The organism is Pseudomonas sp. SD17-1 (assembly GCF_029201585.1).
Taxonomy (GTDB): Bacteria; Pseudomonadota; Gammaproteobacteria; order Pseudomonadales; family Pseudomonadaceae; genus Aquipseudomonas; species Aquipseudomonas palmensis.
Genome location: NZ_CP104044.1, coordinates 1,913,009 through 1,970,679 on the forward strand (window position 1 = coordinate 1,913,009; position 57,671 = coordinate 1,970,679).

28 protein-coding genes (2 of these 28 running past the window's edge) are annotated in these 57,671 nt (G+C 65.4%); 18 read left to right on the forward strand and 10 right to left on the reverse strand.

Going from position 1 to position 57,671, the window contains the following annotated elements:
• From N0B28_RS08670 to N0B28_RS08685, 4 genes are all read left to right on the forward strand, one after another.
• On the forward strand, positions 1-7,146 hold the final stretch of the coding sequence (locus N0B28_RS08670; RefSeq protein WP_275731499.1) for a non-ribosomal peptide synthase/polyketide synthase. It extends 7,146 nt beyond the left edge of the window; the window shows 7,146 of its 14,292 coding nt (coding positions 7,147-14,292); its start codon lies beyond the left edge, outside the window; its stop codon occupies positions 7,144-7,146.
• Positions 7,147-7,157: 11 nt separating this feature from the next.
• Positions 7,158-19,589 (forward strand): non-ribosomal peptide synthase/polyketide synthase, encoded by a 12,432-nt coding sequence (locus N0B28_RS08675; protein WP_275731501.1) that lies wholly within the window; start codon positions 7,158-7,160, stop codon positions 19,587-19,589.
• The gene (locus N0B28_RS08680) at positions 19,586-28,189 is read left to right on the forward strand and encodes a non-ribosomal peptide synthetase (protein WP_275731503.1); all 8,604 of its coding nucleotides are present in this window, start codon (positions 19,586-19,588) and stop codon (positions 28,187-28,189) included. Before N0B28_RS08675 ends, N0B28_RS08680 begins: the two co-directional genes overlap by 4 nt.
• Before the next feature lie 66 nt (positions 28,190-28,255).
• A complete protein-coding gene (locus N0B28_RS08685) occupies positions 28,256-29,206 on the forward strand; it encodes an alpha/beta hydrolase (RefSeq protein WP_078480444.1) in 951 nt (316 codons plus the stop codon).
• 59 nt (positions 29,207-29,265) lie between these two features.
• Here N0B28_RS08685 and N0B28_RS08690 read toward each other — a convergent pair whose 3' ends face one another.
• The 5 genes from N0B28_RS08690 to pvdM form a co-directional block, all read right to left on the reverse strand.
• Entirely contained in the window at positions 29,266-31,743 is a 2,478-nt protein-coding gene (locus tag N0B28_RS08690; protein WP_043863163.1) for a TonB-dependent siderophore receptor, read from the reverse strand.
• A 290-nt stretch (positions 31,744-32,033) separates the two neighbouring features.
• Entirely contained in the window at positions 32,034-33,683 is a 1,650-nt protein-coding gene (locus N0B28_RS08695; protein ID WP_058541855.1) for a cyclic peptide export ABC transporter, read from the reverse strand.
• Between the two features lie 36 nt (positions 33,684-33,719).
• On the reverse strand, positions 33,720-34,592 hold the full coding sequence (locus tag N0B28_RS08700; RefSeq protein ID WP_043863172.1) for a formylglycine-generating enzyme family protein: 873 nt from the start codon (positions 34,590-34,592) through the stop codon (positions 33,720-33,722).
• Between the two features lie 76 nt (positions 34,593-34,668).
• Positions 34,669-35,958, reverse strand: coding sequence for an aminotransferase class V-fold PLP-dependent enzyme (locus N0B28_RS08705; RefSeq protein WP_043863161.1), 1,290 nt, complete (start codon positions 35,956-35,958; stop codon positions 34,669-34,671).
• Positions 35,959-35,977: 19 nt separating this feature from the next.
• Positions 35,978-37,324, reverse strand: a complete 1,347-nt coding sequence (gene pvdM, locus N0B28_RS08710) for a pyoverdine-tailoring dipeptidase-like protein PvdM (protein WP_043863160.1) — start codon at positions 37,322-37,324, stop codon at positions 35,978-35,980.
• 211 nt (positions 37,325-37,535) lie between these two features.
• On the opposite strand from pvdM, the gene N0B28_RS08715 reads away from it, so the two are divergent.
• A complete protein-coding gene (locus N0B28_RS08715) occupies positions 37,536-39,155 on the forward strand; it encodes a hypothetical protein (protein WP_058541857.1) in 1,620 nt (539 codons plus the stop codon).
• Positions 39,156-39,176: 21 nt separating this feature from the next.
• Here the strand turns inward: N0B28_RS08715 and N0B28_RS08720 are convergent, their stop codons facing one another.
• Genes N0B28_RS08720 through N0B28_RS08730 form a run of 3 tightly spaced genes read right to left on the reverse strand, consistent with a single transcriptional unit; the run spans position 39,177 to position 43,734 of the window.
• Positions 39,177-40,583 carry an efflux transporter outer membrane subunit gene (locus N0B28_RS08720; protein WP_275731509.1) on the reverse strand — a complete coding sequence of 469 codons (1,407 nt, stop codon included), beginning with the start codon at positions 40,581-40,583 and terminating at the stop codon, positions 39,177-39,179.
• 7 nt (positions 40,584-40,590) lie between these two features.
• Complete coding sequence (locus tag N0B28_RS08725) at positions 40,591-42,564, reverse strand: MacB family efflux pump subunit (RefSeq protein WP_043863157.1); 1,974 nt, start codon at positions 42,562-42,564, stop codon at positions 40,591-40,593.
• Positions 42,565-43,734 carry an efflux RND transporter periplasmic adaptor subunit gene (locus tag N0B28_RS08730; protein ID WP_078480445.1) on the reverse strand — a complete coding sequence of 390 codons (1,170 nt, stop codon included), beginning with the start codon at positions 43,732-43,734 and terminating at the stop codon, positions 42,565-42,567.
• Between the two features lie 255 nt (positions 43,735-43,989).
• Here N0B28_RS08730 and N0B28_RS08735 point away from each other — a divergent pair, with 255 nt between their 5' ends.
• The 3 genes from N0B28_RS08735 (at position 43,990) to N0B28_RS08745 (ending at position 46,511) form a co-directional block, all read left to right on the forward strand.
• The gene (locus tag N0B28_RS08735; protein ID WP_043863155.1) at positions 43,990-44,466 is read left to right on the forward strand and encodes a sigma-70 family RNA polymerase sigma factor; all 477 of its coding nucleotides are present in this window, start codon (positions 43,990-43,992) and stop codon (positions 44,464-44,466) included.
• Between the two features lie 178 nt (positions 44,467-44,644).
• On the forward strand, positions 44,645-45,130 hold the full coding sequence (locus N0B28_RS08740; protein ID WP_043863154.1) for a response regulator: 486 nt from the start codon (positions 44,645-44,647) through the stop codon (positions 45,128-45,130).
• Positions 45,131-45,197: 67 nt separating this feature from the next.
• Positions 45,198-46,511 (forward strand): MFS transporter, encoded by a 1,314-nt coding sequence (locus N0B28_RS08745; RefSeq protein WP_043863153.1) that lies wholly within the window; start codon positions 45,198-45,200, stop codon positions 46,509-46,511.
• Positions 46,512-46,586: 75 nt separating this feature from the next.
• Here the strand turns inward: N0B28_RS08745 and N0B28_RS08750 are convergent, their stop codons facing one another.
• The gene (locus N0B28_RS08750) at positions 46,587-48,251 is read right to left on the reverse strand and encodes an electron transfer flavoprotein-ubiquinone oxidoreductase (RefSeq protein ID WP_043863152.1); all 1,665 of its coding nucleotides are present in this window, start codon (positions 48,249-48,251) and stop codon (positions 46,587-46,589) included.
• 543 nt (positions 48,252-48,794) lie between these two features.
• On the opposite strand from N0B28_RS08750, the gene N0B28_RS08755 reads away from it, so the two are divergent.
• The 9 genes from N0B28_RS08755 (at position 48,795) to N0B28_RS08795 (ending at position 55,800) form a co-directional block, all read left to right on the forward strand.
• Entirely contained in the window at positions 48,795-49,544 is a 750-nt protein-coding gene (locus N0B28_RS08755; protein ID WP_043863151.1) for an electron transfer flavoprotein subunit beta/FixA family protein, read from the forward strand.
• Positions 49,545-50,474, forward strand: coding sequence for an FAD-binding protein (locus N0B28_RS08760; protein ID WP_043863150.1), 930 nt, complete (start codon positions 49,545-49,547; stop codon positions 50,472-50,474).
• Positions 50,475-50,544: 70 nt separating this feature from the next.
• A complete protein-coding gene (locus N0B28_RS08765; protein ID WP_054915665.1) occupies positions 50,545-51,375 on the forward strand; it encodes a transporter substrate-binding domain-containing protein in 831 nt (276 codons plus the stop codon).
• A gap of 9 nt (positions 51,376-51,384) precedes the next feature.
• Positions 51,385-51,738, forward strand: a complete 354-nt coding sequence (locus tag N0B28_RS08770; RefSeq protein ID WP_043863148.1) for a DUF4398 domain-containing protein — start codon at positions 51,385-51,387, stop codon at positions 51,736-51,738.
• Positions 51,735-52,544, forward strand: a complete 810-nt coding sequence (locus tag N0B28_RS08775; RefSeq protein ID WP_043863147.1) for an OmpA family protein — start codon at positions 51,735-51,737, stop codon at positions 52,542-52,544. The genes N0B28_RS08770 and N0B28_RS08775 overlap by 4 nt, the downstream gene beginning before the upstream one ends.
• A 189-nt stretch (positions 52,545-52,733) precedes the next feature.
• Positions 52,734-54,179: a PLP-dependent aminotransferase family protein gene (locus N0B28_RS08780; RefSeq protein ID WP_043863146.1), complete on the forward strand. Its 1,446-nt coding sequence runs from the start codon at positions 52,734-52,736 to the stop codon at positions 54,177-54,179.
• A 67-nt stretch (positions 54,180-54,246) separates the two neighbouring features.
• Positions 54,247-54,777 (forward strand): hypothetical protein, encoded by a 531-nt coding sequence (locus tag N0B28_RS08785; RefSeq protein ID WP_043863145.1) that lies wholly within the window; start codon positions 54,247-54,249, stop codon positions 54,775-54,777.
• A gap of 127 nt (positions 54,778-54,904) precedes the next feature.
• Positions 54,905-55,159: a YkgJ family cysteine cluster protein gene (locus N0B28_RS08790; RefSeq protein ID WP_043863144.1), complete on the forward strand. Its 255-nt coding sequence runs from the start codon at positions 54,905-54,907 to the stop codon at positions 55,157-55,159.
• A 35-nt stretch (positions 55,160-55,194) separates the two neighbouring features.
• Positions 55,195-55,800 (forward strand): START domain-containing protein, encoded by a 606-nt coding sequence (locus tag N0B28_RS08795; RefSeq protein ID WP_275731516.1) that lies wholly within the window; start codon positions 55,195-55,197, stop codon positions 55,798-55,800.
• A 134-nt stretch (positions 55,801-55,934) separates the two neighbouring features.
• Here the strand turns inward: N0B28_RS08795 and gltA are convergent, their stop codons facing one another.
• Positions 55,935-57,224: a citrate synthase gene (gltA, locus tag N0B28_RS08800; RefSeq protein ID WP_043863142.1), complete on the reverse strand. Its 1,290-nt coding sequence runs from the start codon at positions 57,222-57,224 to the stop codon at positions 55,935-55,937.
• Positions 57,225-57,574: 350 nt separating this feature from the next.
• Here gltA and sdhC point away from each other — a divergent pair, with 350 nt between their 5' ends.
• A protein-coding gene (gene sdhC / locus N0B28_RS08805) for a succinate dehydrogenase, cytochrome b556 subunit (protein WP_088515660.1) crosses the window boundary here: on the forward strand, positions 57,575-57,671 show its 5' end (the start). Its footprint extends 290 nt past the window's final position; 97 of the gene's 387 nt are visible here — the first part of the coding sequence; the start codon lies at positions 57,575-57,577; the stop codon falls past the right edge of the window.

Here is a 57,671-nt window from a genome sequence, read left to right on the forward strand (position 1 = left end):
GCCTACCGCACCCAGGTCAACGACCTGCTGCTGACCGCCCTGGCGCGGGTGATCGCACGCTGGACCGAGCGTGATGAGGTACTGATCCAGCTCGAAGGGCATGGTCGCGAAGACCTGTTCGATGACGTGGACCTGACCCGCACAGTGGGCTGGTTCACCAGCATGTTCCCGGTCAAGCTGAGCCCCACCGACAGCCTCGATGGCTCGATCAAGCGCATCAAGGAACAGTTGCGTGCGGTGCCGGACAAAGGCATCGGCTTCGGTGCGCTGCGCTACCTGGGTGACGCGCAGGCCCGCGAAGCACTGGCCGCGCTGCCGGTGCCGCGTATCACCTTCAACTACCTGGGCCAGTTCGATGGCAGCTTTGCCGAAGACGGCCAGGACGCCTTCTTCACCCCGGCCAGCGAGCACGCCGGGGCCAACCAGAGCCCCGAGTCGCCGCTGGGCAACTGGCTGGCGATCAATGGCCAGGTGTATGGCGGCGAATTGAAACTGGGCTGGAGCTTCAGCCGCCGCATGTTCGACGAACCGACCATCCAGGCCCTGGCCCAGGCGTATGCCGAAGAGCTCAAGGCGCTCATCGCGCATTGCGTCCGGCCAGACAGCTTCGGCCTGACCCCATCGGACTTCCCGATTGCCGGCCTGACCCAGGCACGCCTGGACGAGTTGCCGGTTGCCGCGCGCGACATCGAAGACATCTACCCGCTGTCACCGATGCAGCAGGGCATGCTGCTGCACACCCTGATGGACCCGCATTCGGGCATCTACTTCATGCAGGCGCGCAAGAGCATCCGCAGCCCCATCGACTTCGAGCGCTTCACCGCGGCCTGGCGTGCGGTGGCGCAGCGTCACGAACCGCTGCGCACTTCGTTCAGCCTCGACCGTGATGGCCAGATGCTGCAGATCGTGCACCGCCAGGCGCAGTTGAGCGTGAGCTTCCTGGACTGGAGCGAGCAGACGCCTGAGCAGCAGGAGGTGTCGTTGCAGGCGCTGCTGCGCGATGAGCGCGACCAGGGCTTCAGGCTGCTGGAGCAGCCGCCGATCTGGGTGCGTCTGATCCGCCGTGAAACCGACCATTACTGGTTCATCCTCAGCAACCACCACATCCTGCTGGATGCCTGGTGCCACTCGCAGCTGTTCGAAGACTTCTTCACCTTCTACAACGGTCAGACCCTGCCGGCCGCCGAGCGCTTCGGCAGCTTCATCGGCTGGTTGCAGCAACAGGACGAGCAGGCCGCGCTGGCAATGTGGCGCGAAGAGCTGCAGGACTTCAGCGAAGTCACCGCGCTGCCGTTCGACCGCAAGAAGGGCGATGGCGAGTCGGCCGGCATCGGCGACAACTACGTGTACCTGGCCCCCGAGCAGGGGCGCCTGCTGCATGAACTGGCCCAGCGCAATCAGATCACCGTCAACACCTTCGCCCAGGCTGCCTGGTCGCTGGTGCTGCACCGCTACAGCGGCCTGCACGACGTACTGTTCGGGGTGACGGTGGCGGGCCGCCCGGTCAATCGCCCGGAGATGCAGAGCACCGTGGGGCTGTTCATCAACAGCATCGCGCTGCGCGTGGACATTCCGCAGGCCGGTGACGACCTGAGCGTGAAGGCCTGGCTGCAGCGCCTGTTCGAGAAGAACTTCACCCTGCGCGAATACGAGTACCTGCCGCTGGTGCAGATCCAGGCGTGCAGTGCGGTAGAAGCGGGGCACCCGATCTTCGACAGCCTGCTGGTGTATGAAAACGCGCCGATGGAAAGCAAGGTGCTGAGCAATGCGCAGCAGCTCAACGTGGCCGGTTCCACGTCGCGAACCCACACCAATTACCCGCTGACAGTGGTGATCTACCCCGGCGACGAGCTGGGCCTGCACCTGTCCTACGACCAGAGCTACTTCGACGAGCCCACCATTGCCGCGCTGCTGGAAGACTTCCGTCGCCTGCTGCTGGCCCTGGCCGAGGGCTTTCATGGTCGCTTCGACGAGCTGGCCCTGGTGGGCGCGCCGGAGCTGGCCAAGGTGCATGAACAGCCCGAGGCCCTGGCCGAATACCCGCTGGAGGCCGGGTATGTGAACCTGTTCGAGGCGCAACTGGCGGCCCACCCCGAGCAGGTGGTGGCGCGCTGCGAAACGCAGGCATGGACCTACCGCGAGCTGGACGCGCACGCCAGCCGGGTGGCGCAGGCACTGATGGCCGCCGGGGCCAAGCCGGACCAGCCGGTGGCGATGCTCAGCGAGCGTAATCTGGAGCTACTGGGCATGGCCGTGGGGGTGTTCAAGGCCGGCTGTGCCTACCTGGCGCTGGACCCGCAACTGCCCGACCAGCGCCTGGCCGAGGTGCTGGCCCTGGCCGGTGCGCCGGTACTGCTGGCCAGCAGCGACTTCGCGGCCCGTGCCCAGGGCCTGCTGGCCCTGCTGCCCGAGGCTCGCCGAGCGACGCTGCTGATCGACGATGCACTGCCGCCGGTGGACGTGCCGATCGATTACCCCGGTCGCCATACGGGCGGGCGAGCGCTGGCCTACCTGATCTACACCTCCGGCTCCACTGGCACGCCCAAAGGGGTACAGGTGGAGCAGCGCGGCATGCTCAACAACCAGTTGAGCAAGGTGCCTTACCTGCAACTGGACGACGCGGACGTGATCGCCCAGACCGCCTCGCAGAGCTTCGACATTTCGGTCTGGCAGCTGCTGGCCGCGCCGTTGTTCGGCGCGCAGGTGGATATCGTGCCCAACCGCATTGCGCATGACCCGCGGGCGTTGCTCAGCTACGTTCGCGAGCGCGGCATCACCCTGCTCGAGAGCGTGCCGTCGTTATTGCAGGTGATGCTCGACGAGCTTGAACAACTGGGCAGCCCCGGCCAGGAACTGGGTCGGCTGCGCTGGCTGCTGACCACCGGCGAGGCGCTGGCGCCGGAGCTGGCGCGGCGCTGGGTGCAGCGTTATCCCGAGGTGGGCCTGGTGAACGCCTATGGCCCGGCCGAGTGTTCCGACGACGTGGCGCTGTTCAACGTCCTGCCGGCCTCGACCACGGGGATTCGCCTGCCGATCGGCGTGGCCACCGACAACAACCGCCTGTACCTGCTCAACGGCAACCTCGACCCGGTGCCCAACGGCGCCATCAGCGAGCTGTTCGTGGCCGGCATCGGTGTGGGGCGCGGTTATCTGGGCGATGCCAGGCGTACCGCGGCGACCTTCCTGCCCGATCCGTTCGACACCAGTGTGCAGGGTGGCGGGCGCCTGTACCGCAGCGGCGACCTGGCGCGCCATGGTGCCGACGGGGTACTCGAATACGTCGGGCGTACCGACCATCAGGTCAAGATTCGCGGGTTCCGTATCGAGCTGGGCGAGATCGAGATCGCGCTGCAGGCGCATGCCGCCGTGCGCGAGGCAGTGGTGCTCGCTGTGCAGGGCCTGGGCGGCAAGCAGCTGGCGGCCTACGTGGTGGCCAGCGGGGCAGGGCAGGCCGAGTTGCGCGGTGCGCTGCGTGACCACCTCAAGGCGATGCTGCCCGAGTACATGGTGCCGTCGTACTTCGTGTTCCTCGACACACTGCCGCTCAACCCCAACGGCAAGCTGGACCGCAAGGCCCTGCCGGCACCGGATACCAGCCAGGTGCAGCAGCAGTTCGTGGCACCGGTCAGTGTGCTCGAGCAGCAGGTGGCGGCGATCTGGGCGCAGGTGCTCAAGGTCGAGCAGGTGGGCTTGAACGACAACTTCTTCGAGCTGGGCGGGCACTCGCTGCTGGCGACCCAGGTGGTGTCGCGTCTACGCCAGCAACTGGAGGTCGAACTGCCCTTGCGTGCGCTGTTCGAGGCACCGCTGCTGGCCGACTTCATCGCCGATGTGCAGGGCGCCAGCCGTGCCACGGCGCCGGCCTTCCGGCACGTGGCGCGCAATCAGCCACTGCGGCTGTCGTATGCCCAGCAACGCCAGCTGTTCCTCTGGCAGCTGGATGCCCACAGCACGGCCTACAACATGCCGCTGGCACTGAGCCTTAAGGGCGCGTTGGACATCGATGCCCTGCAGGCCAGCTTCACGTCGCTGATCGAACGTCACGAGACCTTGCGCACCACTTTCAGCCAGGCCGATGGTCAGGCGGTGCAGGTGATCCATGCACCCGCGCCATTCACCCTGCAGGTCGAGCAGGTCGGCGTGCCGGCCGGTGCCGATGCGCAGGCATGGGTCAAGATGCTGGTGGAGGCCGAAACCCGTCGCGTGTTCGATCTGCAGCAGGGGCCGCTGTTGCGCGTCAAGCTGCTGGCCCTGGCCGAGGGCGAGCATGTGCTGGTGCTCACCTTGCACCATATCGTTTCCGATGGCTGGTCGATGCCGGTGATGGTCGAGGAACTGATCCAGTTCTACGAAGGCCATCGCCGGGGCCAGCCGCTGCAGTTGCCGGCGCTGGCGATCCAGTACGCCGACTACGCGGTGTGGCAACGCCAGTGGATGGAGGCCGGTGAGCAGGCCCGCCAACTGGCCTACTGGACCACGCAGCTGGCGGGTGGCCAGGCGTTGCTGGAGTTGCCCACCGACCGGCCGCGCCCCGCCACGCAAAGCCATGCCGGGGCCAACCTGGGCATCGAACTCGACCCTTCGCTGGCCAGCGCGCTGGAGCAGTTGGCCAAGGCCCAGGGCGTGACGCTGTTCATGTTGCTGCTGGCCAGCTTCCAGGCCTTGCTGCATCGCTACACCGGGCAGGATGACATTCGTGTCGGGGTGCCGATCGCCAACCGTACCCGGCTGGAGACCGAGCGCCTGATCGGCTTCTTCGTCAACACCCAGGTGCTCAAGGCCGAGTTCGATTCGCACACCACCTTTGCCCAGTTGCTGCAGCAGGTACAGCGCACGGCGCTGGCCGCGCAGGGCCATCAGGACCTGCCATTCGAGCAGTTGGTGGAGGCGTTGCATCCCCAGCGCAGCCTCAGCCACACGCCGTTGTTCCAGGTGATGTACAGCCACCAGAGCCAGGTCAACGGCGCGCGTCACAGCTTGCCGGGCCTGACCGTGGAGAGCCTGGCGTGGGAGCAGGGCACTGCACAGTTCGACCTGACCCTGGAGACCGTCGAGCAGGCGAACGGGCTCGGCGCCAAGCTGAACTACGCGACCGCCCTGTTCGACGAGGCGAGCATCCAGCGCCTGGCCAGCCACTGGCGACAGTTGCTGCAGGGTATCGTCGAGCAGCCGCAGCAGCGCATTGCCGAACTGGCGTTGCTGGATGGCCAGGAACAGGCGCGCATCGTGCAGGCGTGGAACCCGGTCGAGGCGGAGCACGCGCCCGGGCCGTGCATTCACCAGCACATCGCGGCGCAGGCGAACAGGACCCCGCAAGCCATCGCGGTGGCCTTCGGCGAGCAGTCGCTCAGCTATGCCGCGCTCGACCAGCGTGCCAACCAGCTGGCGCACAAGTTGCGCGAACAGGGCGTGGGGCCGGATGTACTGGTCGGCCTGGCGGTGGAGCGCAGCCTGGAGATGGTGGTCGGCGTGCTGGGCATTCTCAAGGCCGGCGGCGCCTATGTGCCGCTGGACCCGGAGTACCCGCAGGATCGTCTGGCCTACATGATCGAGGACAGCGGCATCAAGCTGCTGCTGACCCAGGCGCACCTGGAGTTGCCTGCTACTGCATCGGTCGAGCGCGTGATCCTCGAGAGCGGCGCTGCATGGCTTGAGGGCTACAGCACTGCCGCGCCGGTCAATCTCGCCACGCCGGACAACCTGGCCTACGTGATCTACACCTCCGGCTCGACCGGCAAGCCCAAAGGCACGCTGCTGCCGCACCACAACGTGATGCGCCTGTTCGCGGCCACGCAGCACTGGTTCGACTTCGACGCCAGCGATGTGTGGAGCGTGTTCCACTCCTACGCCTTCGACTTCTCGGTGTGGGAGCTGTTTGGCGCGTTGCTGCACGGCGCCAAGGCGGTGGTGGTGCCGCGTGAAGTGGCGCGCTCGCCGGAAGACTTCCATGCACTGCTGGTGCGCGAGCAGGTCACGGTGCTGAACCAGACGCCGTCGGCGTTCAAGCAACTGATCCCGGTGGCCTGTGCCAACCCTTCAGCGCTGGCGCTGCGCTATGTGGTGTTCGGTGGCGAGGCGCTGGATGTGGCCAGCCTCAAGCCGTGGTTCGAGCGTTTTGGCGACCAGCAGCCACAGCTGATCAACATGTACGGCATCACCGAAACCACGGTGCATGTGACCTATCGGCCGCTGAGCCTGGCCGACCTGCAGCAGGACGGTGTGAGCCCGATCGGCGAGGTGATCCCGGACCTGTCGTGGTACCTGCTCGACAGCGACTTCAACCTGGCCCCGCCGGGCTGCCACGGCGAGCTGCATGTGGGGCGTGCCGGCCTGGCGCGCGGTTACCACCAGCGCGCCTCGCTGACCGCGCTGCGCTTCGTGCCTGACCCGTTCGACCGCAGCGTGCAGGGGGGCGGGCGGCTGTACCGCACCGGCGACCTGGCGCGCTATCGCGGCGACGGGGTGATCGAATACGTGGGTCGCATCGACCATCAGGTGAAGATCCGCGGCTTCCGTATCGAACTGGGCGAGATCGAGGCCAGGCTTCAGGAGCACCCGGCGATCCGCGAGGCGGTGGTGCTGGATATCGACGGCGCCACCGGCAAGCAACTGGTGGCCTACCTGCTGGCTGCCGGGCCGGTGGAGGCGGCGCAGCAAAGCGCACTGCGCACCGGCCTGCGCGAGCACCTCAAGGGCGTGCTGCCGGACTACATGGTGCCGGCACACCTGATGTTCCTGGAGGCCTGGCCGTTGACCGGCAACGGCAAGCTGGACCGCCGCGCACTGCCCAGGCCCGATGCCAACCAGTTGCAGCAGGCCTATGTGGCGCCCCACAGCGAGCGCGAGCAGCAGGTGGCGGCGATCTGGGCGCAGGTGCTGCAGGTGGAGCAGGTGGGCCTGACCGACAACTTCTTCGAGCTGGGCGGGCACTCGCTGCTGGCAACCCAGGTGATGGTGCGGCTGCGCGAAGTGCTGGGCATCGAGGCGGCACTCAAGGACCTGTTCGAATACCCCGAGCTGGGGGAGTTCGTGCGCAGCCTCGAGGAAAAAAACCTTGGAATTGATCCACTTCAGGCGCAATTGGCTAAATCCCTGGAGGCACTCAAACGTCTAACTACGGAGGAACTTGATGAGCTGATTTCTTAAGGGGTATTCCAATGCAGGCGTTGCTCGATTCCGTAAAATCGCTGTCTCCCAAAGAGCGCAAGGCGCTGGCCACGCTGCTCAAGCGTCAAGGCGTGAATCTTTACGGCGTCGCCCCCATCTCCCCGAGGGGAGCGGGGGAGCCTGCAGTGCTCTCGTATGCCCAGCAGCGTCAATGGTTCCTGTGGCAACTGGAGCCCGAAAGCACCGCCTACAACGTTCCGGTCGCCCTGCGTCTGAAGGGCGACCTGGACCTGGAGGCCTTGCGTTCGAGCTTCCAGGCGATGATCGATCGTCACGAGATCCTGCGCACCACTTTCCAGCAGGACGGCGATCATGCCGTTCAACTGATTGCACCGGCTACTGCCTTTTCGTTGCAGGTCCAGGCTCTGGACCACGCACCGGGCGCTGACCTGGAGCCACTGCTCAAGCGCCAGGTAGAGGAGGAAACCCAACGGCCCTTCGATCTCGAAAAGGGGCCGCTGCTGCGCGTGAAGCTGCTGCGTCTGGCTTCGCGCGAGCATGCGCTGGTGCTGACGCTGCACCACAGTATTGCGGATGGTTGGTCGATGCCGATCATCGTCGATGAATTGATCCAGGGTTATGAAGCCAGCCGTAGCGGGCAGTCGGCACAGCGGCCGGCACTGCCGATCCAGTACGCCGATTACGCGATCTGGCAGCGCGACTGGATGGAGGCCGGCGAGCAGGAGCGCCAGCTCGCCTACTGGCAGGCCAGACTGGGCGGCGACCAGCCGGTGCTGGAGCTGCCCACCGATCACCCGCGGCCTGCGGTACAGCGCGATGCCGGTGCCAACCTTGGGCTGGAACTGCCCGGCGAGCTGGCCCAGCGCCTCAAGGTGCTGGCCCAGCAGCAGGGCGTGACCTTGTTCATGCTGTTGCTGGCCAGCTTCCAGTGCCTGCTGCAGCGCTATTCGGGCCAGCACGATATCCGCGTGGGCGTGCCCATCGCCAACCGCAACCGCGCCGAAACCGAGGCCCTGATCGGCTTCTTCGTGAACACCCAGGTGATGAAGGCCGATTTCGACCTGCACACGACCTTCCTGGCGCTGTTGCAACAGGTCAAGCAGGCTGCAATCGAGGCGCAGGCCCATCAGGACCTGCCGTTCGAACAACTGGTGGATGCACTGGAGTCCGAGCGCAGCCTCAGTCACAGCCCGCTGTTCCAGGTGATGTTCAATCACCAGGCCACCTCCCGGCAGCAGACCCGCCTGCTGTCGGACCTGACCGTGGAGGTGCTGGCCTGGGAGGAAAGCAGTGCCCAGTTCGACCTGTCGCTGAACACGGTCGAGCACGCCTCGGGTATCGCGGCGACGCTGACCTATGCCACCGACCTGTTCGAACGCAGTACCGTCGAGCGGATGCTGGGGCACTGGCACAACCTGCTGCAGGGTATTGCCGATCAGCCTGAACGACGCATTGCCGAGCTGCCCCTGCTGGACCCCCGGCAGCGTCAGCAGGTGCTGGGCGACTGGAACCGTACCGAGGCGGCATATCCTGTCGATCGTTGCGTGCACCAGCTGGTCGAGGCACAGGTGGCCAGCACCCCGCATGCCACCGCATTGGTGCATGGTGAGCAGGTACTGACCTACCAGCAGCTCAACCGGCGTGCCAACCAGCTGGCGCACAGATTGCGCGAGCTGGGTGTGGGGCCCGAGGTGATGGTGGGGGTGGCGCTTGAGCGCAGCCCCGAGCTGGTGGTGGGTCTGCTGGCGGTGCTCAAGGCAGGGGGGGCCTATGTGCCGCTGGATCCGGAGTACCCGCAGGAACGTCTGGCCTACATGATCAATGACAGTCGGGCCTTGCTGTTGCTGTCGCAGTCGAGCCTGTTGCCACGCCTGCCCGAAGGCCTGCGTGCCCAGGCCGTACTGCTCGACCAACTGGTGCTGGATGACTGCCCCGACGCTGACCTGCCGAACCTGACCGCACCGGGCAACCTGGCCTACAGCATCTATACCTCCGGCTCCACCGGACAGCCCAAGGGCGTCCTGATCGAGCACCGCAATACCGTGGCTTTGATCGCCTGGGCGCAGTCGGTGTACAGCCCCGGTGATCTGCACGGGGTGCTGGCATCCACCTCGGTGTGTTTCGACCTTTCGGTGTGGGAGATTTTCGTCACGCTCTCGTGCGGCGGCTACGCAATTGTGGCCAACAACGCGCTGGAATTGCCCACCCTGGCTGCCCGCGACCAGGTGAGTCTTATCAATACGGTACCTTCGGCAATCAAGGCGCTGCACGATGCCGGGCAGCTGCCTAGCAGCGTGCGCATGATCAACCTGGCCGGCGAGGCGTTGAAGCAGTCGCTGGTCGACCAGTTGTATCAGGCCGGCGGGGTGGAAAAGGTCTACGACCTGTATGGCCCCTCCGAAGACACCACCTACTCGACCTTCACGCTCAGGACAGCGCAGGGCCGCGCCAACATCGGCCGGCCGATCAGCAACAGCCGGGTCTACCTGCTCGACGGTGCGGGCGGCACGGTGCCGGTGGGCGCTGCCGGCGAGCTGTGCCTGGCAGGTGCCGGACTGGCCCGTGGCTATGCCGGGCGCGCCGCACTGACTGCGGAAAAATTCCTGCCCGACCCGTTCGACACCAGCGTGCAGGGTGGCGGGCGGCTGTACCGTACCGGTGACCTGGCGCGCTACCGCGAGGACGGGGTGATCGAGTACGTGGGGCGTATCGATCATCAGGTGAAGATCCGTGGCTTCCGTATCGAGCTGGGCGAGATCGAGGCCAGGTTGCAGGCCCACCCGGCGATCCGCGAGGCAGTAGTGATCGATGTGCCAGCCGCCAGCGGTCGACAACTGGTGGCCTACCTGGTGCTCGACGCGCCTTCGCTGCCCGACGACGAAGCGCAGAAGCGTCTGCGCAACGACCTGCGCGAGCACCTGAAAGCAGCGCTGCCGGACTACATGGTGCCGGCGCACCTGATGTACCTGCAGGCCCTGCCGCTCACCGCCAATGGCAAGCTCGACCGCAAGGCACTGCCCGAGCCCGATGCGAGCCAGTTGCAGCAGGCCTATGTGGCACCGCAGAGCGAGCTCGAACAACGCATCGCGGCGATCTGGGCCGGCGTGCTCAAGCTGGAGAAGGTGGGCCTGACCGACAACTTCTTCGAACTGGGCGGCGACTCGATCATCTCGATCCAGGTGGTCAGCCGCGCGCGCCAGGCCGGTATCCACTTCACCCCCAAGGCGCTGTTCCAGCACCAGACTGTGCAGGGCCTGGCTTCGGTGGCCCGGCTGGGCGAACAGGCACAACAGATCGACCAGGGGCCGATGCAGGGTCAGGCGTTGCTGCTGCCGGTGCACCAGTACTTTTTTGACGAGGCAATACCCGAACAGCACCACTGGAACCAGGCGCTGCTGCTCAGGCCCGGTCAGGCGCTGAAGGCGCCCGTGCTGGATCAGGCCCTGCAAGCGTTGCTGACCCATCACGATGCCCTGCGCCTGCGCTACACCCGGCAGGCCGATGGCGCGTGGGCGGCAGGGTATGGCGCCCCTGGCGGTGTGCGCGAGCTGCTGTGGACGCAGTCGGTGGCCGACGCCGAGGCCTTGCAGGGGCTGTGTGAAACGGCCCAGCGCAGCCTTGATCTTGAGCGCGGCGAGCTGCTGCGCGCGGTACTCGCGACGCTGCCCGATGGCAGCCAGCGCCTGTTGCTGGCCATCCACCACCTGGTGGTGGATGGCGTGTCGTGGCGCATTCTGCTCGAAGACCTGCAGAGCGCCTACACCCAACTGGCCGCCGGCCAGGTGGTGAACCTGCCACCCAAGACCAGCTCGACCCAGGCCTGGGCGCAGCGCCTGCAGGCGCACGCGGCCGACCTGCAAGGTGAACTGGCCTACTGGAGCAGCGAACTGGCGGGCGCCAGTGCCGAGCTGCCCTGCGACAATCCGCAGGGGTCGCTGCAAAGCGTGCATGGTATCGAGGTGCAGACGCACCTGGACGCCGTCACCACCCGCCAGTTGCTGCAGCAGGCTCCGGCGGCCTACCGCACCCAGGTCAACGACCTGTTGCTGACCGCCCTGGCGCGGGTGATCGCGCGTTGGACCGGGCGCGACGAGGTGCTGATCCAGCTCGAAGGCCACGGCCGCGAGGCGCTGTTCGACACTATCGACCTGACCCGTACCGTGGGCTGGTTCACCAGCATGTTCCCGGTCAGGCTCAGCCCCGTCGACAGCCTCGACGGCTCGATCAAGCGCATCAAGGAGCAACTGCGCGCGGTGCCTGACAAGGGCATCGGTTTCGGCGCACTGCGCTACCTGGGCGACGCGCAGGCCCGTGAAGCCCTGGCCGCGCTGCCGCTACCGCGCATCACCTTCAACTACCTGGGCCAGTTCGACGCCAGCTTTGCCGACGAGCAGGGGGAGGGCGGTTTCTTCACCCCGGCCCGCGAGTCTGCCGGCGCCACCCAGAGCCCGCAGGCACCACTGGGCAACTGGTTGTCGATCAACGGCCAGGTGTATGGCGGCGAACTGAAGCTGGGCTGGAGCTTCAGCCGTCAGATGTTCGACGCGCCGACCATCCAGGCCCTGGCCCAGGCCTACGCCGAAGAGCTCAAGGTGCTGGTTGCCCATTGTGTGCACCCAGGCAGCGTTGGCGTGACGCCTTCGGATTTCCCTCTGGCCAGGCTGACCCAGGTGCAGCTGGACAGCCTGCCGATTGCCGCCAGCGAGATCGACGACATCTATCCGCTGTCGCCGATGCAGCAGGGCATGCTGTTCCATTCTCTGTACGAGCAGGGCAGCGGCCACTACATCAACCAGATGCGGGTGGACGTGGAGGGGCTGGATGTCGAGCGTTTCCGGCAGGCCTGGCAAGACGCCATGGCCCGGCATGAGGTGCTTCGCGCCAGTTTCGTGACCGGCTTCGAACAGCCCGTGCAGGTGATTCGCAAGCAGCTCGAACTGCCGTTCGTCGAACTGGACTGGCGAGCCCGGCCTGACCTGCAGGCACAGCTGGACAGCTGGGCCGAGGCCGATCTGCAACGCGGCTTCGACCTGCAGCACCAGGCGCTGCTGCGTCTGGCAGTGATCCGTACCGGAAACGAGCGCCATCACCTTGTCTACACGAGCCACCACATCCTGCTGGATGGCTGGAGCAATTCGCAGTTGCTCGGTGAAGTGCTGCAGCGCTATGCCGGCCAGGCACCCGCCCGCTCGGTGGGACGCTATCGCGACTACATCCAGTGGCTGTCCGAGCAGGACAGCTCGCGCACCGAGGCGTTCTGGCAGCAGCAGGTACGTGACCTCACCGAGCCGACGCGCCTGGTGCAGGCGCTGCGCAGCGACAAGGCGCAGTTGGGGCAGGGCCATGCCAACCATTTCCAGTTGCTGGATGTGCAGGCCACCCAGGCGTTGGGCGAGTTCGCCCGCCAGCAGCGGGTAACGGTCAATACGGTAATGCAGGCCGCCTGGCTGTTGCTGCTGCAACGCTACAGCGGACAGGCCTGCGTCAGCTTCGGCGCCACCGTGTCGGGGCGCCCGGCCGAGCTGGCCGGGGTGGAGGAGCAACTGGGGCTGTTCATCAACACCCTGCCGGTGGTCGCCAGCCCTTCGCCCGAACAGGCCGTAGGGGCCTGGCTGGAGCAGTTGCAGGCACAGAACCTGTTGCTGCGCGAGCATGAGCACAGCCCGTTGAGCGAGATCCAGCGTCTGGCAGGCTCGGGCGGCGAGGGGTTGTTCGACACCTTGCTGGTGTTCGAGAACTATCCGGTGGCCGAGGCGCTGCAACAAGGGGCGCCGGCGGGGCTCAGGTTCTTCGACACCCGGAACCACGAGCAGACCAACTTCCCACTGACCTTGATCATCGGCCTGGGCGCGCAGCTGTCGGTGCAGTATGCCTACGATCAGGCGCAATTCAGCAGGGCGGGCGTGGAACAGATCGCCCGGCATTTCACCCAGTTGTTGCAAGGTATCGTGCGGCAGGCCGGGCAGCGCATTGCCGAACTGGCGTTGCTGGATGGCCAGGAGCAGGCGCGCATCGTGCAGGCGTGGAACCCGGTCGAGGCGGAGCACGCGCCCGGGCCGTGCATTCACCAGCACATCGCGGCGCAGGCGAACAGGACCCCGCAGGCCATCGCGGTGGCCTTCGGCGAGCAGTCGCTCAGCTATGCCGCGCTCGACCAGCGTGCCAACCAGCTGGCGCACAAGTTGCGCGAACAGGGCGTGGGGCCGGATGTACTGGTCGGCCTGGCGGTGGAGCGCAGCCTGGAGATGGTGGTCGGCGTGCTGGGCATTCTCAAGGCCGGCGGCGCCTATGTGCCGCTGGACCCGGAGTACCCGCAGGATCGCCTGGCCTACATGATCGAGGACAGCGGCATCAAGCTGCTGCTGACCCAGGCGCACCTGGAGTTGCCTGTTACTGCATCGGTCGAGCGCGTGATCCTCGAGAGCGGCGCTGCATGGCTTGAGGGCTACAGCACTGCCGCGCCGGTCAATCTCGCCACGCCGGACAACCTGGCCTACGTGATCTACACCTCCGGTTCGACCGGCAAGCCCAAAGGCACGCTGCTGCCGCACCACAACGTGATGCGCCTGTTCGCGGCCACGCAGCACTGGTTCGACTTCGACGCCAGCGATGTGTGGAGCGTGTTCCACTCCTACGCCTTCGACTTCTCGGTGTGGGAGCTGTTTGGCGCGTTGCTGCATGGCGCCAAGGCGGTGGTGGTGCTGCGTGAAGTGGCGCGCTCGCCGGAAGACTTCCATGCACTGCTGGTGCGCGAGCAGGTCACGGTGCTGAACCAGACGCCGTCGGCGTTCAAGCAGCTGATCCCGGTGGCCTGTGCCAACCCTTCAGCGCTGGCGCTGCGCTATGTGGTGTTCGGTGGCGAGGCGCTGGATGTGGCCAGCCTCAAGCCGTGGTTCGAGCGTTTCGGCGACCAGCAGCCACAGCTGATCAACATGTACGGCATCACCGAAACCACGGTGCATGTGACCTACCGGCCGCTGAGCCTGGCCGACCTGCAGCAGGACGGTGTGAGCCCGATCGGCGAGGTGATCCCGGACCTGTCGTGGTACCTGCTCGACAGCGACTTCAACCTGGCCCCGCCGGGCTGCCACGGCGAGCTGCATGTGGGGCGTGCCGGCCTGGCGCGCGGCTACCACCAGCGCGCCTCGCTGACCGCGCTGCGCTTCGTGCCCGACCCGTTCGACCGCAGCGTGCAGGGGGGCGGGCGGCTATACCGCACCGGCGACCTGGCGCGCTATCGCGGCGACGGGGTGATCGAGTACGTGGGGCGCATCGACCATCAGGTGAAGATCCGCGGCTTTCGTATCGAACTGGGCGAGATCGAGGCCAAGTTGCAGGGACACCCGGCGGTACGTGAAGCGGTGGTGCTGGACATCGAAGGACCGAATGGCAAGCAGTTGGCGGCGTACCTGATTGCAAGCGACGAACAGGCTGCACCGGCCGACCGGCTCGCCAGCCTGCGCGAGCACCTCAAGGCCGTGCTGCCGGACTACATGGTGCCGGCACACCTGATGTTCCTGGAGGCCTGGCCGTTGACCGGCAACGGCAAGCTGGACCGCCGCGCACTGCCCAGGCCCGATGCCAGCCAGTTGCAGCAGGCCTATGTGGCACCGCAGAGCGAGCTCGAGCAACGCATCGCGGCGATCTGGGCGCAGGTGCTCAAGCTTGAGCAGGTGGGCCTGACCGACAACTTCTTCGAGCTGGGCGGCGACTCGATCATCTCGATCCAGGTGGTCAGCCGCGCACGCCAGGCCGGTATCCACTTCACCCCCAAGGCGCTGTTCCAGCACCAGACGGTACAGGGCCTGGCCAGCGTGGCGACGCTCGGCCAGGCGCAGCGCCAGTCGGACCAGGGGCCGGTGACCGGCCAGGCGTTGCTGCTGCCGATTCACCAGTACTTCTTCGATCAGGCAATACCCCAGCGCCATCACTGGAACCAGGCACTGCTGCTCAAGCCGGGCCAGTTGCTGGAGGCCCACAGGCTGCAACAGGCCATGCAGGCGCTGATGGCCCATCATGACGCGCTGCGTCTGCGTTATGCCCGGCAGGCCGATGGCCGCTGGTGGGCGCAGTATGGCGCGGTACAGGCAACCCCCGAGGTGGTGTGGGCTGTGCAGCTTGAGACTGCCGATGCCTTGCCGGCGCTGTGCGACAAGGCCCAGCGCAGCCTGAGCCTGGAGCAGGGCGAGCTGCTGCGCGTGGTGCTTGCGACCCTGCCCGATGGCAGCCAGCGCCTGCTGCTGGCGATCCACCACCTGGTGGTGGACGGCGTGTCGTGGCGCATCCTGCTCGAAGACCTGCAGAGCGCCTATACCCAGCTGGCCGCCGGGCAGGTGGTGAGCCTGCCAGCCAAGACCAGTTCGACCCAGGCCTGGGCGCAGCGCCTGCAGGCGCACGCAGCCGACCTGCAAGGTGAACTGGCCTACTGGAGCAGCGAACTGGCGGGCGCCAGCGCCGAGCTGCCGTGCGACAACCCGCAGGGGTCTGTGCAGGCTGTCCACGCCGCCCAGGCACAGACGCGCCTCGATAAGGCCAGTACCCGGCAACTGCTGCAACAGGCCCCGGCGGCCTATCGCACCCAGGTCAACGACCTGCTGCTGACCGCCCTGGCGCGAGTGATCGCGCGCTGGACCGGGCGCGATGAGGTGCTGATCCAGCTTGAAGGCCACGGTCGCGAAGAACTGTTCGACGACATCGACCTGACCCGTACTGTGGGCTGGTTCACCAGCCTGTTCCCGGTCAAGCTGAGCCCCGCCGACAGCCTCGACGGCTCGATCAAGCGCATCAAGGAGCAACTGCGCTCGGTACCCGACAAGGGCATCGGTTTCGGCGCACTGCGCTACCTGGGCGACGCGAAGGCCCGTGAAGCCCTGGCCGCGTTGCCGGTGCCGCGCATCACCTTCAACTACCTGGGCCAGTTCGACGCCAGCTTTGCCGACGAACAGGGTCAGGGCGGCTTCTTCAGCCCGGCGGGTGAGCCTGCCGGTGACAGCCAGAGCTCCGAAGCACCGCTGGGCAACTGGTTGTCGATCAACGGCCAGGTGTATGGCGGCGAGTTGACGCTGAACTGGAGCTTCAGCCGCGCTATGTTCGCGCCCGCGACCATCGAGGCGTTGGCCCGCGCCTATGCCGAGGAGCTCGAGGCGCTGGTTGCCCATTGCGTGCAGCCAGGCAGCGTTGGCGTGACGCCTTCGGACTTCCCGCTGGCCAGGCTGACCCAGGTGCAGCTGGACAGCCTGCCGATTGCCGCCAGCGAGATCGACGATATCTACCCGCTGTCGCCGATGCAGCAGGGCATGTTGTTCCACACCTTGTACGAACAGGGCGCAGGCAACTACATCAACCAACTGCGGATGAATGTGAAGGGGCTGGACGTGGAACGTTTCAGGAACGCCTGGCAGGCCGCACTGGACCGTCACGATGTGCTGCGCGCCAGTTTCGTGACCGGCTTCGAACAGCCCCTGCAGGTGATTCGCAAGCAGGTCGAAATGCCGTTCGCCGTGCTGGACTGGCGGGCGCAGCCGGCGTTGCACGCCAACCTGGACAGCTGGGCCGAGGCCGACCTGCAGCGCAGCTTCGACCTGCAGGATGCACCGTTGCTGCGCCTGACGGTGATCCGTACCGACGTTGATCACCATCACCTGATCTACACCAGCCACCACATCCTGATGGACGGCTGGAGCAACTCGCAGCTGCTGGGCGAAGTGTTGCAACGCTATGCCGGCCAGACGCCAGGGCATTCGGCCGGGCGCTACCGCGACTACATCCAGTGGCTGTCCGAGCAGGACAGCTCGCGCACCGAGGCGTTCTGGCGGCAGCAGGTACGTGACCTCACCGAGCCGACGCGCCTGGTGCAGGCGCTGCGCAGCGACAAGGCGCAGTTGGGGCAGGGCCATGCCAACCATTTCCAGTTGCTGGATGTGCAGGCCACCCAGGCATTGGGCGAGTTCGCCCGCCAGCAGCGGGTGACGGTCAACACCCTGGTGCAGGCCGCCTGGCTGTTGCTGCTGCAACGCTACAGCGGACAGGCCTGCGTCAGCTTCGGCGCCACCGTGTCGGGGCGCCCGGCCGAGCTGGACGGGGTGGAGGAGCAACTGGGGCTGTTCATCAATACCCTGCCGGTGGTCGCCAGCCCTTCGCCCGAACAGGCCGTGGGTGCCTGGCTGGAGCAGTTGCAGGCACAGAACCTGTTGCTGCGCGAGCATGAACACAGCCCGCTGTACGAGATCCAGCGTCTGGCAGGCTCGGGCGGCGAGGGGTTGTTCGACACCTTGCTGGTATTCGAGAACTATCCGGTGGCCGAGGCGCTGCAACAAGGCGCGCCGGCCGGCCTGGCGTTCCTGGGTACGCAGAATCACGAGCAGACCAACTTCCCGCTGACGCTGATCATCGGCCTGGGCCGCGAGCTGTCGGTGCAGTATGCCTACGATCAGGCGCGGTTCAGCAGGGCCAGCGTGGAGCAGATCGCCCGGCACTTTGCCAATCTGCTGCAAGGCATTGTGCGCTCGGCGCAGCAACGCATCGCCGAGCTGGCGGTGCTGGATGTCGAGCAGCAGCAACAGGTGGTCAAGGCCTGGAACCACAGCCCGGCGTGCTACCCGGGCGAGCGCTGCATCCACCAGCGGATCGCCGAGCAGGCGGCGTTGCGTCCCGAGGCGCCGGCCGTGGTGTGCGCCGGGCAGTCATTGAGCTACCGCCGGCTCGACCAGCGTGCCAACCAGCTGGCGCACAAGTTGCGCGAACAGGGCGTGGGGCCGGATGTACTGGTCGGCCTGGCGGTGGAGCGCAGCCTGGAGATGGTGGTCGGCGTGCTGGGCATTCTCAAGGCCGGCGGCGCCTATGTGCCGTTGGACCCGGAATACCCGCAGGATCGCCTGGCCTACATGATCGAGGACAGTGGCATCAAGCTGCTGCTGACCCAGGCGCACCTGCAGTTGCCTGTTACTGCATCGGTCGAGCGCGTGATCCTCGAGAGCGGCGCTGCATGGCTTGAGGGCTACAGCACTGCCGAGCCGGTCAATCTCGCCACGCCGGACAACCTGGCCTACGTGATCTATACCTCCGGCTCGACCGGCAAGCCCAAAGGCACGCTGCTGCCGCACCACAACGTGATGCGCCTGTTCGCGGCCACGCAGCACTGGTTCGATTTCGACGCCAGCGATGTGTGGAGCGTGTTCCACTCCTACGCCTTCGACTTCTCGGTGTGGGAGCTGTTTGGCGCGTTGCTGCACGGCGCCAAGGCGGTGGTGGTGCCGCGTGAAGTGGCGCGCTCGCCGGAAGACTTCCATACACTGCTGGTGCGCGAGCAGGTCACGGTGCTGAACCAGACGCCGTCGGCGTTCAAGCAGCTGATCCCGGTGGCCTGTGCCAACCCTTCAGCGTTGGCGCTGCGCTATGTGGTGTTCGGTGGCGAGGCGCTGGATGTGGCCAGCCTCAAGCCGTGGTTCGAGCGTTTCGGCGACCAGCAGCCACAGCTGATCAACATGTACGGCATCACCGAAACCACGGTGCATGTGACCTACCGGCCGCTGAGCCTGGCCGACCTGCAGCAGGACGGTGTGAGCCCGATCGGCGAGGTGATCCCGGACCTGTCGTGGTACCTGCTCGACAGCGACTTCAACCTGGCCCCGCCGGGCTGCCACGGCGAGCTGCATGTGGGGCGTGCCGGCCTGGCGCGCGGTTACCACCAGCGCGCCTCGCTGACCGCGCTGCGCTTCGTGCCCGACCCGTTCGACCGCAGCGTGCAGGGGGGCGGGCGGCTGTACCGCACCGGCGACCTGGCGCGCTATCGCGGCGACGGGGTGATCGAGTACGTGGGGCGCATCGACCATCAGGTGAAGATCCGCGGCTTTCGTATCGAACTGGGCGAGATCGAGGCCAGGCTTCAGGAGCACCCGGCGATCCGCGAGGCGGTGGTGCTGGATATCGACGGCGCCACCGGCAAGCAACTGGTGGCCTACCTGCTGGCTGCCGGGCCGGTGGAGGCGGCGCAGCAAAGCGCACTGCGCACCGGCCTGCGCGAGCACCTCAAGGGCGTGCTGCCGGACTACATGGTGCCGGCACACCTGATGTTCCTGGAGGTCTGGCCGCTGACCGGCAACGGCAAGCTGGACCGCCGTGCACTGCCCAGGCCCGATGCCAACCAGTTGCAGCAGGCCTATGTGGCGCCCCACAGCGAGCGCGAGCAGCAGGTGGCGGCGATCTGGGCGCAGGTGCTGCAGGTGGAGCAGGTGGGCCTGACCGACAACTTCTTCGAGCTGGGCGGGCACTCGCTGCTGGTGCTGTCGGTGCTGTCGCGCCTGCAGTTGTCGCTCGGTCTCAAGGTGGAGCCGCAGGTGCTCTTCCAATACCCCGTTCTGGCCGCGTTCTGCGAGCAGCTGGACCAAGGAAATAGTGTGGATTTCGAAGATACGTTACGACGCCTGGACCTGTTTGCCGAAGACCTGGAGGATGCTCAATGAACACCGATACCGCCAAGAGCGTCGCCAAGCGTTTCGTCATGCTGGCGCCGGACAAGCGCAAGGTTTACTGGGAACGCATGCAGGCCGAGGGCATCAGTGCCGCCAACCTGCCGATTCCGGCGGTCAAGGCGCTGTTCGATGAACTGCGCCTGTCCTATGCGCAGCAGCGCCAGTGGTTTCTGTGGCAGCTGGAGCCACAGGGCGCCGCCTACAACGTGCCGACGGCGCTGCGCCTGAAGGGTGCGCTGGATGTGGAGGCGCTGCGCCGCAGTTTCGAGGCCCTGGTGGCGCGCCACGAGACCTTGCGTACCACCTTCAGCCATGCTGACGGTCAGGCCTTGCAGGTGATTCATGCTGCGGCACCGTTCGCATTGCACGTCGATGCGGTTCAGGTGCCGGCGGGTGCAGACCGCCAGGCGCTGATCAGGCAATGGGTGGAAACCGAGACCCGGCGCCCGTTCGACCTGGAAAGCGGCCCGTTGCTGCGGGTCAAGCTGCTGAAGCTGGGTGACGACGACCATGTGCTGGTACTGACCCTGCACCATATCGTCTCCGATGGCTGGTCGATGCCGGTGATGGTCGAGGAACTGATCCGGTTCTACGAAGGCTATCGCCTGGGCCAGCCGGTACAGCTGCCGGCACTGCCTATCCAGTATGCGGACTACGCAATCTGGCAGCGCCACTGGATGGAGGCGGGGGAGCAGACGCGCCAGCTGGGATATTGGACCGAGCAACTGGGTGGCGACCCGGCGGTGCTCGAACTGCCCCTCGACCGGCCGCGTCCGGCCATCCAGAGCCAGGCGGGCGCGAGCCTGGCAATCGAACTGGAGCCCAGCCTGGCTGGTGCCCTCAAAGGCCTGGCCAGGGAGCAGGGTGTGACCTTGTTCATGCTGCTGTTGGCCAGTTTTCAGGCGTTGCTGCACCGCTACTCGGGTCAGCCCGAGATTCGCGTCGGTGTGCCGATTGCCAACCGCAACCGGGTGGAGACCGAGCGCCTGATCGGCTTCTTCGTCAACACCCAGGTGCTCAAGGCCGAGTTCGACCTGGACACCACCTTCCAGGCGCTGCTGCACCAGGTGCAGCGCACCGCACTGGCGGCGCAGGCGCATCAGGACCTGCCGTTCGAGCAACTGGTGGAGGCGCTGCACCCGCAGCGCAGCCTCAGCCACAGCCCGTTGTTCCAGGTGATGTACAACCACCAGACCCAGGGCAGGAACGCGCGTCACAGCCTGCCGGGCCTGACGGTCGAAGGCCTGGAGTGGGAGCAGCACAGCGCACAGTTCGATCTGACCCTGGAAACGGTCGAAACCGAACAGGGCATCGGCGCCTCGCTGAACTACGCCACCGCGTTGTTCGACGCATCGACCATCCAGCGTCTGGCCAGCCATTGGCGCCAGTTGCTGCAAGACGTTGTCGCGCAGCCGCAGAAGCGCATCGCCGACCTGGCGTTGCTGCATGCTCAGGAGCAACAGCAGGTGCAGGCCTGGAACCGCACCGAGGCGGGGTTTGACCGCGAGCGCTGTGTGCATGAGCTGATCGCCGCCCAGGCGCAGCGCACCCCTGACGCCCCCGCCGTGCTGTTTGCCGGGCAGACGCTGAGCTACCGGCAGCTCGACCAGCGCGCCAACCAGCTGGCACACCGACTGCGCGAGCGCGGGGTAGGGCCGGATGTACTGGTGGGGCTGGCGCTGGAGCGCAGCCTGGAAATGGTGGTGGGCCTGCTGGGTATCCTCAAGGCCGGTGGCGCCTATGTGCCGCTGGACCCGGATTATCCGCAGGAGCGCCTGGCCTACATGATCCAGGACAGTGGCATCGGCCTGCTGCTGACCCAGCCGACGGTGCAGTTGCCCGCCAGCAGTGCTGTCGAGCGCCTGATGCTGGAGCCGGGCGCTGCCTGGCTGGCCGGCTGCGAGCTCGGCGCGCCGCAGCTTCACATGCAGCCGGACCACCTGGCCTACGTGATCTACACCTCGGGCTCCACCGGCAAGCCCAAGGGTGTGGCCGTGCGCCATGGCGGGCTGGCCAATCACATGCACTGGATGCAGCAGGCCTTTGCCGTGCAGCCTGAAGACCGCGTGCTGCAGAAGACCGCCTTCAGCTTCGACGCCTCGGTGTGGGAGTTCTGGCTGGCATTGATCGGCGGCGCGCAACTGGTGGTGGCCGAGCCGGGGCTGGTGCTGGATCCGCAGCGGTTCTGGCAGCAGGTGAGCGAGCAGCGCATCAGCATCCTGCAGTTGGCGCCGTCATTGCTGCATGCCTTGCTGCCGGATCGCGGCGCGGGCCAGATGGACTCGGTACGGTTGCTGGCGATGGGCGGCGAAGCGTTGTCCGCCGCGTTGAGCGAGCAGGTTCGAGCCGGCTGGGGCGGGCAACTGGTCAACTTGTACGGCCCCACGGAAGCCACCATCGACAGCACCTTCCACGTGCTGTCGGCGCAGCTGCAGGCGGGCACGGTACCCATCGGCCGCGCCGTGGCCAACGTGCGCCTGCATGTGCTGAGCGATGCGCTGGGTGTAACGCCGTTTGCCAGGGGCGAGCTGTACATCGGCGGTGATTCGCTGGCGCGTGGCTACCTCAACCAGCCGGCGCTGACGGCCGAGCGTTTTGTGCCGGATCCGTTCGACACCAGTGCCCAGGGCGGTGCGCGCCTGTACCGCAGCGGTGACATGACACGCTATCGCGCCGATGGGGTGATCGAGTACCTCGGGCGCGCCGACCACCAGGTGAAGATCCGTGGCCTGCGCATCGAGCTGGGTGAAATCGAGGCCAGCCTGCACCAGCATCCGGCGGTGCGCGAAGCGGTGGTGCTGGCTGTCGATGGCCCCCACGGCAGGCAACTGGCGGCCTATCTGGTGGCCAGCGACGGGCTGGCAGCCAATCCCGAGCAACTGGCCAGCCTGCGCGAGCATCTCAAGGTCCGCCTGCCGGAATACATGGTGCCCACGCACCTGCTGTGGCTTGATGCGTTGCCGCTGATGCCCAATGGCAAACTCGACCGCAAGGCACTGCCCGAGCCCGATGCGAGCCAGTTGCAGCAGGCCTATGTGGCACCGCAGAGCGAGCTCGAACAACGCATCGCGGCGATCTGGGCCGGCGTGCTCAAGCTGGAGAAGGTGGGCCTGACCGACAACTTCTTCGAACTGGGCGGCGACTCGATCATCTCGATCCAGGTGGTCAGCCGCGCGCGCCAGGCCGGTATCCACTTCACCCCCAAGGCGCTGTTCCAGCACCAGACTGTGCAGGGCCTGGCTTCGGTGGCCCGGCTGGGCCAACAGGCACAGCAGATCGACCAGGGGCCGATGCAGGGTCAGGCGTTGCTGCTGCCGGTGCACCAGTACTTTTTTGACGAGGCAATACCCGAACAGCATCACTGGAACCAGGCGCTGCTGCTCAGGCCCGGTCAGGCGCTGAAGGCGCCCGTGCTGGATCAGGCCCTGCAAGCGCTGCTGACCCACCACGATGCCCTGCGCCTGCGCTACACCCGGCAGGCCGATGGCGCGTGGGCGGCAGAGTATGGCGCCCCTGGCGGTGTGCGCGAACTGCTGTGGAAGCAGCCGGTGGCCGACGCCGAGGCCTTGCAGGGGCTGTGTGAAACGGCCCAGCGCAGCCTTGATCTTGAGCGCGGCGAGCTGCTGCGCGCGGTACTCGCGACGCTGCCCGATGGCAGCCAGCGCCTGTTGCTGGCCATCCACCACCTGGTGGTGGATGGCGTGTCGTGGCGCATTCTGCTCGAAGACCTGCAGAGCGCCTACACCCAACTGGCCGCCAGCCAGGTGGTGAACCTGCCACCCAAGACCAGCTCGACCCAGGCCTGGGCGCAGCGCCTGCAGGCGCACGCGGCCGACCTGCAAGGTGAACTGGCCTACTGGAGCAGCGAACTGGCGGGCGCCAGTGCCGAGCTGCCCTGCGACAACCCGCAGGGATCGCTGCAGAACGTGCATATGGCCCGGGCGCAGACGCGGCTTGATCAGGCCACCACCCGCCAGTTGCTGCAGCAGGCCCCGGCCGCCTATCGCACCCAGGTCAACGACCTGCTGCTGACCGCCCTGGCGCGGGTGATCGCGCGCTGGACCGGGCGCGATGAGGTGCTGATCCAGCTTGAAGGCCACGGTCGCGAAGAACTGTTCGACGACATCGACCTGACCCGCACGGTGGGCTGGTTCACCAGCATGTTCCCGGTCAGGCTCAGCCCCGTCGACAGCCTCGACGGCTCGATCAAGCGCATCAAGGAGCAACTGCGCGCGGTACCCGACAAGGGCATCGGTTTCGGCGCACTGCGCTACCTGGGCGACGCGCAGGCCCGTGAAGCCCTGGCCGCGCTGCCGGTGCCGCGCATCACCTTCAACTACCTGGGCCAGTTCGACGCCAGCTTTGCCGACGAGCAGGGGGAGGGCGGGTTCTTCACCCCGGCCCGCGAGTCTGCCGGTGACAGCCAGAGCTCCGAAGCACCGCTGGGCAACTGGTTGTCGATCAACGGCCAGGTGTATGGCGGCGAGTTGACCCTGAGCTGGAGTTTCAGCCATCGGATGTTCGCCGAATCCAGCATCCAGACTCTGGCCCAGGCCTATACCGCTGAACTCCAGGCGCTGATTGCGCATTGCATTGCACACGATACGGCTGGCGTGACGCCTTCGGACTTCCCGCTGGCCAGGCTGACCCAGGCACAACTGGACAGCCTGCCGGTAGCGCTGGGCGATGTCGAAGACATCTACCCGCTGTCGCCGATGCAACAGGGCATGCTGTTCCATACCCTGCAGGCCCCCGAGACGGCGCTGTACATCAACCAGATCGCGGTATCGGTCGATGGCCTGGACAGTGCCCGGTTCATTGCGGCCTGGGGCAGCGTGCTGGCTCGTCACGAGACTCTGCGCACCGGCTTCTGCGCCGCGTCACAACTGGCCGAGCCGTTGCAGGTGGTGTATCGCCACGCCGAGCTGCCTGTGCGTCTGCTCGACTGGCGCGACCGCCAGGTGGCTCCGCCGGACCTCGAGGCGCTGGCTGCGGCGGACGCTGGCGAAGGCTTCGACCTGGCCACGGCACCCTTGCTGCGCCTGACCCTGGTCAGGCTCGACGCGCAGCGTAGTCACCTGCTGTGGACCTGCCACCATATCCTGATGGATGGCTGGAGCAGCTCCCGGCTGTTCGCCGAGGTGTTCATGGCGTACCACGGCCGTGCGAGCGACACCGGGGTGGGACGCTACCGTGACTACATCGAGTGGCTGGGACGCCAGTCGCAAGGGCAACTGGAGCAGTTCTGGCGCGCCCACCTGGCCGAGCTGGAAGGCCCCACGTTGCTGGCCGACAACGTGGCCCCGCAGCCGGACGCGGGGCTGGGCGGCCACGCGGCGCTGTACCTGCGCTGGGACCAGGCACGCACCGAGCACCTGCGCACCCAGGCCCAGCACCTGCGGGTGACCCCGAACACCCTGGTGCAGGCTGCATGGCTGCTGCTGTTGCAGCGCTATACCGGGCAGCGCACCGTGTGCTTCGGCGCCACCGTTGCCGGGCGCCCGGCGACGCTGGCGGGTGCCGACGAGATGCTTGGGCTGTTCATCAATACCCTGCCGGTGGTGCAGACCCCGCAGCCGCACCAGCGCGTCAGCGACTGGCTCTCCCAGTTGCAGGGGCACAACCTGGAACTGCGTGATCACGAGCATGCGGCACTGGCCGATGTGCAGCGCTGGGCCGGGCGACCGGGCCAGGCGCTGTTCGACAGCATCGTGGTGTTCGAGAACTACCCGGTGGACGAGCGCCTGCAGGAAACCAGCAACAACGACCTGCAGTTCGGCCAGGCCAGTACCCGTGACGTGACCAACTACGCCATGGACCTTGCGGTGAACCTGGGCCAGACCCTGACAGTCGAGTTCCTGTACCTGCAGAACCGGTTTACCGAGGCGGCCACCGCAGCCATTCTGGGCAACTTCGAACGCCTGCTCGGGGCAATGCTGGACAACCCGCAGGCCACGCTGGGCAGCCTGGACATGCTGACCCCGGCGCAGGCGCGGCTTCTGCAGAGGCGCAACGAGCTGGCAGCACTGCCTGTCGCGGCCCCTGGGTTGCTGGCAGACGATATCGCGGCCCACGCCGGTCGGCGCCCCGACGCTATTGCGGTGATCTGCGCCGACCAGCAACTGAGCTATGCCCAGCTCGATGAGCGGGCCAACCGTCTGGCGCAGTACCTGCTGGCACAGGGTGCGGGTGCCGAAACCTGCATAGGCATCGCCCTCGAGCGTTCGGTGCACACGCTGGTTGCCTTCCTGGCGGTGATGAAGAGTGGCGCGGCCTATGTGCCGCTGGATATCGACTACCCGCAGGAGCGTCTGGCCTGGATCGTCGAGGACTCGGGCATGCACCTGCTGCTGACCCACAGCTCGCTGAGCCAGCGCTTCGCCGGCGTGGCCTGCACCCTGGAACTGGACCGCCTGGACCTGCATGGCCAGGCGGGCGGTTGCCCGCAGGTGGTAGTGAAGCCGGACAACCTGGCGTACCTGATCTACACCTCCGGCTCGACCGGCAAGCCCAAGGGGGTAGCGGTCAGCCACGGGCAGATCCGCATGCACTGCCGCGCGATTGCCGAGCGCTACGAAATGAGCGAGAAGACCCGCGAACTGCTGTTCATGTCGTTTGCCTTCGACGGCGCGCAGGAGCGCTGGCTGTCGACCCTGCAGGCCGGTGGCTGCCTGGTGGTGCGTGACAACCACCTGTGGACCGCCGAGCAAACCTTGCAGGTGCTTGGGGCACAGCGCATCGATATCGCGTGCTTCCCGCCGGCCTACCTGCAGCAGTTGGTGGAGTGCGCCGAGCGTCAGCACCTGCCGGCGCCACCGGTGCGCGTCTATTGCTTTGGCGGCGATGCCGTGCCGCAAGCGCTGTTCGAAGACGTCAAGCGGGTGCTGCGTCCGCAGTGGCTGGTCAATGGTTACGGGCCGACCGAGACGGTGGTCACGCCGATGCTGTGGAAGGTGCCGGCCAGCGAGCAGTGCGAGGCGGTGTATGCACCGATCGGCGAGCGGGTGGGCCAGCGCACGCTGTATGTGCTGGACGAAGACCTCAACCCGCTGCCCGATGGCGTGGCCGGTGAGTTGTACATCGGCGGCCTGGGGGTTGCGCGCGGCTACTACCGCCGCGCGGCCCTGACGGCCGAGCGCTTCGTGGCCGATCCGTTCGCCGCCGGTGCCCGTCTGTACCGCAGCGGTGATCGTGTGCGTCGGCGCGCCGACGGGGTGATCGATTACCTGGGGCGCCTGGACAACCAAGTCAAGATTCGCGGTTTTCGTATCGAGCCGGGCGAAGTTGAAGCGCGCTTGCGCAATCAGCCGGGGGTGCGCGAAGCGGTGGTGATTGCACGTGACACCCAGGGCAGCAAGCAACTGCTGGCCTACGTCGTGGCCACGGCCCAGGCCGCTGGCGTGGAGCAACTGCGCGAGGCGCTGCGCAGCGAGTTGCCCGACTACATGGTGCCGGCCCATGTCATGCTGCTGCCGGCCCTGCCGTTGACGCCCAATGGCAAGCTCGATCGCAATGCCTTGCCGGCCCCGCAATTGGCCAGCCGGCCCCGGAGTGCACCGCGCAATGCGCTGGAGCGCACGCTGGCGAGCATCTGGCAGGACGTGCTGGAAGTGGACAATGTGGGTATCGACGATAACTTCTTCGAGCTGGGGGGCGACTCGCTGCGTGTGCTGAAGATGCTGTCCAGGGTGCGCGCCTGCGCCGACCTGGACATCGAACTCAAGCTGCGCGATGTGATGGCCGGGCCGACGATTGGCGAGTTGTCCGGCTATTCGACACTGCAGGAGCAGAACCTCGACCCGCTGCTGTTGCTCAACACCCCGGTCGAGCACGGACCTGCGTTGTTCTGCCTGCATGCCGGCTTCGGTACGGTGTTCGACTACGAGCCGCTGGCGCGCCGCCTGGAGGGGCGCTGCAGCGTCTACGGCCTGCAGTGCCGCATGCTGCTGGACCCTGGCTGGGTGGACGAATCGCTGCAGTCGATGGCCATCGACTATGCCCAGTACATTCGCCAGAAACAGCCCGAGGGCCCGTACCGGCTGCTGGGCTGGTCGTTGGGCGGTGCGCTGGCGAGTCTGGTGACCCAGGAGCTGGAAAGCCAGGGGCAGCAGGTGACGTTCCTTGGCCTGGTCGACAGCTTCATCCCGACGTCCTCGCCGGCGCAGCCGGACACTGACTGGGGCGAGGATCTGCGAAGCTTCCTGGGCGTGGTGCTGCAGGCAGCGAAGGCGGATCTGGCATTGCCCGCATTGCCGGCCGGTGCGCAGGTGGCAACCTTGCACGCGCTGATCGACAGCGTGCGTGCAGGGCTGCCCAGCTCGGCATTTGCCGAGGTCGAGAGCGCGGAGCTGGCGCACACCTTTGCCGTGGCCATGCACCTGAAGGCGCTGTCGACGCGCTTGAACCAGCTGCCGCTGACAGCCGCGGGTGCCTGCTGCTGGTGGGCCGGTGCTCGTGCCGAGGGGGTACGCATCGACGGCAGCGTCGAGGACCTGGCCATCGCCGCCGGCCACTACGACATCCTCAGGCATCCGGACTGGCTGGCCAGCCTGGGCCGACGACTGACCGACGACCTGACTGTTGCTGGCTGAGCCCTGCCGCCCCTCGATCGGGGCGGCTTTTCATTTCTGTTCACTGATTGGCAAGGATAAAAGAAGATGGCCCTGGACCCTGACCTGGAAGGTTTCCTCGAGCTGGTTCAACTGGGACGCCTGAGCGGCAAGACCCGGCCCATGCATGAACTGCAGGTAGCGCAGGCGCGCAGCGACTTCGCCTCGGCCTCGGGCATCCTGGACCCTGCGCCGCCAGGCGACCTGCAGGTGGTCGAGCTGAGTGTACCGAGCCGCGATGCCCAGGCGGTGCCGCTGCGCCTGTACCGGCATGCTCGACGTGGCCCCGGCCTGCAACCGGCGATCCTGTACTTTCATGGTGGTGGCAATGTGGTTGGCAGCCTGGACTCGCATGATGCGGTGTGCCGGCGCCTGGCCAGCAGCGGTACCCATGCGGTGCTTGCGCTGGGGTATCGGCTGGCGCCGGAGCACCCTTACCCTACGGCGGTCAACGATGCGCTGGATGCCGCCGACTGGCTGGCGACGCAGGCGACATCACTGGCTATCGACAGCCGGCGGATCAGTGTGGCGGGCGACAGCGCCGGTGCTACCCTGGCCACGGTGCTGGCACTGAGCGCACAGCAAGGCCTGTGCCGGCTTGCGCCCAGTGCGCAGTTGCTGTTCTACCCGGTCACGGACATTACCCGCGAGCGTGATTCGCATCGGCGCTATGCCGAGGACTACCTGCTCGAGAGCCAGACCCTGCGCTGGTTCTACGCCCACTACTGCCCCGACCCGGCCCTGCGCGGCGACTGGCGCGCCTCGCCGTTGCTGGCCGGGCACGCCGAGCCGATGATCCGTACCTATGTCAGCCTGGCCGAATACGACCCGCTGTTCGACGAGGGGCAGGCCTATGCCCAGCGCCTCCAGGCCTCGGGCACCGACGTGACGCTACGGGTGGAACAGGGCCTGACCCACGATTTCCTGCGCATGGGAGGGATTTCGTCGCGGGTCGCGGGGATCTATGCCGAGGTCGAGCACTGGCTGCAATCGGCCTGAGGTACGCGGGCTGCTCAACGCAAAAAGGCGCCGAGGCGCCTTTTTTCGTGGGTGTCGATTTACCAGTCGTAGGTCAGGTTGGCGGTCACCGTGCGGCCCTGGCCGTAGGTGCACTCGAACATGCCGCTGCAGCGGGTGACATACAGTTTGTTGTCCAGGTTCTCCACGTTGGCCTGCACTTTCACGCCCTTGATGTGCAACGGGGAGCGTTCCAGGTCGTAGGAGATCATGCCGTCGTACACGTTGAACGACGGGACGTTGAATTCGCTCCAGGCATAGCTGGTGCCCGGGCTGCTGCGCACATAACGCACTCCGACGCCAAAGCCGAGGCCGACCAGGGCGGTGTCTGCCGGCATCTGGTAGTCGACCCAGGCCGAGGCGGTCAGCGGCGATACGCCGACCGGATGACGACCTTTGAGGCCATCGTTGTCCTTGGTGAACTCGGCGTCGACCCGTGATACCGAGGCGATCAGGTTGAGGTTGTCGGTCAGCGCCGCCTTGCCTTCGAGTTCAAAGCCCACCGAACGCATGGCGCCGGCCTGGTTGTTGAAGCCGGGGTTGGCCGGGTCGCTGGTCAGCACGTTCTTCTTGTCGATCTGGTAGGCCGAGAGCTGGATGAAACTGTCAGAACCTGGCGGCTGGTATTTGATGCCCACTTCGTACTGCTTGCCGGTGGAAGGCTCGAATGTCTTGCCGTCCACGTTGGCGGTGCCGGCCACCGGCTGGAACGATTCGGAGTAGCTGAAGTAGGGCGTGATGCCGTTGTCGAACAGGTAGCCAAAGCCTGCGCGGCCGGAGAACTGCTGATCGCGGGTGGTGGAGGGCTTGACGTACAGCGGGTGGTCGTAATCGATCTTGGCCCAGTCGAAGCGCCCGCCCAGGGTAAGGAACCAGCGGTTCCATTTCAGCTGGTCCTGAACGTAGACGCCGGTCTGGGTGATGGTGTCGTCCCAGGGGTTGGCGGCTGCCTGGCTGAAGTCCAGCGGCTGGCCGTAGTGCGGGTCGTAGAGGTCGATGCCTGGCGGGTTGCGGTCGTAGCGGCCGAGGAACTTGGAGTTGAAGTGGTAGTAGTCCAGGCCCAGCAGCACGGTGTGGTTGACGTCGCCGGTGTTGAACACGGCCTGGGCCGAGTTGTCGATGCCAAAGACCTTGTTGGTCTGCTTCCAGTCGATGGCGTAGCGGTCGGTGTAGCGCTGGTTGTTGACCCCCGTGGCGGGGTTGGCGATGAAGCTGTAGCCGTGCAGCACTGCGGCGAAGCGGTCATCGACGTAGGCGTAGCGCGCGTTCTGGCGCAGGCTCCAGACATCGTCGATCTGGTGGGTCAGCTCGTAGCCGAAGACGTACTGTTCACGGTCGTAGGCGTTGAGCCCGGGCTCGCCGATGAAGGTGTTGCGATCGAGCTTGCCGTTGGGGTTCTTGAATACCGTGCCCACTGCCGGCAGGCCCTGGGGCTCGGGCACGTCGTTGTCTTTCTGGTACTGGCCGTAGAAGGTCAGGCTGGTGTCGTCGTTGATGTTCCAGGTGAAGCTGGGAGCCAGCAGCATGCGCTTCTGTTCGGCATAGTCGACTTCGGAGTTGCTGTCGTTGGCCAGGCCGGTGAGGCGGTACAGGAAGGTGCCTTGCTCGTCGAGCTTGCCGCCGAAGTCGAATGCGCCGTAGCGCCGATCATAGCTGCCAGTACCCAGCACCACCTGGTGGATGGGCTCGACACCGGGGCGCTTGGAGACCATGTTGACGATGCCGCCGGGCTGGTTCTGGCCGTACAGCACCGAGGCGGGGCCCTTGAGAACCTCGACCCGTTCGAGCAGGTAGGGGTCGACCTGCAGCGCACCGCCGGTACTGCCGCCGCCATAGGGCAGGTGCAGGCCGTCCAGATACATCGGCGTGGGGCTGAAACCGCGGGAGGTGGGTTCATCGAAGGCCTTGACCCGTGCCGAGAAGCCCTCGACCTGGATGCCGGGGGTATAGCGCAGTGCCTGGGTGACGGACAGGGCGCCGCGGGCGGTCATCTCGTCCTGGGTGACCACGTTGATGGTCTGCGGGGTTTCCAGGATCGAGGTGTCGGTCTTGGTTCCGGTGGCGCTGCGTTTGGCGACATATCCCTGTACCGGCCCCCACGCCGATTCAGTGAACTTGCCTGACACCAGCGACGGTTCCAGGTTGATCTGGTCGGCATCGGCCCCCGAGCGTGCGCCGCTGAAGTAGATGGCGTTGTCCTGCACGCTGTAGCGCACACCGGTGCCTTGAAGCATGATCTGCAGCGTTTCTTCAAGCGGGTAGCGACCCTTGACGGCGTGCGCGTGCAGGCCGTTGATCTCTTCGGGGTTGAACAGGATCTGCAGGCCGGTCTGATGGCTCAGTTCCTGGATCGAGCGGCCAAGCGGGCCGGCGGGGATGTCCAGCTGCCACTCCTGGGTCTGCGCCTGTGCAGCCAGGGTGAACGCCATGCCCAGCCCGACCGCGGGCAACGTGGCTTTGAAGGCGTGGCGCAGGCGCAACGCAGTGGTCAGGGGCTGCAAGCAGTGTCGTGTTGGCATGGCGATGCTCTTGTCTTGGTTGGCTCAAGTGGTTGGGAAGGTAAGTGTCAGCAGTTTTTTTCGAATGTGGGTAAGACGCGTGACCGCTGAAAAACCGGAAATAAAAAAACTTCTCATTGCCTTTCAGGCGATGGCATCTAGCTGTCAGACGAAGTGGGCGGGGCGGGATTTAGCGCAGGGGGGTGGCAGCGCTGGTTTCAGGCCGTGGCGCGTTGCAACCGATGTGGGAGCCGGCAAGGCCGGCTTCTCCACCTGCTGCAACGCACCTGGCCTGTGGCAGGCAGGTTTGCTCAGGCCGGCTGCAGTTCGCTCACGACCTTGCCGGCGTGCAAACGGATCAGCTGGTCGGCAATGTCGAAGTAACGGTCGTCGTGGGAGATGACGATGATGGTCTTGCCCAGGCGCTTGAGGTCAGGCAACAGCTCGGTGTAGAAAATTCGCCGGAAGGTCGGGTCCTGGTCGGCCGCCCATTCGTCGAACACCAGCACCGGTCGCTCTTCCAGCCAGGCACTGACCAGCGCCAGGCGCTTGCGCTGCCCGGTGGACAGATCGGTGGTGCTGAACACGCCATCGCGAATGCTGACCTTGTGGTCGATCTCCAGTCGTCTGAGGTAGCGCGCAGCATCCTCGGGCACCGGCTTGTCACCCTGGATCACGTCGTCGAACAGGTAGTAGTCGGCAAAGATGGTGGTGAAGATCTGCCGATAATCATCGCGGTTGGCCGCCGTCACCGCCTGGCCATTGAGCTCGATGCTGCCCGACTGCGGCGCGTACAGGCCCAGCAGCAACTTGATCAGGGTGGTCTTGCCACACCCGTTCTCGCCGACGATGAACACGATGTCGCCCTGCTGGATGCTTACGTTCACCGGGCCCAGGCGGAATGGCTCGCTGCCCGGCACCGGGGCGAAACTGTAGCTCACCTGATTCAGGACCAGGCTATGCAGCGGCGTGGCCGGCTGGCTCTGGTCGTCGAGCAGCAGGTGGGGCTCGGGGGAGGAGAACTGCTTGGACAGCTCGGCAATGCGGCGGAAGGCGATCTGTGCCTTGCTGATGATCGGCAGGGTGCCGATCAGGTGCTCCAGCGGGCCCTTCATGTACAGCAGCACCAGCACGAAGCCGCTCATCACCGTCTTGTCGGCGCTGGGCCACCAGGACTGCAAGGCCAGCGCCAGGCCGATGACCACGAAGAACAGCATCGAGCCCAGGCTCTTGGCGATCACGAAGGTGTTGATGGAGCGGATCTGCGTGTCGCAGATGCGGTTGGCGGTGTTGCGGATGCCGTGCAGGAACATGCGCTGGCGGCGCGGGCGGTGGATGCGCAGTTCCTTGGCACCCTCGGCAATGGCGTTGTAGTGCTTTTGCAGGTCGTCCTCGGCTTCACGCGCGGCCTCGAAACCGCGCATGCCCCAGGCGCGGGCGACGAACTGCATCGTGGTGCCCAGCCCGATGGCCACCAGCATCACCAGGAACATCGGCCACGACAGGCTCGCCAGGTAGCCCAGGCAGCCCAGGGTCACGGTGAGGGACACCGCCAGTGGCGCGAAGGCGAAGGCGAAGTCGCTGATGGTGTCGACGTCGTGGGTCAGTACCGGGATCAGCCGATGGCTGCGGTAGCGTTCGATCTGGTCGATGGGCGCAGCCAGGACCTTTTCGCCCAGTTCGCGGCGCAGCCTGGCGATGATGTGCTGGCCCACGTAGTTGCTGCCGATATCGGACAGGATGGTGCTGAGCAGGGCCATCAGGCACAGCCCGGCAAAGCCCAGCACCAGCCCCTGGGTGAGGCCGCTTTCGTTGTGCAGGGCGCTGTTGATGGTGGCCAGCAGCGCGGTGACGCTGAGGCCGCCGAGCATGCCCAGGCCGATCGACAGGCTTACCAGCGGCCAGAAGGGTTTGAGCAGGCCGAACAGTTCACTGATGGCCCCGCGAGGTTTGCTGGTCATTCGAGTCTCCCGAATCACACGTGGTTGAGGGGGCGGTCAGAGCTCGCGGGCAACGCGAAAACCCAGGTAGTCGCCGCGTACATCGGGGGCGCGGCTGTTGCGGTTGCCCGAGCGCGAGAACACCGGCGCCTCGCCCCAGTCATTGCCGCGCATGATGCGGATGTCGCAGTTGCCGGTCAGCCACGCGCTGCCGTCGGCGGGGGCGCCTTCATAGCTGGTGTTGAGGCAGTCGGCGACCCACTCGTAGACGTTGCCGTGCATGTCGTACACGCCGAAGGCATTGGGCGGGAAACTGCCTGCCGGGGAGGTGTACGAGTAGCCGTCGGCAGGCCCGTAGGTGTTGGCGTGCCGGGCGATGCTGTACTTTTTTTCGTCGTTGTCATCGAACGGGAACGGGAACGGTCCGCGCGAGCCGGCGCGTGCGCCGTACTCACGCTCGGCCTCGCTGAGCATGCGGTAGGTGTGGCCGGTCTTTTTCGACAGCCACCGGGCGTAGTCCTGCACGTCGAAGTAGCTGACGCACACCGCTGGCTGGCGCGGACCCTGTTTGTAGGTCGGCTTGCTGGCGGTGCAGGCGCGCCCGGGTCGGGTGTCGCCGTCGGCGATCTTCACCCCGGTTTCGCGGATGTAGGCGTCCAGCTCGCCGGCAGTGACCTGGTAGCGGCTGATGGCAAAGGGCCTGGCGAAGGTCACGGTGTGCAGCGGCCCTTCGTCGTCCTCACGGCCGGTCTCGCCGGGCTCGGTGCCCATGGTGAAGCTGCCGGCGGGCAGTACCACCATTTCGGGGCAGTCCTTGCAGTCGGTGAATACCTGGCCCGGCTGGCGAGGGGAATCTGCCGCCTGGGCGCCCGCGCACAGTGCCAGGCCGAGCGCGGCACTGCACGACAGCTGTGCAAGGGTGCGCGACATGCGCGGGTACGGGGTTGAACGATGGTGAGGCATGGCAGGTTCCGTCAGCTGTTGGCTACAAGATGAAAGGGCGCGATCAGGCACGCAGGCGTTGGCCCAGCACGCTGATCAGGCGATCGATTTCCGCTTCGGTGTTGAGCAGGCCGGGCGCAGCGCGCACCACCGGGCCCACGTCGCGGGACACCGCATCCACCACGATGCGGTGGCGAGTCAGGTACGCGGCCACCTCGTCGGCGTCCTGGCCCTTGACCCGGAAGAAGGTGAAGCCTGACGAGTGACGCGGGCTGCGCGGGGTGACCAGTTCGATCGCCTTGTACTCGGCCAGGCGTTGCTTGAGGTAGTCGTTCAGCCCGTGGATGCGCGCCTGAATCGGCGCCTTGCCTACCTGCAGGTGCAACTCGAAGGCCTTGCCCAAGGCCCAGCGGTGCTCGAAGGCGTGGTAGCCGCCGGGGCTCATGATGGTGGCGAAGTCCTCGTTCTCGGAGAACGTGGCGAAGGTCGGCACCAGGTCCTTGAGCTCGGTGGAGGCAGCGCAGATGATGCCGGTGCCCCGCGGGCCGAACATCCATTTGTGGGTACCGGAGATGAAGTAGTCGCACTTTAGGTCGGCAAAGCGCATGTCTTCCACGCCAAAACCGTGCACGCCGTCGACCACATAGAGGATGCGGTCCTGCTCGTCGCGGTTGCGGTTGTGTTCGCGTACCAGCTCGCCGATGGCTCCGATGGGCAGCTTGACGCCGCTGCCCGAGTGCACCCAGGTCATGCCCAGTACCCGCGTGGACGGGCGGATCGCGGCGGCGATGTTGCCCAGTACCTCGTCGTCCGAGACCCGCTGCGGGTCGCGGAACAGGCGGATCTTGCGCACCTGGGTGCCCTCGCGGGTGGCGCGGTAGGCGAGGCTGTTGCGGGTGGAGTAATGCTCGTGTTCGGTGGTCAGGATCTCCTGGTGGGCGGCCACCTTAAGGCCGCCGTAGATCAGGCCCAGGCCCTCGGTGGTGCTGCCGGTGAGGGCGATCTGGCGTGGCTTGACCTCCAGGTAGCGGGCGGCCCAGTCGCGCACTTCGCCTTCGCGCTTCCATTCGGCCTGGGTTTCCCAGTCGACCCATTGCGCGGGGTGGCGGTCGAGTTTTGCGCGATAGTCTTCGATGGCATCGCGCACGGGCTTGGGATGGGAGGTGATCAGGAAGTTGGCGAAATGAGCGTAATCGGGGTCGAGCTCGAACAGGCTGCGAAAGCCGGCCCAGGCATCGCTGCCGTTGCCGGGCAGTGACGGGCCGGCGAGGGCGCCGGGCAACAGCTGGCTGCCCAGCGGCAGGCTGGCGGCCAGCAGGCCGGCGTACTTGAGAAGGGTGCGGCGATCGGTCATGACGGGGCTCGCTGGCGAGTCAACGGGAAGAGGCGGCTACAGGGCGGGCGGCGTTTTGCGCCTGTTCCCACACCCGCAGGAAGTTGCCGCCCCAGAGCTTGGCGATATCGGCCTCGGAGTAGCCGCGTGAGAGCAGTTCGGCGGTGACGTTGCGGGTTTCGCCCACATCGCGCCAGCCGTCCACGCCACCGCCCTCGTTGAAGTCCGAGCTGATGCCAACGTGATCGATGCCGACCTTGCGCACGGTGTAGTCGATGGCGTCACCGAACTCCTTGAGCGAGGCCGGCGGCTCTTCTTCGAGAATGCCGTACAGCTCGCTGGCGTACTGGCCGAAGCGCTGCTCGGGCCAGGCAGCGATGATCGGGTCGCCGGGCATCAGGGCCACCGCCAGGTTGGGCAGCGGCAGCAGGTCGAAGCGCGCACGCAGGGCGTTGAGCTTGTCCTGGGTCTTCTGGCTCAGGGGCTTGAGGTAGGTGGAGAAGGCCACCACCTGGATCACGCCGCCGCTGTCCTTGATCAGTTGCATCTCCTTGTCGCTGAGGTTGCGCGGGATGTCGACCATCGCCCGTGGAGCGGAGTTGGACGCCACCAGCGGCGTGCGGCTGAGCCGGGCCACCTGCTCCAGGGCCTTTGTGGACATCTGCGAGACGTCGATGATCACGCCCAGGTCGTTGAGCCGCTGTACCGCCTGGCGGCCCAGGGGCGACAGCCCGTCAAGGGCGTCGGCGGTGTCGTTGAAGAACGGCAGCGGGCGCGAGGAGTCGGCCCAGGCGTTGTTACCCACGTAGCTGAAGCCGAACATGCGCATGCCGCGCGAAGCCCACAGGTCGAGCAGGTCGAGGTCGGTACCCAGCGGGTAGGCATTGAGCATGCTGATGAACACCGCGAACTTGCCTTCGCCGTGCAGGCGCCGCATGTCCTGTGGGGTGTAGGCAATGGCCACCTGGTTGGGGTAGTCGCGCACCATCGCCATGATCGACTTGTAGCGCACCTCCTGCAGGTTGCGTGCTTCCTGCACGAAGCCTTCGGTGGGCCGGTGCGGACCGTTGGGGCCGTTCCACATTTCGGGCCAGGCAAAAATGGTCAGCGCGGCGCCGGACAGGCGCCCGCGGGCGGTCTTGACGAGGTCGAAGCGTCCGCTGCCTTCCTTGTCGGCTTCATTGCCTTCCATGCCGAAGTTGGCCGGCAGGGTGATGTGGCTGTCGAACGAGAGCAGGCGATCCTGCAGTTCATTGGCCTGCTTGACCACCTCGCGGGGGTAGCCGGCGCTGGGGCCGAAGTAGGTCCAGGCGGCCACCCCGGCACCGGCGGTGAGCGCGGTGGCCAGGCTGATGTACAAGGCTTTTTTCCAGCGTGGTGTGGTCATCGTGGTCTCAGTCAGGTTCACCGTCGAGGTTCAGGCACGAGGCCTTTGCTATCTGGTGAGGACGAGCGCAATCGGCAGAAATTTAGCCGTCGCCTGCGCCCTGTGCGGGCCGCCCGGAGCCGCTTGCTGGCTAAATTTCCCTGTGTGCACAACGTTCTAGCTTCGACAACGCCATGCTCCATGGCGCAACGCGAGACACACAGGTAGGTCAATGACGATTTCTCGACGAGGGTTCATTGCGGGTGTTGCACTGACGGGCGTGGCGGTGCCTGGGGCGCTGTACGCGCACCGCGAGCTGACACGCGAGGAATTTCCGATCACCCCCGGGGAGGCCACCGTCGACTTGCCCGATACCGCCGGCCAGCAGTTGGCCGATACCCTGCGTGGCATCTGGCAGCTGGAAGGCGGCAATGTCGGCCTGGAAGGGCTTGAACACACGTCCCTGGAGTTGTTGCTGGATATTGCTCCGCGTGGCCGCGGCCTGCGCGGATGCCTGGACACGCCCGAGCGCCTGCGCAGTGACGCCGAGCCCCGCTACCGGGTGGTGGGCGACCTGATGCCGGGTGCACCGAATGTGTTGAGCTGGCGGCTGATACCCACAGCGGACACTGCGGGGCTGGCGCGCTATGAGTGTCGCGTGCTGCTCGATGAGGTATGGGGCGATTTCGGTAACGCCGGCACTGCCACGCTCACCGGCCAGGTGCTGGACCTGCAGCGCCCGCTGGCCCTGCCCGAGCAGAACCACCGCTTTGTGGCGCGCAAGCGGACCTTCCCCGAAGCTCGCGAGCGCACCGCGCTGAACCCGACGTTGCTGGCGTGGCTGATCTCCCCCGAGCATCGCCTGTTCCACCAGTTGTGGCATGCCTCGCGGGACAAGTGGCACAAGCTGGCACCCAAGCAGCACGAGGCGTTGCGTGCCATCGGCTGGCAGCCCGGTCCGCGTGACCATGAGCGCGATGCCCGCGGCCCGCGCAAGGATCGCAACGGTTCGGGCGAGGACTTCTTTTTCATGCACCGGCACATGCTCGGTACCGCACGTTCGATGCAGGACCTGCCGTCCTGGCCGCGCTTTCCGATGCCGCAGCCGGAACTGGCGCGTGACCGCGCAGGCTTTTTGCGCTACTTCGACAACCAGGATGGCAACGCCTTGCCGCCCACCTGGCTGGCGCAGGGCGATGACGAATACACCCAGTGGGTCAAGGACATCAAGAGCAGTGAGGTTTTCCATGCCAACTTCGAGCTGTGGGAGTCACGCTACAGCGACCCGCATTATCTTTCGCGCCTGACCCTGGGGCAGTTCGGCTCGGAGGTGGAACTGGGGTTGCACGACTGGCTGCACATGCGCTGGGCGTCGGTGCCGCGTGACCCGGTCAACGGTGCACCGGTGCCCTATGCGCGCACCCCGAGCGATTTTGCGCCGCGCTGGTACGGGCCCGAAAACGATTTTCTCGGCGACCCGTTCTCGTCCCACGTCAACCCGGTGTTCTGGCGCTTCCATGGCTGGATCGATGACCGTATCGAGGACTGGTACCGCGCCCATGAGCGCTTTCACCCCGGCCAGGTGGTGCGGCGCGAGGTCAACGGGGTGGCGTGGTTCGCGCCCGGGCGCTGGGTGGAGGTGGCCGACCCCTGGCTGGGCCCGATCACCCACGGTTGCAGCACGGTGCCGGGCCTGCAGGTGGGCAAGAGCGTGGAGATGGACCCGGAGACCATGAAGCTGGCGTTGCGCATCACCTACAGCGACGAAGACGGGCTGGCCAGCCTGGTTCGCCGGGTGCCGCAGCGTCCGTGGTACGCCCGTCACCTGAAGGTCAGGCAGCGCCAGGTGTAAGGCGCTGCCTGCCGGTGTGCCCTAGCGTACCTGGGGGGTTGCCTGCCAGCCGCCGCCCAGCGCCTTGTACAGCGCGATGCTGGCCTGCAGGCGCGAGCGGCGCAATTGCACGTTGTCGTCCTGGGCAGCGAACAGCGTGCGCTGGGTTTCCAGCACGGTGAGCAGGTCTTCGGCACCTGCCTGGTAGCGGCTCTGGGCAATCTGGAAGGCGCGTTGCGCCTGGGCCAGCTCTTCGCTTTGCCACTGGCGCTGCTGGTCCAGCCCGCGAATGCTGTTCAGGGCCTTCTCTACGTCGGCAAAGCCATTGATGATCGCGCCGCGGTAGGTTTCCAGCAGTTCCTGCTGGCGTGCCGTGGCCTTGTCGCGCTCGGCCTTCAGGCGCCCGCCGTTGAAGATCGGCGCCACCAGCCCGGCACCCAGGTTGTACACCGGGTTGCGCAGCATGTCGTCGACGTGGGAGGCGCCCGAACCGACGGTAGCAGTCAGGGTCAGTGCTGGCAGCATGTTGGCCCGCGCCACCTGCACATCGGCTTGCGCTGCGGCCAGCTGGGCTTCGGCGCTGGCGATGTCGGGGCGGCGGGTAAGCAGCTCGCTCGGCAGGCTGGCGGCAATGTCCGGCCAGCTCAGCCGGGCGAAGGCTTCACGATCCAGCTGCAGTTGCTGGCGCGGTTGGCCAAGCAGGGCGGCCAGGCTGATCAATGTCTGCTCGGCGTCCTGGGCCAGCAGTGGCAGCTGGCGCTGTTGCGCGGCCACCAGGCTCTTCTGCTGGGCCAGTTCCAGTGCGGTGGCGGAGCCCGAGTCGTAGCGGCTCTGCACCAGGTGCAGCACGCTCTGGGCGTTGTCCAGGTTCTGTTCGGCAATGCGCTGCTGTTCGACCAGGGCCAGCCAGCGCGTGTAGTGGTCGGCCACGCCGCTGAGCAGGGTCAGCTCGACGGTGTCGCGCTCGAACTCGCTGGCTTGCAGGCTGAAGCGGGCACTGTCGCGACCGGCGCGCTTGCCGCCCCAGAAGTCCACCTCGTAGGTGGCGCTCAGGGTGGCCTGGTAACTGTTGGTGGCCTTGTTGGCGGTGCTGTTGTCCAGGGTGCTGGAGCGGTAGGCGTACATGCGCTTCTGGCGCGTGGCGTTAAGGCCCGCATTGAGTTCGGGCAGCAGCGCGGCGCCTGCGATCACGGCACTGGCCTGGGCCTGGCGCACACGGGCGACGGCACCGGCCAGGTCATGGCTGCCCACCCGCGCCTGGTCGATCAACTGGTCGAGTTCGCGGCTGCCGAAGGTGGTCCACCATTGCCGGTCGAGGGTGCCGGCCGCGTCCAGGTGTTCGGTATGCCAGCGTGGCAGTAGCTGCAGGCCGCTGTCCGGGCGCGGCGCCTGGCTGGCGCAGGCCGCGAGCAACACGCTGGCGGCAAGTAGGGTCAATGGCGCTTTCATAGTGTGTTCATTCGCTGGTAAGGGCTGCCACCGGGTCGAGCCGGGCGGCCTTGCGGGCAGGCATGAAGCCGAAGATGACGCCGGTGACCAGGGCGCAGGCAAATGCACCGAGCACGGCGGTCAGGGAAAACGCCACGGCCACCTCGCTGAGCAGCAGCGCCCCCCCCACCAGCAGGGCCAGGCCGATGCCGGTGAGGCCGCCGACCACAGAAAGCATCACCGCCTCGGTCAGGAACTGGCGCAGGATGTCGCGCTGGCGGGCACCGGTGGCCATGCGGATACCGATCTCGCGGGTACGCTCGCGCACGGTCATGAGCATGATGTTCATCACGCCGATGCCGCCCACCAGCAGCGAGATGGCGGCAATCGCGCCGAGCATCAGCGACAGGGTGCCCTGGGTGCGGGCTTCGGCCTGGATCATGGCGGCGTTGTTGGTCAGCTCGTAGTCGCGCTTGCCGTTGTGCAGGCGCAGCATCAACTGGTCGATGGCCTTTTCGGCCTCGTTGACGCGACGTGCATCGGCGGCGGCAATGGCCACGTACTCGGGGTTCTGGCTGCCGAACAGGCGGATGCTGGCGGCCGAATAGGGCACCGCGATACGGTCGTCGCTGTCCTGGTCGCCTGAACTTGCGCCTTTTTCGGCGAGCACACCCACCACCTGGAAGGGCACGTTCTCGATCAGGATGTATTCGCCAATGGGGTTGGCGGCGTCCTTGAGCAGCTTTTCGCGCACCTTGTGGCCGATGACCGCGACGGCGCTGGCGTTGCGCTCGTCGGCTTCGGTGAAATAGCTGCCTTGCACCACCGGCCAGTTGAAGATGGCCGGGAAGTTGGTGTCGTTGCCGCCTACGTAGCTGGTGTAGTCGGCATTACCGTAGCGCACGCCGGCGGTGGAGCCGTTGACCGGCATGATGCGCTGGACCTGCGGCAGCCTGCCCACGGCGGCGACGTCTTCCAGGGTGATGACCCCAGGCGGTGTACGCGGGTTGGGAGCGTGGCCGCTGAGGTAGATGATGTTGGAACCGAACGCGCCCATCTGCGCCATCACCTGGCGCTTGCTGCCTTCGCCCACCGCCAGCATCACCACCACCGAGGCCACGCCGATGACGATGCCGAGCAGGGTGAGGGCAGTGCGAAAACGGTTGATCCACATGACGCGCCAGGCGGCCTGCACGGCATCGACCAGCTCGCCCTTCCAGGCCCCGGCATATTCGCTGCCGTCGGCCATGCGTTCGCGCAGGTCGACGGCCTGCAGGGCACCCGGCGGAGCGTCCACCGGCTGGTCCAGCGGGACCGGCGCCGAGTCGCTGATGATCCGGCCGTCGCTGATCTCGATGATGCGCCTGGCGCGAGCAGCTACCGCACGGTCGTGGGTGATGAGGATGACCACGTGGCCCTGGCTGGCCAGTTCGTCCAGCAGCTTCATGACCTCTACGCCGCTGTGGCTGTCCAGCGCCCCGGTGGGCTCGTCGGCGAGGATGATGTGGCCGCCGTTCATCAGTGCGCGGGCGATCGACACCCGCTGTTGCTGGCCGCCGGACAGTTGGTGCGGGCGGTTGGCGGTACGCTGGCCCAGGCCCAGGCGCTCGAGCAGCGCAGCGGCGCGCGCGTGTCGCTCCGGCGCCGGGGTGCCGGCGTAGATCGCGGGCATCTCGACGTTCTCCTGGGCCGAGCAGGAGGGGATCAGGTGATAGCCCTGGAACACGAAACCGAAGGCCTCGCGGCGCAGCCAGGCCAGGGCGTCGCTGTCGAGGTGGGCGACGTCCTCGCCGGCGAACAGGTAGTGGCCGCTGGTGGGGCGGTCGAGGCAGCCGAGGATGTTCATCAGGGTCGACTTGCCGGAGCCCGAGGCGCCGACGATGGCGAGGAACTCACCGGCATGGATGGACAGGTCGATGCCATGCAGGACGTCGACCCGCGGCGTGCCTGCGCCGCCGTAAGACTTGCTGATGGATTTGAGCTGGATCAGTGGCGTCTGCATTCAACCCTCGCTGCCTTCTAGCGGGCCGATCAGCAGGCGGTCGCCTTCGCTCAGGCCATCGAGGATCTCGATGTGCAGGCGGTCGCTGATGCCGGTGCGTACCTGACGTTCCTCGACGCGGCCGTTGCTGGCCACCACCCTGGCCATCTGCGTGGTGTCCCTGAGCCCGCCGTGCAGGGCGGCGATGGGGGCGGTGAGGACATTGCTGGCCTGGCTGGCCACGAAGAATACCTGGGCGGTCATCTCGGCCATCAGTGCGCTGTCGGCGTTGTCGACGTCCAGCAGTACGGTGTAGAGCACCACGCGGCCACTGCCGCTTTTGCTCGAGGTGTTCGGGCTGCCGCCGCCCTGGCCGCTTTCCCCCAGCGGCTTGGGCGGGATCGGCAGGATCTGGCGCACGGTGCTGGCCCAGCGCCGGCTACCGCCGCTGAGGGTGGTGAAGTAGGCGTTCATGCCCGGCTTGACGTGGCCGATGTCGGCTTCGGAGACCTCGGCCCACACGGTCATCGGCGAGAGCTTGGCGATGCGCAGGATCAGCGGGGTCTGCTGCTGTGCGTTGAGGGTCTGGCCTTCGCGGGCATCGACGGCCACCACGGTACCGGACATCGGCGCGTAGATGCGCGTGTAGCCCAGTTCTGCCTGGTCGCTGCGCAGGGTGGCCTGGGCCTGGCGGATCTGCGCCTGGTACATGTCGATGCGGGCCTGGGTGGCCTTGAGTTCGGCGCGCGCGGTCTGTACGTCTTCCTCGCGGGTGGCGCCATTGGCCACCAGGCTCTGCTGGCGCTGGTACTTCTGGCGGGCGAGTTCGTTCTGGGCGCGCTGTTCCTGGAGCTGGGCCTGCAGGTTCTCGATGGCGAAGCGGCTGGCATCGAGCTTGGCCTGCTGGGTGGAGGGGTCGATCTCGACCAGCAACTGGCCTTCCTCGATCGAGTCGCCGGCTTCGACGTGGATCTTGCGGATCTGCCCGGAAGCCTGGGCACCTACATCGACGTAGCGTCTGGGTTGCAGGGTGCCCAGCGCGGTGACGCTGCTTTCGATGTTGGCGCGGGTGACCGCCACGGTGGCCAGTTGGTCGTTGCCAGGCAGGGTCTTCCAGGCGACCAGCGTGCCCAGGGCGAGCAGGCCGAGGCAGCACACGAGCAGGCGGCGTTTGTTTTTCGGGCGTTTCATGCGGGCTTCCAACCAGGGGTTGATCCATGCCAGGAGGTGACGAACACGCGCTCGGCAGGCATGGAAGGCTGCAAGTTAAACGAGCGGTATTCGAGGTAATTTAAACCGGTGCGTGGCTGGGCCAGCCCGCACCAGGGCAACATGGGCGAGAGTATGACCGAGTCGCTTGATGAGAATAATATTAATTAGTGTTATTGTGTCGAGCCATACGACCCAGCGGGTTCAACCTCGGCAACGTCGCGCACAGGTACTGTTGTGGAACACTACTATCGAGAGCTGGTGAGCTTTCTGATGTCGCGCCTGGGCAGCCGCCACGCGGCCGAAGACGTCGCCCATGACGCCTACCTGCGGGTGCTGGAGCGGGCTGATTCGCAACCTATCGAGCACCCTCGCGCGTTTCTCTACCGTACTGCACTGAACCTGGTGGTGGATGGCCATCGACGCGAGCGGATCCGCCAGGTCGAACCCCTGGAGGTGCTCGATACCGACGAGCGCTGGCACAGCCCGACCCCCTTGCACGCCATGCATGGCGATCAGCGCCTGGCATTGATGCAGCGTGCGCTGGCCGAACTCAGCCCGACATGCCGCGACAGCTTCATATTGCGCAAGCTCGATGGCCTGTCGCATCAGCAGATCGCCTTGCGCCTGGGCATTTCCCGCAGCCTGGTGGAGAAGCACATCGTCAATGCGATGAAGCACTGCCGCGTGCGCATGCGCGAGTGGGAATCCTGAGCGCGGGGCTGCGATCCAGGGTGAAAGTTCGGGTTGTTCCTTGATTTATGCGCGATTCCCTACAAGTATCAGTGGCAGACCTCTGTTCAGGCGCGATGTTTGCAGCAACTTGCAGTCGTGGATTGTCGCTGTAGGGTCAAGGACGCTAACTCCCTTTACCTTCTGCCAGGTCCGGACGATGCCAAACAAATCGATGCGCATCCTGATCGCCGACGAGCACCCCAGCCAGTTGCTGCAACTGGAAAAGATGCTCAATGGACTGGGCTATTACCGCATTGCCCCGGTCGAGAGTTTCGTCGAACTGCAGCGCCTGGTGCAGGCGGCCCTGCAGCCCTTCAATCTGCTGATCGGCAACATCGATCTGGCCAGCCACGCGGGCGTGGACATGGCGCGCTTCTGCAAGGCGAGCCTGCCGATCCAGCATGCCTTGCTGTATCACTCTCAGCACCTGAAGGTACCTGCAGTACCGGTGTCACAGCGCCAGGCGGTGAGCCTGAGCCTGCCCAAGGTGCCAGACAGCGAGGCGCTGGAGTCCTTCATGGCGATCATCGATGCGCCGGTGGTAATCGATCAGATGGAGCTGAGCGGTGGCCTGGGCGCCCGTGCAGGCTACCTGCCGCGGCGCACCAATTTTGCCCAGACCGTGTTCTGTCGACCTTCCTGAAGCTTGTCGGGCCATTGGCCGCAGCGTTTTGCTATCCTCTTGCGTTTGCCGATTTGCGGAAACGCCCATGAGTGCCATCGCTACCCCCCGACCGTCGTTGTCACGCGCAGACCACAAGACCCTGGGCCTGGCGGCGCTGGGCGGTGCGCTGGAGATCTACGATTTCATCATCTTCGTGTTCTTCGCGCTGACCCTGAGCCAGCTGTTCTTCCCGCCCGAGATGCCGGAGTGGCTGCGTCTGCTGCAGAGCTTCGGGATCTTCGTCACCGGGTACCTGGCGCGGCCGCTGGGCGGCATCCTGATGGCGCATTTTGCCGATCACCTGGGGCGCAAGAAGGTGTTCAGCCTGAGCATCCTGATGATGGCGCTGCCGTGCCTGCTGATCGGGGTGATGCCGACCTATGCCGACATCGGCTACGCGGCGCCGCTGATCCTGCTGGGCCTGCGCATTCTGCAGGGCGCGGCGGTGGGCGGTGAGGTGCCAAGTGCCTGGACCTTCGTCGCCGAGCATGCGCCGGCCGGGCGGCGGGGCTATGCGCTGGGTTTTCTGCAGGCCGGGCTGACGTTCGGCTACCTGCTGGGCGCGCTGACCGCCACGGCGCTGGCCCAGGTGTTCACCGCCCAGGAGATTCTGGACTACGCCTGGCGCTATCCATTCTTGCTGGGCGGGGTGTTCGGCGTGATCGGGGTGTGGCTGCGCCGCTGGCTGAGCGAGACGCCGGTGTTCCTGGCGCTGCGCGAGCGGCGTGAACAACCGGTGGCCTTCCCGCTGCGCACGGTGCTGCGCGAGCACCGCCGCGCGCTGGTACCGGCGGCCCTGCTGACCTGCGTGCTGACCTCGGCGGTGGTGGTGCTGGTGGTGATTACCCCGACGGTGATGCAGCAGCGCTTCGGCATGAGCGCGGCCGACACCTTCGCCCTGAGCGCGCTGGGTATCGTGTTCTTGAACATCGGTTGCGTGCTGGCCGGCTTGCTGGTGGACCGGGTAGGTGCCTGGCGCGCGCTGATGGTCTACAGCCTGTTGCTGCCGCTGGGAGTGGGGGCGCTGTATGCCAGCCTGATCGGCGGCTGGGGCTGGACCGGGGTGGCCTATGCGCTGGCAGGGCTGGCCTGTGGTGTGGTGGGGGTGGTGCCGTCGGTGATGGTCGGGCTGTTTCCGCCGGCCATTCGCGTGTCGGGGATTTCCTTTACCTACAACCTGGCCTATGCGCTGTGGGCCAGCACCACGCCGCTGATGCTGATTGCGCTGATGCCGTGGAGCCCATGGGTGTGTGTGGGGTTCTGCCTGCTGATGGGCACGGTGGGCCTGCTCACGGCGGTGTACTTCAGTGCGCGGGAGGACCTGCGGGCCGGGGATGAACTGGTGTTGGCGAAGGTGTGAGGTTGATTGCTCGAACGCCTTCACTAAAAAGCCCCCAGCGCCGCAAGGCGTGGGGGCTTTTTTAGTGGGCGGTACTTACATGTTCGGGTAAGTCGGGCCGCCAGCACCTTCCGGGGTCACCCAGGTGATGTTCTGCGAAGGGTCCTTGATGTCACAGGTCTTGCAGTGCACGCAGTTCTGGGCATTGATCTGGAAGCGCTTGCTGCCGTCTTCCTGGCTGATCACCTCGTATACGCCGGCCGGGCAGTAGCGCTGCGCCGGTTCGTCGTACAACGGCAGGTTGGTGCCGATCGGGATGCTCGGGTCGGTCAGCTTCAGGTGGCACGGCTGCTCTTCTTCATGGTTGGTGCTGGAGAGGAACACCGAGCTCAGCTTGTCGAAGCTCAACTTGCCATCGGGCTTGGGGTAATCGATCTTCTTCGAGTCGGCCGCCAGCTTGAGGCAGGCGTAGTCCGGCTTGGTGTCGTGCAGGGTGAACGGCAGCTTGCCGCCGAACCAGTTCTGGTCGACATAGTTGAATGCCGCGCCGAGCATCGGGCCGAACTTGTGCATCGCCGGGCCGAAGTTGCGGCTGGCGAACAGTTCTTCGTACAGCCAGCTGGCCTTGAAGCCGTCGACGTAGGCGGTCAGTTCGTCGCCACCCTCGCTACCGGCCAGCAGCGCATCGGCCACCGCTTCGGCTGCGAGCATGCCGGACTTCATGGCGGTGTGGCTGCCCTTGATCTTGGCCACGTTCATGGTGCCCAGGTCGCAGCCGATCAGCGCGCCGCCCTTGAATACCATTTTCGGCAGCGAGTTCAGGCCGCCCTTGGCCAGGGCACGGGCGCCATAGCTGATGCGCTTGCCACCCTCCAGATACTGGGCGAGCACCGGGTGGTGCTTGAGGCGCTGGAACTCGTCGAACGGGGAGAGGTAGGCGTTGGCATACGACAGGTCGACGATCAGGCCGACCACCACCTGGTTGTTTTCCAGGTGATACAGGAACGAGCCGCCGGTGTTCTCGGTGCTCATCACGTCCAGCGGCCAGCCGGCGGTGTGGATCACCAGGCCTTGCTGGTGCTTGGCCGGGTCGATTTCCCAGATTTCCTTGAGGCCGATGCCGTAGTGCTGCACGTCGCTGGCGTTGTCCAGGTCGAAGCGCTTGATCAGTTGCTTGCCGATATGCCCACGGCAGCCTTCGGCGAACAGCGTGTACTTGCCGCGCAGTTCCATGCCGGGGGTGTATACGCCTTCCTTGGGGTTGCCTTCGCGGTCGACACCCAGGTCGCCGGTGATGATCCCGCGGACCACGCCGTTTTCATCGAACAGCGCTTCCTGGGCAGCGAAGCCTGGGTAGACTTCCACGCCCAGGTTCTCGGCCTGCTGGGCCAGCCAGCGGCACAGGTTGCCCAGCGAGATGATGTAGTTGCCTTCGTTGTGCATGGTCTTGGGCACGAACAGATCGGGCACCTTGACCGAGCTGCTGGCGTCGCGCAGCACGTAGATGTCGTCGCGCTTGACCTCGGTGTTCAGTGGCGCGCCGAGTTCTTTCCAGTCCGGGAACAGTTCGTTCAGGGCACGCGGCTCGAACACCGCACCGGAGAGAATGTGTGCACCGACCTCGGAGCCTTTCTCGACCACGCAGACGCTGATTTCATTACCGGCTTCGGCGGCCTTCTGCTTCAGTCGGCAGGCGGCGGACAGGCCTGCCGGGCCAGCGCCGACGATGACCACGTCGAATTCCATGTATTCGCGTTCCACAGGTTCTCTCCTACTCAAGGCTCATCGGTTTTTCTTTGTTGGCGGGTGTCAGGCGGTCATTTCGAAGTACCCGGGTGTGTAGCTCGGGTGATGACGGACTACACCGCTTTCTCTTGGCCGCGCATTATATCTACACCACTTGCGAGGTCCAATACAAACGTTTGTTTGAATTTGCCGCAGCCCAGTAAAATCAAAGACGCACGGCTTGAAGCTGGCTGGTTTGCCGTATTGACCGGATTGGGCGTTACGGTCAAGATACGGGCGGTTTTACGCTCGCCGTAGGCTGACCGTCGGATGCAGGAGCACCCCTAAAAACCAGGCAAAAAGCAGGGCAGTTACGCCAGGACCCGCCTTTGTAGTGGAGTTTACACGCCACGACAAACAATGACCCACGGGTTTTGCGCGCAAGCGTCGAGAACAGACTGCACAGTCAGTTGAATTTCACCTGCTCGCGTTCGTTTTTGGAGGTGCCCTTGTACCCACGCGCAATCGCCCGGTTCTGCCCAGGCGACATTCTTTTCACCGGAGAGTAACGAGGAATCCATGAAGGTTCTTGTAGCTGTCAAACGAGTGGTCGACTATAACGTCAAGGTTCGCGTCAAGGCGGACAACTCCGGCGTAGACCTTGCTAACGTCAAGATGTCCATGAACCCCTTCTGCGAAATCGCCGTAGAAGAAGCCGTGCGCCTGAAAGAGAAGGGCGTGGCGAGCGAAATCGTCGTCGTTACCGTCGGCCCGGCCACTGCCCAGGAGCAGCTGCGTACCGCCCTGGCACTGGGTGCTGACCGCGCCGTGCTGGTCGAGTCGGCTGAAGAGCTGACCTCGCTGGCCGTGGCCAAGCTGCTCAAGGCTGTGGTCGACAAGGAGCAGCCGCAACTGGTCATCCTTGGCAAGCAGGCCATCGACAGCGACAACAACCAGACCGGCCAGATGCTGGCTGCGCTGACCGGTTATGCCCAGGGTACTTTCGCCTCCAAGGTGGAAGTGGCCGGCGACAAGGTCAACGTCACCCGTGAAATCGATGGCGGCCTGCAGACCGTTGCTCTGAACCTGCCGGCGATCGTGACCACCGACCTGCGTCTGAACGAGCCGCGCTATGCGTCGCTGCCGAACATCATGAAGGCCAAGAAGAAGCCGCTGGAGACTGTGACTCCGGACGCACTGGGCGTTTCCACCGCCTCTACCAACAAGACCCTGAAAGTCGAAGCGCCAGCTGCACGCAGCGCTGGTATCAAGGTCAAGTCGGTGGCTGAACTGGTCGAGAAACTGAAGAACGAGGCGAAGGTAATCTAAATGACTATCCTGGTTATCGCTGAACACGAAAACGGCGCCGTTGCCCCGGCGACCCTGAACACCGTTGCTGCCGCCGCGAAAATCGGTGGCGATATCCACGTACTGGTCGCTGGCCAGAACGTGGGTGGCGTTGCCGAAGCTGCCGCGAAAATCGCTGGCGTGGCCAAGGTGCTGGTAGCCGACAACGCTGCCTATGCGCACCAGCTGCCGGAAAACGTCGCGCCGCTGGTGGCCGAGCTTGGCAAGGCCTACAGCCACGTGCTGGCACCAGCCACCTCCAACGGCAAGAACATCCTGCCGCGCGTTGCCGCGCTGCTGGACGTCGACCAGATCTCCGAGATCATCGCGGTCGAGTCGGCGGACACCTTCAAGCGTCCGATCTACGCCGGTAACGCCATTGCCACCGTGCAATCGAGCGCTGCGGTCAAGGTCATCACCGTGCGTGCCACCGGCTTCGACGCCGTTGCCGCCGAAGGTGGTTCGGCTGCTGTCGAAGCGGTTGGCGCTGCCCACGATGCGGGCAAGTCGGCATTTGTCGGCGAAGAGCTGGCCAAGTCCGATCGTCCTGAGCTGACCGCTGCCAAGATCGTCGTTTCCGGCGGTCGCGGCATGCAGAACGGTGACAACTTCAAGCACCTGTACGCGCTGGCCGACAAGCTCGGCGCCGCCGTGGGTGCTTCGCGCGCCGCGGTCGACGCAGGCTTCGTGCCCAACGACATGCAGGTCGGCCAGACCGGCAAGATCGTTGCGCCGCAGCTGTACATCGCCGTCGGTATCTCCGGCGCGATCCAGCACCTGGCCGGCATGAAGGACTCCAAGGTGATCGTTGCGATCAACAAGGACGAAGAGGCGCCGATCTTCCAGGTGGCCGACTACGGCCTGGTCGCCGACCTGTTCGAAGCCGTACCTGAGCTGGAGAAGCTGGTTTAATCCAGCCGCTTCACTTATAAAGAGCCCGGTCTTTTGATCGGGCTTTTTTATTTCGCGACGCAAGGGAGGCATGTGCATGGGGTGGCTTGGCCGAATGGCGATGGCGGGATTGCTGGGGTTTGCCTGCTTGCCCACGGCGGCGCTGGCGGTGGGCAAGTGCGAGCGTCTGGTGGCGACCGGCAGCCCCGATGCGCCGCCCTATGCCTGGCGCGACCCGCAGGACCCCAGGCACCTGATTGGCGCCAACGTCGACCTGCTCAAGCAGGTGGCGACGGAGCTTGGGCTGAAGGTCGAGGTGCTGTACGCAGGCAAGCGCAACGAGGCGCAGGATGAAGTGCGCAGCGGACGCATGGACCTGCTGGTGGATGCGCCGCTGGCCACTGAAGACCTGACCCGCGTCGACTTCATCCACCCGGCGCTGCTGCAGAACGACTACCTGGTGTGGACCCGGCACGACTCCACGCTGGCCTACGACGGCCTGGCCGATCTGCACCAGCACCAGGGCGCGATCTCGGAGAAGGCCAGACTGACCCCGGCGTTCGCCCAGTTTGCCAAGGACCAGTTGAAGCTGGCGCCGGCGCAGAACCTGACCCAGGCATTCCAGAAGCTTTTGCTTGGCCAGGTCGACTATGTGCTGGCCGGGCGTTACGCCGGCATGGCCATGGCGCAGACCCTTGGCATGGCCAACGACCTGATCGCCCGCGGCCTGCCGCTGGATCGCCCCGGGCTGTACCTGGCGCTGTCGCACAATTCGGCGTGCAATGACGCCTGGTTGCGCGGACAGCTGGCCAAAAAACTGACAGAATTGCCGGCCTCAGGCGTGCCTCAGGCAGTACTGCAACGCAATGTCGAGCGCTGGAAGGCGCAGCTGCAGCAACCGCTCGACGCCCCCAAACAGTAGGAAGATTGTGTGAGAACTCAACCGCTTTTCGCTGCCATGGCGTTACTGGCCCTGGCCGGTTGCGCTGCCGATCCGGCGCCCCACGAGCAGATGCGCCTGTCCGAACAGGCGCTGGAGCAGGCCAAGGCCGTCGGTGCCACCGACGAAGTGGCCGAGCTGAAGCTGGCCGAAGACAAGCTTGCCCGCGCCCGCAGCAACATGGCCAGCGAGTCGTACCGTGATGCGCGGCTGCGCGCCGAGCAGGCCGAACTTGATGCGCGGCTGGCCGAAGCCCGGGTGCTGACCCTCAAGAGTCAGGAGCAGCTGTCGCTGCTGCAATCGCGGGTCAATCGTCTGCGCAAGCAGTTGGGGGAGCAACAGTGAGTTCGATCAAGCCCTTGGTGGCCGTGTTGTGTGCAGGTGTGCTGGGGTTGCAGGGCTGCGCCAGCGAGCGCAGCGAAACCGCCCTCGACCAGGCCGCCGCCAGTTTCCAGGCAGTGAAGGACGATTCCAATGTGCTGCGCAGTGCGCCGCGTGACGTGATCCGCGCCGGCGAGTCGCTGGCCCGTGCCGAGCGGTTGTCCAGCTACGTGGGCAGTGGTGCGGACGTGCGCCATTACGCCTACCTGAGTCAGCGCTACAGCGAGATTGCCCGCGAGCACAGCAACCTGGTGCTCAATCAGGAGCGCCTGGCCAAGCTCGAACTGGAGCGCCAGCGCCTGCAACTGGCCCTGCGCGAAGCCAAGCTGGTCAGCGTGCAGCAGCAGGGCAAATGGCTGGAGGCGCAGATCGTCAGCCTGGCCACGACCCAGAGCGACCGTGGCCTGGTGATGACCCTGGGTGACGTGCTGTTCGATACCGGGCAGGCCGAATTGAAGAACTCCGCCAGCCGTACCGTGCTCAAGCTGGTGCAGTTTCTGCAGCTCAACCCCCGGCGCGTTGTGCGCATCGAGGGGTATACCGACAGCACCGGCACTCCCGAGGACAACCTGACGCTGTCGCGTGATCGTGCGCAGGCCGTGGCGGACATGCTGGTCGACCTGGGCGTCGACGAAAAACGCATCCAGGTCGAAGGCTATGGCGACCAGTACCCGATCGAGGCCAATGCCTCGGAGCGGGGCAGGGCGCAGAACCGTCGGGTGGAGATCGTGTTTTCCGACGAGAAAGGCCACCTGGGCGCGCCGCGCTGAGGTCGAGGTAAACAAAAAACCGGTGATAGTCACCGGTTTTTTTATGCCGCAAAGCTTGAAAAACCCGCTGTCACACAACTGTGTAGTCGACTATTCTGGCATCTGTGCCCGTACACTTATGCACTGTTCCGGTATTCTTCGCCGACTGTACAAGAACAATTAGATAGCCCGCGTTTCGAGATCCGTCCCATGACCAATCTGTTGCTCTACCAGCGCATCGCCCAGCAACTGGCGGAAGACATCCGCCGCGGCGTCTATCAGCCCGGTGAGCGCGTACCGTCGGTACGCAAGATGAGCTCGCAGCTCAATGTCAGCCATGCCACCGTGCTGCAGGCCTATGCCAACCTCGAGGACCAGGGGCTGATTCGCGCGCGGCCGCAATCGGGCTACTACGTCCACCAGACCCCGGCCCTGACTGCGCAGACCCCGGACATCGCGCGGGTCGAGCGTCCAGGGCTGGTCACGCGCAGCAGCATCATCCAGCAGGTACTGACCGAAGCCCGGCGTGATGGGGTGTTCCCGCTGGGGGCGGCGGTTCCGCATGTGGACTACCTGCCGGTGCGCGCGCTGCACCAGCAACTGGCCAAGGTCACGCGGTTCCAGAGCCCGCGCGCGTTCAGCTACATGTTCAGCCCGGGTTTCGAGCCGCTGCGCCGGCAGATCGCCATTCGCATGCGCGACGCCGGGGTGGTGGTCGACCCGTCCGAAGTGGTGGTAACCCACGGTTGCGTCGATGCGCTGCAGATGTCGTTGCGGGTGCTGACCCGGCCAGGCGACCTGATCGCCGCCGAGTCGCCCACCTATTACGGGCTGCTGCAACTGGCGGACCTGCTGGGGCTCAAGGTGATCGAGATCCCCAGCGACCCGGCCACCGGCATCAGCCTGGAGGCCCTGCAACTGGCGGCCAACCAGTGGTCGATCAAGGCGCTGGTGCTGACTGCGCGGTTGAGCAACCCGCTGGGCGGCACCATTCCCGAGGAACGTCAGAAGCAGTTGCTGCGCCTGGCCTCGGATTTCAATATCCAGATCGTCGAGGACGATATCTACGGCGAGCTGATGTTCGAGCAAGGGCGCACCAAGGCACTCAAGGCCTTCGACCGGCTGGGGCGGGTGATCTATTGCTCGAGCTTTTCCAAGACCCTGTCGCCGGGGGTGCGTATCGGCTGGATGATCGCGGGCAACTATCAGCAGGAAATCCAGCGACTGCAGACCTTTACCACGCACTCGGCGTGCAGTGTGACGCAGATGGGGGTGGCGGCCTACCTTGAAAATGGTGGCTATGACCGCCATCTGCGCTACATTCGCCAGGAGTATCGCAAGAACCTCAGTGCCTACCAGCTGGCGGTACAGCAGCACTTTCCGGAAGGCACCCAGATGAGCCGGCCTACCGGGGGCTTCATCCTGTGGGTCAGCCTGCCGGGGCGGGTCAACACCCAGGAGTTGCATGTACGTGCCTTGCAGCAGGGCATCAGCATCGCGCCCGGGCTGATCTTCAGTAACACGGAGCAGTTCAACCACTGCATTCGCCTCAACTGCGGCATTCCGTGGAACCGCGAGGCTGAGCGGGCGCTGCTGACATTGGGGATGCTGGCCCATCAGCTTTGCCAGGAAACCGCCTCGGGCGGATACCTCTAGATCGCGGGCTTGCCAGCGACTGCAGGAACAAGGAGCATGTGCGACTCATGAATACGTCTCGTTGCCTATGAAAGCGTTGAGCTGTGCTGCCGTGATGTTGTGTGCGCTGGGCCTGTGTGCAACGGGCCCGGCACTGGCTGTGCCCGGACCGGGGCCGATACTGCTGGCACAGGCGTCGGCTGCCCCGGCACCGGACCGGAAGCCTTCGACCCAGGCCCCGGTAAAAGCGAGTGCCAAGCCACAGGCCAAGCCCAAGGCGCAACCCAAGACCAAGGCTGGCGACCCCAGGAAGACGCCGGCCAAGGCGGTAAAGTCGGGCAAGCGCAAGGCCTCCGAGGTGATTGCCGCGCCCTTGCCCAAGGCGCGCCTGGATCTGAGCCTGCCCCCGGAGATGGTCAAGGACCTGCAGCCGAGCAGTCAGGAGGAAGTCCGTGTGCGACGTCCGCTGCTGCCGTCGTTGTTCGAAGAAAAGCCTGCCGCGGACAGCCCATTCCAGCTCAATGGCCGCTTGATCAGCAACGAAATGCAATTGCAGTTGCGCAATGATGCCCGTCAGGACATTGAGGGTGCAGCCATCGATTTCGAGTTCAAGCAATAAACGCTGCTCGACCTGCCGGTCACATTCTGCGCGGCGATATTTCATCTGAGCGGTAATTTCAAACACCTGTTTTAGCGGTTACTATCCCCATTCACCCATCATTTGTTAGGCCGAGGTCCATGTCGTCATGAACTGCCGTGAAGGCTGTGGCGCTTGCTGCATTGCCCCTTCCATCAGCTCGCCCATTCCTGGCATGCCGCACGGCAAGCCGGCTGGCGAACGCTGTGTGCAACTGTCCGAGCACAACCTCTGCAGCCTGTTCGGCCAGCCTGAACGGCCGGCGGTGTGCTCGGGCTTCCAGGCGGAGGTGGACACCTGCGGCAATGATCGCGACGAGGCGATCAGGATCATCGGTTGGCTGGAGCAAGTGACGGCGGCTTGAGTGAGTGGAACTTCGCAAACAAGGAAAACAACACGATGGGTTCGATGAAGCGGGTAGCGGTGATTTGTGGTCTGAGTGCGATGTTCATGTCGGTGGCGCAGGCTGAAGACTGGACGGTTGCCAAGCAAGCGGATGGCATCAAGGTATCGCTGAGCGAAGTGAGTGGTTCGAACTACAAGGCCTATCAGGGCGTGACGACCATCAAGGCGCCGCTGGCCAAGGTCCGGGCGCTGCAGGAAGACGTGGCCGGGGCCTGTGCCTGGATTCACGAGTGCAAGAGCCAGAAGCTGCTCAAGCACGAGGGTGACCAGAGCTGGACCTACACCCAGTTCAATACGCCGTGGCCGGTCACCCCGCGCGATTCGATCATCCATGTAACCACCAGCGAAGGTGCTGACGGCAGCCTGACCCGCAAGCTGGAGGGTGTGCCCAAGTACCTGCCGGAGGAAAAAGGCTATGTGCGGGTGGCTGAAGTGCAGGGTTTCTGGAAGCTGGTGCCCAAGGGTGACACTACCGAGGTGACATACCAGGTGCACACCGAGCCAGGCGGCAGTGTGCCAGCGATGGTGGCGAACAAGTTCGTGGTCGATGCGCCGTTCAATACGCTCAAGGCGTTGAAGGAGCGGGCGGAGAAACCGTAACAGTTTGATGGTTGGCTGGAATATGTCTCAACTGTAGGGGCCGCCAAGGCTTGCTCCTCCTGCATGAAGCATTACGCAACAAAAAAGGCTGCCCGAGGGCAGCCTTTCTTGTTGTTGCAGGCGAGCCGTTTGGCTTACTTGCGGTCTTCCAGTTTGACGATGTCACGCGACTCGTAGCCGGTGTACAGCTGGCGCGGACGGCCAATCTTGTACGGGCTGGAGAGCATTTCCTTCCAGTGCGAGATCCAGCCGACGGTCCGCGCCAGGGCGAAGATCACGGTGAACATGCTGGTAGGGATGCCGATCGCCTTGAGGATGATCCCCGAGTAGAAGTCGACGTTCGGGTACAGCGAGCGCTCGATGAAATACGGATCGGTCAGGGCGATCTCTTCCAGGCGCATGGCCAGTTCCAGCTGCGGATCGTTGGTGATGCCCAGCTCGCGCAGCACTTCGTCGCAGGTCTGCTTCATCACGGTGGCACGCGGGTCGCGGTTCTTGTAGACGCGGTGACCGAAGCCCATCAGCTTGAACGGGTCGTTCTTGTCCTTGGCCTTGGCGATGAAGGTGTCGATGTTCGAGACATCGCCAATTTCGTCGAGCATGGTCAGCACGGCTTCGTTGGCGCCGCCGTGGGCAGGGCCCCACAGTGCAGCGATGCCGGCAGCGATACAGGCGAACGGATTGGCGCCCGAGGAGCCTGCCAGGCGTACGGTGGAGGTCGACGCATTCTGTTCGTGGTCGGCGTGGAGGATGAAGATCCGGTCCATTGCCTTGGCCAGCACCGGGCTGATCGGTTTGATCTCGCACGGGGTGTTGAACATCATGTGCAGGAAGTTTTCGGCGTAGGTCAGGTCGTTGCGCGGGTACATCATGGGCTGGCCCATGGAGTACTTGTAGACCATCGCGGCCAGGGTCGGCATCTTGGCGACCAGGCGCACGGCCGAGATTTCCCGGTGCTGCGGGTTATTGATGTCCAGCGAGTCGTGATAGAACGCCGACAGGGCGCCAACCACGCCGCACATGACGGCCATCGGGTGGGCGTCGCGGCGGAAGCCGTTGAAGAACGACTTCAACTGCTCGTGCACCATGGTGTGATTTTTGACGGTGCTGACGAACTGAGCCTTCTGCTCGGCATTCGGCAGTTCGCCGTTGAGCAGCAGGTAGCAGGTTTCCAGGTAGTCGGATTGCTCGGCGAGCTGTTCGATCGGGTAGCCGCGATGCAGCAGGATGCCCTTGTCGCCGTCAATGTAGGTGATCTTGGACTCGCACGATGCGGTCGCCATGAAACCAGGGTCGAAAGTGAAGTGACCCGTGGCCCCCAACCCTCTAACGTCGATAACATCGGGACCAACGGTGCCGGTTAAAATGGGCAGCTCGACGGGGGCTGCGCCCTCGATGACCAACTGCGCTTTTTTGTCAGCCATGTGGCCTCCTATTAATGCTTGAAATCATCAGACAGACCCCCCACGCAGGGCCCGCACCACTATAGTGAGATAAATTCGAATGTCAATTTGCCTAAAGCACGGTTGTAAAGGGCTTTGGGCGCTGTTTTTCCGCGAAATTGCGGCCCGTTTACGCCTTTTGTTCGCCAAAGGCAATGCGCTATTTGGGCTAGGGCTTCACGTTGTCATTAGTAGCCTAACTGTCTATACTCGGCACCCGACCGCCAGGGGCTTTAAAGCCCGCTTTTCTGGGGTCGTCACTCCCTGGGTGGTGGGTACCTGACCAGTACACTTACCAACAACTTTGCCCTGCTTGCTAGGGGCTCTTCAGTGTGAAAAAAGCCGTGAAAAGCCAACGACCTGTAAACCTAGACCTAAGGACCATCAAACTCCCCATTACCGGCGTTACGTCATTTCTTCACCGTGTTT

What these genes read in the sequence shown, in the direction of transcription:
- N0B28_RS08690 (WP_043863163.1), bottom strand. Translation starts at nt 31,743, where the DNA reads ATGCCAACACGACACTGCTTGCAGCCCCTGACCACTGCGTTGCGCCTG.
- N0B28_RS08745 (WP_043863153.1), top strand. Translation starts at nt 45,198, where the DNA reads ATGAGTGCCATCGCTACCCCCCGACCGTCGTTGTCACGCGCAGACCAC.
- N0B28_RS08685 (WP_078480444.1), top strand. Translation starts at nt 28,256, where the DNA reads ATGGCCCTGGACCCTGACCTGGAAGGTTTCCTCGAGCTGGTTCAACTG.
- N0B28_RS08725 (WP_043863157.1), bottom strand. Translation starts at nt 42,564, where the DNA reads ATGCAGACGCCACTGATCCAGCTCAAATCCATCAGCAAGTCTTACGGC.
- N0B28_RS08675 (WP_275731501.1), top strand. Translation starts at nt 7,158, where the DNA reads ATGCAGGCGTTGCTCGATTCCGTAAAATCGCTGTCTCCCAAAGAGCGC.
- N0B28_RS08760 (WP_043863150.1), top strand. Translation starts at nt 49,545, where the DNA reads ATGACTATCCTGGTTATCGCTGAACACGAAAACGGCGCCGTTGCCCCG.
- N0B28_RS08795 (WP_275731516.1), top strand. Translation starts at nt 55,195, where the DNA reads ATGGGTTCGATGAAGCGGGTAGCGGTGATTTGTGGTCTGAGTGCGATG.
- N0B28_RS08790 (WP_043863144.1), top strand. Translation starts at nt 54,905, where the DNA reads ATGAACTGCCGTGAAGGCTGTGGCGCTTGCTGCATTGCCCCTTCCATC.
- N0B28_RS08765 (WP_054915665.1), top strand. Translation starts at nt 50,545, where the DNA reads ATGTGCATGGGGTGGCTTGGCCGAATGGCGATGGCGGGATTGCTGGGG.
- N0B28_RS08720 (WP_275731509.1), bottom strand. Translation starts at nt 40,583, where the DNA reads ATGAAAGCGCCATTGACCCTACTTGCCGCCAGCGTGTTGCTCGCGGCC.
- N0B28_RS08700 (WP_043863172.1), bottom strand. Translation starts at nt 34,592, where the DNA reads ATGTCGCGCACCCTTGCACAGCTGTCGTGCAGTGCCGCGCTCGGCCTG.
- N0B28_RS08730 (WP_078480445.1), bottom strand. Translation starts at nt 43,734, where the DNA reads ATGAAACGCCCGAAAAACAAACGCCGCCTGCTCGTGTGCTGCCTCGGC.
- N0B28_RS08715 (WP_058541857.1), top strand. Translation starts at nt 37,536, where the DNA reads ATGACGATTTCTCGACGAGGGTTCATTGCGGGTGTTGCACTGACGGGC.
- pvdM (WP_043863160.1), bottom strand. Translation starts at nt 37,324, where the DNA reads ATGACCACACCACGCTGGAAAAAAGCCTTGTACATCAGCCTGGCCACC.
- N0B28_RS08705 (WP_043863161.1), bottom strand. Translation starts at nt 35,958, where the DNA reads ATGACCGATCGCCGCACCCTTCTCAAGTACGCCGGCCTGCTGGCCGCC.
- N0B28_RS08680 (WP_275731503.1), top strand. Translation starts at nt 19,586, where the DNA reads ATGAACACCGATACCGCCAAGAGCGTCGCCAAGCGTTTCGTCATGCTG.
- N0B28_RS08740 (WP_043863154.1), top strand. Translation starts at nt 44,645, where the DNA reads ATGCCAAACAAATCGATGCGCATCCTGATCGCCGACGAGCACCCCAGC.
- N0B28_RS08755 (WP_043863151.1), top strand. Translation starts at nt 48,795, where the DNA reads ATGAAGGTTCTTGTAGCTGTCAAACGAGTGGTCGACTATAACGTCAAG.
- N0B28_RS08785 (WP_043863145.1), top strand. Translation starts at nt 54,247, where the DNA reads ATGAAAGCGTTGAGCTGTGCTGCCGTGATGTTGTGTGCGCTGGGCCTG.
- gltA (WP_043863142.1), bottom strand. Translation starts at nt 57,224, where the DNA reads ATGGCTGACAAAAAAGCGCAGTTGGTCATCGAGGGCGCAGCCCCCGTC.
- N0B28_RS08780 (WP_043863146.1), top strand. Translation starts at nt 52,734, where the DNA reads ATGACCAATCTGTTGCTCTACCAGCGCATCGCCCAGCAACTGGCGGAA.
- N0B28_RS08695 (WP_058541855.1), bottom strand. Translation starts at nt 33,683, where the DNA reads ATGACCAGCAAACCTCGCGGGGCCATCAGTGAACTGTTCGGCCTGCTC.